The 40765-nt window shown below is 42.9% G+C and carries 31 protein-coding genes and 1 tRNA gene; 4 read left to right on the top strand and 28 right to left on the bottom strand.

The window, feature by feature from the left end:
• Positions 1-284: 284 nt before the first annotated feature.
• Positions 285-357 (top strand) — tRNA-Lys (locus tag PGU50_RS16255).
• 206 nt (positions 358-563) lie between these two features.
• Here the strand turns inward: PGU50_RS16255 and PGU50_RS16250 are convergent.
• The 10 genes from PGU50_RS16250 to PGU50_RS16205 form a co-directional block, all read right to left on the bottom strand.
• Positions 564-1178: an adaptor protein MecA gene (locus PGU50_RS16250; RefSeq protein WP_008371107.1), complete on the bottom strand. Its 615-nt coding sequence runs from the start codon at positions 1176-1178 to the stop codon at positions 564-566.
• 121 nt (positions 1179-1299) lie between these two features.
• Positions 1300-1917 carry a V-type ATP synthase subunit D gene (locus tag PGU50_RS16245; protein WP_270247467.1) on the bottom strand — a complete coding sequence of 206 codons (618 nt, stop codon included), beginning with the start codon at positions 1915-1917 and terminating at the stop codon, positions 1300-1302.
• A gap of 12 nt (positions 1918-1929) precedes the next feature.
• Entirely contained in the window at positions 1930-3303 is a 1374-nt protein-coding gene (locus PGU50_RS16240) for a V-type ATP synthase subunit B (protein WP_270247466.1), read from the bottom strand.
• Positions 3304-3317: 14 nt separating this feature from the next.
• A complete protein-coding gene (locus PGU50_RS16235; protein WP_270247464.1) occupies positions 3318-5129 on the bottom strand; it encodes a V-type ATP synthase subunit A in 1812 nt (603 codons plus the stop codon).
• Positions 5080-5670: a V-type ATP synthase subunit E gene (locus PGU50_RS16230; protein ID WP_270247463.1), complete on the bottom strand. Its 591-nt coding sequence runs from the start codon at positions 5668-5670 to the stop codon at positions 5080-5082. The genes PGU50_RS16235 and PGU50_RS16230 overlap by 50 nt, the downstream gene beginning before the upstream one ends.
• A 25-nt stretch (positions 5671-5695) precedes the next feature.
• Positions 5696-6004, bottom strand: coding sequence for a V-type ATP synthase subunit F (locus PGU50_RS16225; RefSeq protein ID WP_118199496.1), 309 nt, complete (start codon positions 6002-6004; stop codon positions 5696-5698).
• A gap of 2 nt (positions 6005-6006) precedes the next feature.
• Positions 6007-6441, bottom strand: a complete 435-nt coding sequence (locus PGU50_RS16220) for an ATP synthase subunit C (RefSeq protein WP_008371120.1) — start codon at positions 6439-6441, stop codon at positions 6007-6009.
• Positions 6442-6466: 25 nt separating this feature from the next.
• Positions 6467-8401, bottom strand: coding sequence for a V-type ATP synthase subunit I (locus PGU50_RS16215; RefSeq protein ID WP_270247462.1), 1935 nt, complete (start codon positions 8399-8401; stop codon positions 6467-6469).
• Positions 8398-9444, bottom strand: coding sequence for a V0D/AC39 family V-type ATPase subunit (locus PGU50_RS16210; RefSeq protein WP_008371124.1), 1047 nt, complete (start codon positions 9442-9444; stop codon positions 8398-8400). Before PGU50_RS16210 ends, PGU50_RS16215 begins: the two co-directional genes overlap by 4 nt.
• 3 nt (positions 9445-9447) lie before the next feature.
• Positions 9448-9759, bottom strand: a complete 312-nt coding sequence (locus PGU50_RS16205) for a hypothetical protein (RefSeq protein WP_008371126.1) — start codon at positions 9757-9759, stop codon at positions 9448-9450.
• Positions 9760-9974: 215 nt separating this feature from the next.
• Here PGU50_RS16205 and trmB point away from each other — a divergent pair, with 215 nt between their 5' ends.
• Both trmB and PGU50_RS16195 read left to right on the top strand, forming a co-directional pair.
• Positions 9975-10631: a tRNA (guanosine(46)-N7)-methyltransferase TrmB gene (trmB, locus tag PGU50_RS16200; RefSeq protein ID WP_008371128.1), complete on the top strand. Its 657-nt coding sequence runs from the start codon at positions 9975-9977 to the stop codon at positions 10629-10631.
• A 342-nt stretch (positions 10632-10973) separates the two neighbouring features.
• The gene (locus tag PGU50_RS16195; RefSeq protein ID WP_270247461.1) at positions 10974-11297 is read left to right on the top strand and encodes a thioredoxin family protein; all 324 of its coding nucleotides are present in this window, start codon (positions 10974-10976) and stop codon (positions 11295-11297) included.
• 60 nt (positions 11298-11357) lie between these two features.
• On the opposite strand, the gene glgB is transcribed toward PGU50_RS16195, so the two are convergent.
• Both glgB and PGU50_RS16185 read right to left on the bottom strand, forming a co-directional pair.
• Positions 11358-13403 (bottom strand): 1,4-alpha-glucan branching protein GlgB, encoded by a 2046-nt coding sequence (gene glgB, locus PGU50_RS16190; protein ID WP_270247459.1) that lies wholly within the window; start codon positions 13401-13403, stop codon positions 11358-11360.
• 180 nt (positions 13404-13583) lie between these two features.
• Positions 13584-16502 carry a tetratricopeptide repeat protein gene (locus PGU50_RS16185; protein WP_330672588.1) on the bottom strand — a complete coding sequence of 973 codons (2919 nt, stop codon included), beginning with the start codon at positions 16500-16502 and terminating at the stop codon, positions 13584-13586.
• A gap of 1316 nt (positions 16503-17818) precedes the next feature.
• Between PGU50_RS16185 and PGU50_RS16180 the strand changes: the two genes are divergently transcribed.
• The gene (locus tag PGU50_RS16180; RefSeq protein WP_270247458.1) at positions 17819-19228 is read left to right on the top strand and encodes an amidophosphoribosyltransferase; all 1410 of its coding nucleotides are present in this window, start codon (positions 17819-17821) and stop codon (positions 19226-19228) included.
• A 285-nt stretch (positions 19229-19513) separates the two neighbouring features.
• Here PGU50_RS16180 and PGU50_RS16175 read toward each other — a convergent pair whose 3' ends face one another.
• From PGU50_RS16175 to PGU50_RS16100, 16 genes are all read right to left on the bottom strand, one after another.
• Entirely contained in the window at positions 19514-21523 is a 2010-nt protein-coding gene (locus tag PGU50_RS16175) for a beta-propeller domain-containing protein (RefSeq protein ID WP_270247457.1), read from the bottom strand.
• Positions 21524-21551: 28 nt separating this feature from the next.
• Positions 21552-22019, bottom strand: coding sequence for an RNA polymerase sigma factor (locus tag PGU50_RS16170; protein ID WP_008371152.1), 468 nt, complete (start codon positions 22017-22019; stop codon positions 21552-21554).
• Positions 22020-22138: 119 nt separating this feature from the next.
• A complete protein-coding gene (locus tag PGU50_RS16165; protein WP_270247455.1) occupies positions 22139-24430 on the bottom strand; it encodes a hydratase in 2292 nt (763 codons plus the stop codon).
• An 11-nt stretch (positions 24431-24441) separates the two neighbouring features.
• Positions 24442-25545, bottom strand: a complete 1104-nt coding sequence (locus PGU50_RS16160; RefSeq protein ID WP_270247468.1) for a PucR family transcriptional regulator — start codon at positions 25543-25545, stop codon at positions 24442-24444.
• 141 nt (positions 25546-25686) lie between these two features.
• Positions 25687-26214, bottom strand: a complete 528-nt coding sequence (locus tag PGU50_RS16155) for a signal peptidase I (protein WP_211133706.1) — start codon at positions 26212-26214, stop codon at positions 25687-25689.
• 31 nt (positions 26215-26245) lie between these two features.
• Entirely contained in the window at positions 26246-27235 is a 990-nt protein-coding gene (locus PGU50_RS16150; protein ID WP_270247453.1) for a hypothetical protein, read from the bottom strand.
• A 4-nt stretch (positions 27236-27239) separates the two neighbouring features.
• Entirely contained in the window at positions 27240-27995 is a 756-nt protein-coding gene (locus PGU50_RS16145; protein ID WP_118218702.1) for a sortase B protein-sorting domain-containing protein, read from the bottom strand.
• A gap of 13 nt (positions 27996-28008) precedes the next feature.
• Positions 28009-28755, bottom strand: a complete 747-nt coding sequence (locus PGU50_RS16140; RefSeq protein ID WP_118218700.1) for a hypothetical protein — start codon at positions 28753-28755, stop codon at positions 28009-28011.
• Positions 28756-28767: 12 nt separating this feature from the next.
• Positions 28768-29286: a hypothetical protein gene (locus PGU50_RS16135; RefSeq protein WP_118218698.1), complete on the bottom strand. Its 519-nt coding sequence runs from the start codon at positions 29284-29286 to the stop codon at positions 28768-28770.
• Between the two features lie 15 nt (positions 29287-29301).
• Complete coding sequence (locus PGU50_RS16130; RefSeq protein ID WP_270247449.1) at positions 29302-30336, bottom strand: DUF5979 domain-containing protein; 1035 nt, start codon at positions 30334-30336, stop codon at positions 29302-29304.
• A 28-nt stretch (positions 30337-30364) separates the two neighbouring features.
• Complete coding sequence (locus PGU50_RS16125; protein ID WP_270247448.1) at positions 30365-31231, bottom strand: class C sortase; 867 nt, start codon at positions 31229-31231, stop codon at positions 30365-30367.
• A 33-nt stretch (positions 31232-31264) separates the two neighbouring features.
• Positions 31265-32134, bottom strand: coding sequence for a class C sortase (locus PGU50_RS16120; RefSeq protein ID WP_055297455.1), 870 nt, complete (start codon positions 32132-32134; stop codon positions 31265-31267).
• 88 nt (positions 32135-32222) lie between these two features.
• The gene (locus PGU50_RS16115; RefSeq protein ID WP_173699850.1) at positions 32223-33665 is read right to left on the bottom strand and encodes an isopeptide-forming domain-containing fimbrial protein; all 1443 of its coding nucleotides are present in this window, start codon (positions 33663-33665) and stop codon (positions 32223-32225) included.
• A gap of 109 nt (positions 33666-33774) precedes the next feature.
• Positions 33775-38964, bottom strand: a complete 5190-nt coding sequence (locus PGU50_RS16110; RefSeq protein WP_270247444.1) for a DUF7604 domain-containing protein — start codon at positions 38962-38964, stop codon at positions 33775-33777.
• A gap of 12 nt (positions 38965-38976) precedes the next feature.
• The gene (locus tag PGU50_RS16105; RefSeq protein WP_008371181.1) at positions 38977-39177 is read right to left on the bottom strand and encodes a hypothetical protein; all 201 of its coding nucleotides are present in this window, start codon (positions 39175-39177) and stop codon (positions 38977-38979) included.
• Between the two features lie 615 nt (positions 39178-39792).
• A complete protein-coding gene (locus tag PGU50_RS16100) occupies positions 39793-40713 on the bottom strand; it encodes a hypothetical protein (RefSeq protein ID WP_270247441.1) in 921 nt (306 codons plus the stop codon).
• Between the last annotated feature and the right edge of the window lie 52 nt (positions 40714-40765).

The raw sequence follows: 40765 nt of genomic DNA, 5'->3' as shown, positions 1-40765 counted from the left end.
CTATATGGAATTTACTCTTGCATTTGGTCCAAAACCGGAATTTAGTTTTTCATTTAAGTATTTATGTAGGATAAGAAAAAAACCACCCTAAAAGGTACACAAAAAAGATCATGTGTTCGAATTTCGGACGGTACACATGATCTTTTTTATATGTGCCTTGGCACATTCTTTGTCAGCAAAAAAATCTATTTAAAAAAATTTTAAAATTTATGAAAAAAAAGCTTGCATTTTTTATAGCTGTCTTATATAATAAATCTTGCGTTACGGAAAACCGAATAATGTATGCGCTTTTAGCTCAGTTGGTAGAGCAGTAGACTCTTAATCTATTTGTCCAGGGTTCGAATCCCTGAAGGCGCAGTATCAGCACTGTTTTTGATGAATTAGCATCGGGGACGGTGCTCTTTTTTTAGAATCTGTTTCTACAGATGGAGACATATGTAACAGATGAAGACATATGTAAAAGTAATCGTTTATTTCATTTGTGGAAAGTTACTGGATCTGTGGAAAAATAAAGGAAAATCTATTTCGTGTACTAAAAAGGGGACTATTTTAGTCCCCTTCTACTACATCTTGCATAAAATATTGATTGCATCCTTGTTCAGGAGGCATTTTTCATGTTCATTCAGATAAGCTTCAGAAATTGCATCTTTTTCGACCATGCCACCGAATTCACCGGCGGATACGATGCGCTGAGCCTTTTTATTGCCGTCTTCTGTATTCGGGAAGTCTACCATCAGGTAGTAGACACCGTCATCTTTATACAGACGGCTTTCTGATGCCTGGCCGTATCCAAGGATTTTGCAGAAGTCGATTGCATTATCCAGACTTGGAAAGAGAATCTGCCAGCGAACGGTCTCTTTCTCACTGCTGTCAGGCTCAATCAGCATACCGGAAGCTTCAGAACCATCTTTTTGGATGGATTCCAGAGAATTCTCAGCCTGGCAGGAGATCGACAGCATCAGGCTCCGGTCAGGAAGAAATGCACCGTAAAATCCCTGGATTCCATTGTCTGTGTTAAGCCCAAGGACTTCTTTCCCTTTCTTGAGAAGAAGATTCAAAAATTCTTCGGTACGCTCCCTGTCCTGTGTCAGATCTTCCAGTGAGTAGCCAAGTGCGGCAATCTCTGCTTCTGTGATAAGGCAGTTCATTCTGGTGTCGGATACTTTCCAAAAAGTCATATGCTCACCCCCTGATTTGTAAAATCTATTGCTTTTGTAATCTTATTTGTTCTATAAGTTATATAACAAAACGGGTGTAGTGTCAATATATTTTCTATATTTTATGATTTTTTCAGAAATATTATTTGTTTTTCATTCGTTTGATCACTTTCAGTCGGGTAAATTCTTCCCGTTCCTTCTCTTCCAGTGCATTTGTAATCGTATATACGAGATTGTCATACATCGGAATCGTAATATTTTTCAGGGCATTTGCCCTTTTCTGTGTCTTTTTGATACTTGAAGCCAGCCGGTACGCTGCATTTTCTACCTCAGAAAGCTTGAGTGTCAGCTCTTTAACACGGTAGAATGCATCACGGGCGATATCGATGGATTCTCTGGAAGTACTGAATGCATAGGTTGGTCTGGTATTTTCTTTTTCGTACTTCACTTTCGGGATTTCTGTTCCCATAATGCTTCGCGTCTGGATGCGGATAGAATCCTCGATCGGAACTGTATAGGCAAGTTCTTCTACTGTACTGATCCCGTGCTCGATATTCGCCCTCTGAAGGCACTGATAGGCATAGGTGAAGGTTTTATCGATTTCTTCCTGAATATCCTTTGCTTCGTCGATTAAGCCCATCAGCTCGCGGATCAGAATGTTCCGCTTCTTGTCCATCAGCTCATATCCCTGTCTGGCAAGTGTCAGTGAATTTTTCGCAAGTATCAGATTTCCCTTGGTGGGAAATGAACGTGGATCCATAGACTTCCCTCCTTAGCCTTTGTAGTATACGTCAAGAATCTTGGTATCGACACGGTCAAGTTCTTCTTTTGGAAGGATTCTAAGCAGTTCCCAGCCAAGATCCAGGGTTTCCTCGATGGTACGGTTTTCATTCGGTCCCTGGCCGATATAACGCTCCTCGAATGCCTTTCCGAATTCCAGGTATTTCTTGTCAATCGGAGAAAGCTCATCTTCTCCGATAACGGAAGCAAGATTCCGAGCCTCTCCTACTTTAGCATATGCAGAGAAAAGCTGGTTTGCCAGGTCCTGGTGGTCTTCCCGGGTATATCCTTTTCCGATACCGTCTTTCATCAGACGGGACAGGGACGGAAGAACGCTGATCGGCGGGTAGATTGCCTGTCCGTGAAGATTCCGGTCAAGTACGATCTGTCCTTCGGTGATATAACCGGTCAGGTCAGGGATCGGGTGGGTAATGTCATCATTTGGCATGGTCAGGATCGGGAGCTGTGTGACAGAACCATTTACTCCTTCTACGATTCCTGCACGTTCATATAAGGTGGCAAGTTCACTGTACAGATATCCCGGATATCCTTTACGGCTTGGGATTTCTCCTTTGGAAGAAGAAACCTCACGCATGGCTTCGGCAAAGGAAGTCATATCGGTAAGAATGACCAGAATGTGCATATTTTTTTCAAATGCAAGGTATTCAGCGGCGGTCAGCGCAACCTTCGGGGTGATCAGACGCTCGACGACAGGATCGTTGGCAAGGTTCAGGAACATTGCCACATGGTTTGCAACACCGCTCTCCTCAAAGGTTCTGCGGAAGAAATCAGCTACGTCATGCTTGACACCCATTGCGGCGAATACGATGGCGAAATCCTCATTCGTGCTGCCGCCAAGAGAAGCCTGCTTTACGATCTGTGCGGCAAGCTGGTCGTGCGGAAGACCGTTGCCGGAAAAGATCGGCAGCTTCTGTCCACGGATCAGTGTGGTCAGTCCGTCAATCGCAGAAATTCCGGTGCGGATATAGTTACGAGGGTATTCACGTCTGACTGGATTTAACGGAAGTCCGTTGACATCGCGCACCTCTTCAACCGTGATCGGTCCAAGGTCGTCGATCGGTTCGCCGATTCCGTTAAAGGTTCTTCCAAGCATTTCTTCGGACAGACCGATTTCCATCGGATGTCCGGTAAGTCTGGTGTGGGTATTGTTAAGAGACATATTTTCCGTGCCTTCAAATACCTGGATGATTGCTTTGTCCTCGTAGACCTCCACAATACGTCCCATTTTGTGTTCTTTGCTGTTTACGACAAAATCTACGATTTCATCAAAAAAAGCATCCTGAACGCCTTCCAGCGCGATCAGAGGGCCGTTAATGCTGCTGAGGCCTAAATATTCAATTGCCATTTTATTTTCCCTCCTTACGCGTTCTTTTCCATGATGCGGTCATGGAAAGCATCAATGTCTGCCAGATACTGGTCAAGAAGCTGAAGATTGTCATTTGGAACATCGTATTTGATCGCAATGACACGTTCAAAAATATTTTCCTCCTTGAGGACAGACATTGGCATATTCATGGCTACCAGTTCGCGGCAGCGTTTGTATAAATATAAAATGATTTCCATCATTTTGTACTGCTTCTGCAGAGAGACACAGGTATCATCCTTGTGGAATGCATTCTGCTGCAAAAATCCGAGACGGATGACTCTTGCGATTTCCAGAACCAGCTTCTGATCGTCCGGAAGTACATCACTTCCGATCAGCTTTACGATTTCCATCAGGCTGCTCTCCTGGTTCAGAAGTGCCATGATGCGGTTGCGGTAGTCAACGAATTTGGGTGATACATTGTCGTGGTACCAGGCGGCGAGATCGGTCAGATACTCGCTGTAGCTGGTCAGCCAGTGGATCGCCGGAAAATGTCTTGCGTAGGCAAGGCTCTTGTCCAGGCCCCAGAAGCAGCGGACGAAACGTTTGGTGTTCTGGGTGACCGGCTCGGAGAAATCGCCTCCCTGAGGCGATACGGCGCCGATAATGGTCACGGATCCGTCACTGCCATTTAAGTTATGCATCATGCCTGCGCGCTCGTAGAAAGCAGACAGACGGCTGGCAAGGTAAGCCGGGAAACCTTCTTCTGCCGGCATCTCTTCCAGACGGCCGGAAAGCTCACGTAAGGCTTCTGCCCAGCGGGAAGTAGAGTCTGCCATGATCGCTACGTCATAGCCCATGTCACGGTAATATTCAGCCAGAGTAAGTCCGGTATAAATACTTGCTTCACGGGCAGCTACCGGCATGTTGGAGGTATTGGCGATCAGAGTGGTTCTGTCCATCAGCGGATTGCCGCTCTTTGGGTCCACAAGCTCTGAAAACTCTTCCAGCACCTGTGTCATTTCATTTCCACGCTCGCCACAGCCGATGTAGATGATGATATCGGCGTCAGACCATTTGGCAATCTGGTGCTGGGTCATGGTTTTTCCGGTACCGAATCCGCCTGGGATTGCTGCAGTTCCACCCTTTGCGATCGGGAACATGGTATCCAGGATACGCTGTCCGGTGATCAGAGGGACACTTGCCGGGAAACGGTAGCTTGTCGGGCGCGCCTTGCGGATCGGCCAGTGCTGTATCATGTTGAGCTGTTTTTCTGTTCCGTCGGAAAGCCGCAGAGTGACAAGTGTATCTTCGATTCGGTATTCTCCGTCCGATGCACAGCAGATTACTTCACCTTCCACATCCGGCGGAACCATGCATTTGTGTACGATCGCACTGGTCTCCGGAACCTCCGCTATAATATCTCCGCCGTGAAGGTAATCTCCTTCGGCCACAGTGATGTGGGTATCCCATAATTTGTCGCGGTCAAGCGAATCAACGCTGACGCCGCGGGTGATAAATGCACCGCCGCCTACATTTGCGATCTGCTCAAGCGGGCGTTCGATTCCGTCAAAAATATTGTTCAGGATTCCAGGTGCCAGAGTTACAGATACCGGGCTTCCGGAAGCCTCCACGATTTCTCCCGGTTTCAGCCCGGAAGTTTCTTCATAGACCTGAACAGTCGTGATGTCTTTGTCCAGGGAAATGACTTCGCCAACCAGCTTTTCCTTTCCCACATAGACCATTTCCGACATCATGAATCCGGTGTCACCCTTCAGATAGATGACCGGACCGTTTATTCCATAAATAGTTGCTGTCTTATTCAATTCCTGCACCTCCTGCTGCAAAACTGAACTGATGATATTCATAATCGACTGCAGCCTGGAAGCTGTGATCGATCAGAATATTACGGCCTCGGATTACAGCACGCATACCGCCCATGAAATCATATTCACTGATGGTGATCGTCATGCCGGTACGTTTTTCCAGTTCTGTCCGTTTCTCCTTATCAGAAGGAGAAATATAAATGGTCATCTCCTCGCCGTCGGCAAAGCGTGCGGCTTCGCGGATTTTGCTGCAGAGATAGTCCAGATATTCGTCTGTTTTTGTAAAGTCAGAAAGAAGCTCCTTTACTTCATCAAACAGCCTGACTTTTAATTCATTTTGTGTTTTGCCAAGAGCACGTTTCAGTTCGGTTTCGGCTTTTGCCGCAGCTTGATTTACCTGCCTTCTGGCTCTTAAGGTCTCGGATTTGATGCGGACCTCAGACTGTGCGGTCGCTTCTTTTTTATGTTTTTCAAATAAAGATTCAAGCGCTTTTTTGTGATTGTCAATGATCGCATTTCCTTCAGAACGGGCTTCAGTCATGACCGTTTCCTGTAAATGCGCTATTTTCTCTTCAAGCGTCATTGTCTCACCTTCTATGCCTTTCTAGTTAAAGTTTCAGTCCAATCGCTTCATTGACGTATGAGGTAATGAAATCCTTTTTACGTCCTGTTCCGTGTCTGTCCGGAATTTCGATCAGAAGAGGCAGCTTTCTTTTTAACTTGATCTCATCAATGAGATCCGGAAATTCTCTTCCAAAGCGTTCCGTCAGAAGAACGATACCGATCGACTTGTCGTTCATGGCAGTTTCCAGCGCATCACGCAGCTCCTGCTTTTCATGAACTACGACACCGTCCACGCCGGCAAGCCGCATTCCGGTATAAGTATCCACGTTGTCACTGATCAGATACATTTTCATGATTACAGTCGGCTGATGATCATGAAGGAGATGATAAGACCGTACAGGCATACACCTTCTGCAAGACCTACGAAGATAAGGGATTTACCAAGGACGCTGGAATCCTCGCTGATAGCTCCAAGAGCCGCGCTTGCTGCACTTGCTACGGCAATACCGCCACCGATGCAGGAAAGACCGGTAACAAGAGCTGCTGCAATGTAACCAAGACCGGTTGCAAGGCCTGCGCCTGAGGCAGCGGCGTCTGCTGCATGTACCGGTACACTTCCAAAGAGCATGATCCCTGCTACAAGGAAGGTTCCAAAGTAAGAAAGAACATTGAAGGCAAGTGCACATTTATAACGTCCTTTATTTTTTTCTCCGAGCAGGTAATATCCGAATGGAATGAAAATGCTTAAAACCAGTGCGGCAATGAGAATGAGTTTAGTTGCTAAAGTCATGATAATTTCCTCCTAAAATGAAAAACTAATTTTTTGCAGTACCTGTATAAGGTTTAAATTCGCGGCCACTGCCTTTGTAGAAGCGGCTGAACATCTCGTAATAGACAAGTCTCAGAACCTGGATTCCAACGATCAGTCCTTCGAATCCACATACAAACAGGTTGCCGAGTACGATCACTACCCAGTTAATATGCCCGCTTTCGGCACCGGCAAGCATCAGTACAACCTCCATGATGGAAGCGTGGCTGACTGCGAATGCACCGATACGGATAAAGGAAAGCGTATTTGAAAAATAGCTGAGCAGGGTTTCAAATAATTCAAAGAATGCCTGGGTGACAAACATTGCTTTGCTTTGTTCCATTTTTTCGGTTTTCTTTTTGATCTTGTTCGTCAGCGGCTCTTTCAGTGCGATCAGAAGAAGCGGTACTCCGAACATCACTGCAAGAACGATTCCACCCGGCAGAGAGTGACCTGTCATGAAAAGAACGATGCAGGTAACTGCTGCCCCGTAGAATATCAGCCCTGCCACGCCGTTTGCATCAAACCAGGTTGCTTCGGTATCTTTGGCACGGATGCCGTTGATAATATGGAAGATCATAGAAATCAGGATGATTCCCATACCAAAAGCAATCGATACGATAAATACGGTATTCAGTTTTCCGATAAACGGTAAGGTAGTCATATGATTGATCGGTCGGATCCATTTGGCTTCTATAATGTCTTCAAATCCAAACACACTTCCAAACATAAATCCAAAGAAGGTGGAGAAGATTCCGGCAAGTGATACGATTCCGGCAAGGTTCATTTTCTTTGTGAAATACAGGATCGCACCGCCGATAAAGAGCAGCAGCCCCTGACCGACATCCCCGAACATGGCGCCGAAGATAAAGCTGTACATGATACCTACAAAAATGGTCGGATCCATCTCACCGCTCCTGGGAAGTCCGTACATCTTGATGAACATTTCAAATGGTTTGAAAAGCTTTGGATTCTCAAGCTTGGTAGGAGGTTCTCCAAAATACTGTTCCCGGTCCTCTTCTACTACGATATAAACCTTGTCATCTCCCTGTGCCTCTTTGATAAATGCATTTGCATCTTCTTCGGACATCCAGCCGCAGAGGATGTAGTATTCTTCCTGCTCGTCTGTCTCGGTTCGTGCCGCAAATTTCCGGATATCAAAGTTATCGGAAAAACGATCCAGCTGAATTCTTGCACCGAGTAGTCTGGAAGCGTTCTTGCGGAACATCTCCTGACGTTTATCCTTCACTGCCTGGATTTCATCGGTCAGATTCTGGACTTCTTTATCCAGGCTCCGGTAAGCTTCCAGCGGGGTTCCGCCAAAGTCTTCCAGCAGATCGACTTTTTCAAAGTGGAGAGACCGCATGATCGAATCGACCTTTCCTGCATCAGCATCCGATACAAAATAAACGCCATAGACATAAGAGGCATCTCTGGAGCCTTCCAAAAATAATGCATCAATGTCTTCAAGAAGCGCTTTTTCCAGCCGGTGATAATAATCCACATTGATTTTTCCAAATCTTGTGCGGATGTATTTGTACTGCATGATTTCATGCAGGTCAAAATCCAGAGAAGTAAAAGGTTCCAGGACTTTCATACGTGCCTGGATATTCTCTCTCTTTTTTTTCAGTTCTTCTTTTTGCTGCTGCAGATCCATGTAGTCATGATTGGTAGAACGAATCATCTCAAGGATCTCGTCTTCGCTCTGATCAAAGGATGGCTCTGCTGGCATGTCTTTCATATATCCCAGAAACTGTGTCACTTTTGCGAGTGGATCACGGTAAGGGTTCATTTCCAGAAATGGCATCAGATTATCTACTGTCTTGAGCTCCGTGAGTGCATTTTCAAGCTGCATCTCATATTTGGAAAGATACCGGTTTGTCATGCGGTCGATGTCGGCGCGTGGTCCGGTAATGCTCAGGAACTTCATCTTAACAATCATTTCGCTGTTCCTCCTATATAAGTTAATGTCTCACGTGCAGGAAGTCCGTAGCGAACACATTCGAGCACAGTTGTAAGCTTATCAAGCTCCTCCTCTTTCAGAAAAAGATAGGTATTCACGGTTGCGATGGAATAAGGGTTACTTCTTCTGTCTGCCAGGTAGAGACGGTACAGGCAGTCTTTGTAAATCGTCTCGATGGACGCTGGTGTCTGAGTATCGGTGTGACGCAGATAAGGTGTTCTGGTAACCAACTTTAAAAATTCATCGACAGACGGTGCTTCTACAAGATCCTTCAGCTGATCTACATGAATCCGGTAGTGTATCGGGATCAGCAGTGTGGAAATATCCGGTGGAAGCATGTTGTAATATTTTTTAGCACGGTAGATCCACTGCAGATTCAGCAGGTCGATCTTTGCTCCGGCATCTCTGGTGAAAATTTCCAGTTCCTTATGCTTCAGAATCTTTTTGCGTTTCTTCCACATAGTTGTAAAATAGTACAGATTCAGTGCCAGATCGTAATCAAAAAGGGTTGGGTTCTCCGCATTTTCCAGACGTTTCAACGGCGCATAGTATTCTGTGCCCTTTAAATTTTCCACCAGCTCACCGATATTCCCCGAAGTGATCAGTTTATCGATGGAGAGATCCGAATATTTGTCGAAGAATATTTTCTTATGATCCAGATCAAAAGGCTTCTGATAGTGGTTGAATACAATACGCAGACAATAGTTGATCAGATTCATCTCGTAGCGCTTCAGATAAAGCTCCAGGAATTTTTTCTGATCCATTCCGGAAAAACGGTACAGGCGTGTATAATCACTGTAAAGTGACTGCACAAGAAGCTTCTCAATCTCACCGCGGTGAAGACGGTTTTCGTCCATATCTGCAAGGACATTCCGATATCCGGGATGTTCTTTGAGATAAGCAGCAACTTCGGTTACTGTATGAAATGCGGCAATGTTCTGGAAATCTTCATCAGTGAGCAGTTTCGCCTGCATGGCGCGTACTTTTGTTACGATGCCACTGTATGCAAGTAAATTTCCCATATGCTATCCCTCTATGATACGTCTGACAATTTTCTCGGCATATGCCGTATGCTTCTCTTCAAAATCTTTTTTAAGTTCTTCGATCGCTGTCTGGTTCTTACGGTTCTGCCTTGCAAGAATCTCATCCATCTGACGGTTTAATCCTTTGTGGATATCGTTCAGCTCCTTTTGGGTGTGATCTTCAAGTTGTTTGTCGAACTGATTGCGTTCATTTTGAATGCGTTCTTCCAGTTCTGATTTCTCCAGTTCCGCGTGTTCCACAACAGCTTCGGCTGCGTGTTCGATTTCGGAGAGCTTTTTAACAATATGATCCATTGTCCGACTCCTTTCTTAAAAATTATTTATACATTTTTAATAATGCATACATATTCTACTACTTTAAATTAGAAAATTCTACTAAAAAATAAGAGAATATCATAAGAATATTTTATACAAAACTTATAAAATGTATTTTTGGGTTTTCAAATATTTCAGAATAGTATAAAATAAATAAGGTTATACATATTTTCACTAAAGGAAGAGAAAGATATATGAGGTTAAGAAATGTACCAGGAGCAGATGCTTATCTGACAGCTCATCCCCTTGTAATTAAAAATGAGACCAGATATCGCGGCACCTGGAAAGAGACTTTTCAGAATCCGGAGAATCCGATCCATATTGAGATCGGGATGGGAAAAGGACAGTTTCTTCTGACACTTGCAAAGGAGAATCCATCCATCAACTATATCGGTATCGAACGTTATTCAAGCGTACTGCTTCGGGCGCTGGAACGCTTTGACAATGACGAGGAATACAAGGATGTCAATAATATTCGTTTTATCTGTATGGATGCGACAAATCTGCCGGAGGTTTTTGCTGTCGGAGAGATTGACAAGATTTATCTGAATTTTTCAGATCCGTGGCCGAAAGCACGTCATGCAAAGCGCAGACTTACTTCCAAGCAGTTTTTTGAGCGGTATGACAAGATCCTTGCCTTTGACGGAGTCGTTGAATTTAAGACAGACAACAGAGAGCTGTTTGACTTTTCACTGGAGCAGGTGGAGTTGGCAGGCTGGGTACTTCTGGCGAAGACCTATGATCTTCACAATGATCCGACACTCAGCAGAGGGAATGTTATGACTGAGTACGAGGAGAAATTTTCCGGGCAGGGACATCCGATCCATAAACTGATCGCAATGCGCCAGTAAGACAATTGAATAAAATGCAACAGGCAGATCATAAAGGCGCTGAGTGCGTAAGATGATTCCTGGCAATATAAGAGACAGCAGATACGGAGCAATCCGCACATCGGCTGTCTTTTTGCATATATTGTAGAAAGAGGAAATCAGGAAGGAACAGATATGCGGAAAAAGCATCATTTTCAGAATTGTATGCGGGGGTTTTGCTATAAGAATCCAAGATTTAATAAAAAGCTGATCTGTTTCAGAAATTCTTTTCAGGAAGTCTATAAAATCTTAAACCCGAAATGTGGATGCCACTAAATCCAGTCCTTTTTACATAGCCTGAGATGGCAGAAATGAGGAAAGTGTATGGGTATCGCATTGATCACGAAGGATTATGAAAATACAGTCGGAAAGCAGAGGATGCCGGTAATTGTGGAGTTTTACGCATCATGGTGTCCAAAGTGCGGAATGATGTATCCTGTTGTGGAAAGGATTGCCAGCCGGTATCAGGGAAAATGGATTTTTTATAAGATTGATATTGATATATCGAAAGAGATTGCAGAGTATATAGGCATTGAGATCGTACCGACGTTTGTGGTGTACAGAGATGGAAAAATCTATGGATATACAACCGGAGTTCTTCCAGAAGAAACTCTGGAAGAACGAATCCGGGAAATGTTAAGAAAATAATTGGTGGAATCAATTATTCGTATGATGAATATTTTGCGCAGATTGCATTGACTTGCTATGTTAAAATTCGAATACAGCAACACCGTATGGCGGAAGATCGTAACCAAATGAATATGGTCTTCCATCACATTCCTGTTTCTTTGCTTTATATACTGCCGGGCGGGCTTTTCCGCTTCCGCCATACTGCAATTCATCACTGTTCAGTACCAGGCGGTACTGTTTGCCGCGTGGTACGCCGACACGGTACTCCGGTCGTTCGATTGGTGTGAAGTTACATACGAATAAAAGGTTCTTTTTTGCGCCCTTTGAATGACGGATGAAGCTGTAAATACTTCGTGAGCTGTCATCTGCATTGACCCACTCAAAGCCTTCCATGCAGGTATCCTGTTCATACATGGCTTTGTTGTGTGTGTAAAGATGCAGCAGGTCACGGTAGAAATTCTGGAGTGCCTGATGCTCCGGCTCTGCAAGGAGATACCAGTCAAGTTCTCTGGCCTCGCTCCATTCACGGAGCTGTCCGAAATCCTGTCCCATGAAAAGAAGCTTCTTGCCAGGATGTCCCATCATGAAAGCATATCCGACTTTCAGGTTGGCAAATTTCTCAAATCCAAGACCAGGCATCTTATTGAGCATAGAGCATTTTAGATGTACCACTTCATCATGTGATAATACAAGAATATAATTCTCGCTGTATGCATAGGTTAAGGCAAATGTCATACCGTAGTGGTCGCCTTTGCGGAAATATGGATCCAGCTTCATGTATTCAGTAAAGTCATGCATCCATCCCATGTTCCACTTCAGGCTGAATCCAAGACCATCATCTTCCGGTTTGCCCGTTACTTTTGGCCATGCAGTGGATTCTTCTGCGATCATCAGTGCGCCAGGGTTACGTCCGGTAGTAACGGAATTCAGATGCTTGAAAAATTCGATTGCTTCCAGATTCTCATTGCTGCCGTATTTGTTGGCGATCCACTGACCGTCTTCTTTACCGTAATCAAGATACAGCATGGAAGCAACAGCATCTACGCGGAGACCATCGATGTGATAATGTTCGATCCAGAACAGTGCGTTGGCGATCAGGAAGTTCTTAACTTCTGCTTTACCATAATCGAAGATCTTGGTTCCCCAGTCCGGATGTTCCCCTTTCTTAGGATCTGCATATTCAAAGGTAGCTGTGCCGTCAAAATCAGCGAGTCCGTGTGCATCGCGTGGAAAATGTGCCGGTACCCAGTCAAGGATTACGCCAATCTTATTCTTATGGAAATAATTGATCATATATGCGAAATCTTCCGGCGTACCATAACGGGAGGTCGGAGCATAATATCCGGTCACCTGATATCCCCAGGAGCCGTCAAATGGGTATTCTGAAATTCCCATCAATTCGATATGAGTATACCCCATCTTTTTTATGTAGTCTGTAGCTGCATGCGCAAATTCACGGTAGCTGTAGAACCCCTCATCTTCACGTCCCGGATGGCGCATCCAGGAACCGATATGTGCTTCATAAATGGAAATCGGTGAGGAATGGAAATCCCATTCTGCCCGGTGCTTCATCCAGACACTGTCACTCCATTTTAAATGGGAGATATCAGCAATCCTTGAGGCAGTTCCCGGTCTCAACTCTGCACTGTTCGCAAATGGATCAGCTTTGTAAAGCTTATCTCCGGTCTGTGTCTCGATACAGTACTTGTAAAGCTGTCCGAGCTGTGCTTCCGGAACAAATGCGGTATAGATTCCAAGCGGTTCCTGACGCTTCATAACGTTTGCATCTTCACTCCAGCCGTTGAATTCACCGATTACGGAAACTGATCTGGCATGTGGAGCCCATACTGCGAAATATACGCCGGATTTTTTGCCATCTTTTACAAAATGTGCACCCATTTTTTTATAGATTTCATAATGGGTTCCCTGTCCGAATAAATATTGATCTAATTCGCCGATTCTATAATCAGCGGGTTTATCTGTTGTTACAGTTTTTACAGACTTTTTAGCTGTAGACTTTTTAGCAGCAGTTTTAGCAGCTGCCGGTTTTTTTACAGTAGATTTTTTTACGGCCGTCTTGTGGGTCGTGTTGGTCTGTTGTGCTGTTGTTTTTTTTACTGCCATCCCATTCACCTTCTATCAAAGATATTTAGGAATATTATACTAGAAATAGCGATAAAAAGAAAGAGTTTTGGACAACTTATACACTTCTTATGTAAGATGTCTAAAACTCTTTGTTTATAGTTATCGGTTTGGTCTGCATATACAAAAGAACGCGCCGGAAGCGCGTTCTTTGTAGAAATCTTATGATTTAAAATCATCTTCTTTCAGGATGATGTGGTCTGAATTATCAGTGCTTCTTCCAAATACCCGTTTCACAAGATGTTTTACATTTGCTTTCTGGGAATGTGAAATTGCTTCATCCATGATCTCTTTTACTTCTGCAACAGTAACCGCATGATCTTCTCTCTGCATCATATCGATCCGGCTGTATAATGCAAGGATTCCCATTTCATCGATACGGTATCCGTTTTCCTTAGCATAGGTCTGACCGAATGTAACCAATTCATCATTGATGAATACCGGAAGCTCCAGTCTGGAAGTAAATTTACGTTTGAATTCGCGATGAGATGCAAACATTCTTTCCAGCGGTTTCTTCTGGTCTTCCAGAAGGAAGAGAAGTTCGCCGGTCTGTTCATCCATCATGTCATTCAGTTCACGGATGGTTCTGTCATTCATCTTGGAAGCTTTTTCGATGATCAGTGCGCCACCGTTCAGCTTATCGATGATACTTCCGATGTCCTTTTTGTTCAGAGAATCACCGGTTACGATTGCAACTTTACCCTGTTTGAGTCTGCGCTGTTTCTGGATTGCTTTTACAATATCAACTGCGAGGACTGTTTTTCCGCTTCCCTTGCGACCAAGGATCAGGATGTTGCCTGTGCGGGAAGTTCCATAACGGTTACGGCAACGTTTGTCGTTATCAAGGATTTCAACAAGCTGTTCACTGACACCACGGATCGGTACAAAGTAAGAGAACAGCTGCTTCTGCTCTTCAGTAAGTCCAAGCTTCAGTCCGATCTCACTTGTTGCACTCAGATCGTAACGACCCTGTACAACGAATCCGGTATCGAATTTACCCATGCGTTCGGTGATTTCATCTTCTGACGGTTCTTCGATTTCAAGAACTTCGTCAATATCAGGAGTTGGCGCTGATTTTGAAGTTTCTTTCTTTGGCTCAGGAGCCGGTTTCTCGTCAAATTCAAGATCAAGATAATCATCACTGCTATCTAATTCTTCTTCATCTTCAAAGGAATCAAGGTCTGCAAAATCACCATCATCTTCGTCAGAATCATGATCATCGATATCGAGAGCAGATTCTTTTTCAAAATCAAAATCCTCTTTATGATCTTCATCTAATTCATCATCAATCTGGTAGTCATCTTCGTCTTCATCCTCGTATTCTTCCTCATCGTCATACTCGGAATCATCCTCATCTTCGTATTCTTCGTCGTCATCATACTCGGAATCATCTTCATCCTCGTATTCCTCGTCGTCATACTCGGAATCATCTTCATCCTCGTATTCCTCGTCGTCGTCATACTCGGAATCATCTTCATCCTCGTATTCTTCTTCGTCGTCATACTCGGAATCGTCTTCATCTTCGTATTCTTCGTCGTCATCATACTCGGAATCATCCTCATCTTCGTATTCCTCGTCGTCATCATACTCGGAATCATCCTCATCTTCGTATTCCTCGTCGTCATACTCGGAATCATCTTCATCCTCGTATTCCTCGTCGTCGTCATACTCGGAATCATCTTCATCCTCGTATTCCTCGTCGTCATCATACTCGGAATCATCCTCATCCTCGTATTCAGCTTCTTCATCGTAAACCGCATCCGATTCATCATCTTCTTCGGAGTCAACGATTTCTTCAAAATCATTTTCTTCCGGATCTTCCTCGTCAGTGTCTGAAGCTTCTTTGGATGAATCTTCCGGGCTTTCAGTCGCTTCATCTTCTTCATCATCAACGAAATCTTCAGCATCTTCATCGGTGATTTCAGGCTCTTCACCATTTTCAAGCTGTTCCATCAGTTTGCGGATATCATCAGAAAGGATTGGTTTTGTAGCTCCAAGAACTTCCTCTTCTTCTTCTTTCTTCTTCTCGCGCAGGGCTTTTTCTTTCTCAGCTTCCTCCTGGCTCTTTTCAAGAATCTTTGCATTTTCACGCTGGGTTGCTTCCCAGTTGGCAAGAATTTCTTCAATCTTCATCTTACCGGTCATCTGTGAATCGTCTGAAGCAGATTCAGGAGCAACTGCACCACTTGCAACGGCAACACCGGCTTTCAGGGCATCTGAAAGGGAAGCACCGGAAATGGTTGTGGAAATATCGGAAGTGCTTCGGATCCGGGTTTTTGGCTGTGACTCGGCTTCTGATTCGGAAGCATGTGTCCGGGCCATTGGCTCTGGCAGATCCGGGAGATCAATACTGTCTGTGACATGTACATCTTTGCGGATCTTGTCTGCGATTCGTGGATCCGGTGCCGGACGTTCTTTAGATTTTCGGAAGGAAGGTTTTCTCTTGGAAGAATCCTTACGGCCGATACCATCATTTCGATGATCGTATTTTTCCTGCTGAAGTGGAGTCAGCGGTTTGTATTTCATTTTAAGTTCCATTGCCTGGTATACATAAGTACCTTCGCTGAACCAGAGAATCAGATCATCACATTCATCAAGACATTCGGAAGTCATACCGGCTTCAGCGTATAATCTGGCAAGTTCATATGCCCATTTTTCAACGTATTCAGAATGCTTGAAATCTTCAAGAGCTTCAATCTGTTCTTTGACTGGCGCTTTCTGTGCTTTTAAGATCTTATACCGGAGAATGTACTGGTTTGGATCTTTCGGAGCAAGCTTGACAAATTCTTCGTAGCAATCAGCTGCTTCATCGAAATGTCCCAGCTTCAGAGAAATAATTCCCAGGCGGTATACAACCTTTCTGCTGGAAGGTGCTTTATCATACGCAATAAATAAGGTATCACGTGCTTTACCAAGTTCCCCCGCATTTTCATAGATTTCGCTTACGGTAGAGAGCATGGCGGTATTTTTTACTTTACGCCAGTCGATCGTATCTGCAATCGACATCGCTTTCTGGTAAGACTTCTGTTCGGCATACGCAAGCATCTGCTCTGTCTTTGCGCGATATTCATATTTATCCAACGTTTCTCACCTCATATGATTATTATTAATTATTTTACTTTTCCTCAGTAAGTCTGACTTTTGTACCAGAAACGGAAAACAAAAGTCTTATAATTTTACTTACTAAGTGTATCATAGAGCGTTGTCAATGTCAAAAATTACGGCTGATATTTTTCAGAAATGTTAAAAAAATATTACAAAAAATTCACAAATTGGGAGCTGGTAACAGAAAAAAAGGAGACAGCCATCTTTTGAATGGCTGTCCCGGAATATTCAATTGTAATTTTTATTTTTATATCGGAGGAATTAAGTAATTCTTATTCCTGTAAGTTCTTTGAGCATTTCATATGATATTCAGATTTTATAAAATTTATAAAAATGAAATCATATGAATCGATTCTGATCAATTCTGATCGTTCGTTATTTTATATAATCAGGTAATCCAATTTTGGTATTTATCAGCTTTCTCGTCACTGTTAAATTTACTTATCAATGAATGTTTCTTTACACATTTTCTGATCTTGAATTACTGTGGTATTTACTTCAATATGTCAACAAATGCTGAATCTTTTTATATCTTATAATCGCTTCCGGTTTATCTACTACTCCGACCTTTTTTATCATTAACTTTTCTCTTACCGGATTATAATCTATGGTTAAGGCTCATCTCACAGGAATTTACATTTGCCATACCATTAACATATTGAGTTTTAGATGATGAAATATCCAACGGTCAAAGCCTCCTTCCTTTCGTTCTCGTTCCAAAATTTTATCCGGATATTCTTTTTCTCTTATACTTTTTTCTGTTCAGAAGTCAGATATCAATTTTCTCTTATTATTATAAATTATCAATTTTAAAAATTGTTCTCTACACACTCCGCTTACAAAACGCTCATAACCAAAATGTATAGTTGCTTTTTTAAAACTTTCTAACCTTCAAATAACAATTATTCTTGTTACCCTTTTCTGATCTGATTCTTCATCTTATACTCTTGTCGAGTATAGATGAAACTATGTAACAGATTAAAAAAATATCTTTTTGAAATTCCCTTTCTCGTCAGGAACTTCTTTTCTTTTGGATTGACTTAATAATAACACCCAAATACTTATTTGTCAATATAATTTTAAAATAATTTTTATAAAATTAGAAAGAATTGAAATTGCAACATGTATATCAGAAAATTCAAACAATTATAAATACGATTAGAAATAGTTATAGCCATTTGCAATATATTCGGGGTTTTGCTATTGTTTCCGCCCATAAATGCATGATACACTAAAAAATAGATGAAAAATACAGGCTATGGCATTGGGATAAAGAAAGGAGACCTACAGATATGGGAGGATTTTTTGGCGTTGCATCAAAAGAAGCATGTAATCTGGATCTTTTTTATGGAACAGATTATCATTCGCATCTTGGAACCCGCCGCGGAGGTATGGCTACTTACGGAAGTGATGGCTGGAAGAGAGCGATTCATAATATTGAAAATTCGCCGTTCCGTACAAAATTTGAAAAAGATGTTGATACAATGAAGGGAAATATTGGAATTGGATGTATTTCAGATTATGATCCACAGCCAATTCTGATCCAGTCGCATCTGGGGTGCTTTGGAATTACGACAGTAGGTAAGATCAATAATGCGGATCAGCTGATCCGGAATCTTTATGAAAATGGACATACACATTTTCAGTCTATGACCAATGGACAGATCAATTCTACAGAGCTGGTTGCGGCATTGATCTGTAAAAAGGATTCGTTTGTTGAGGGAATCCGTTATGTGCAGTCAGTAGTTGAAGGCTCGATGACGCTTCTGCTTCTGACAGAGAATGGAATTTATGCAGCCAGAGACCTTCTCGGACGTACACCGGTTGTGATCGGAAAGAAAGAGAATGCATACTGCGTTTCCTTTGAAAGCTTTGCATATATCAACCTTGGATACACAGATTACAAAGAGCTGGGACCTGGGGAAATCGTCTACGTGACACCGGAATCTGTGGAGACTGTAAGTCCTGCATGTGAAAAGATGAGAATCTGTTCGTTCCTGTGGGTATACTATGGATATCCTACTTCTTCTTATGAAGGGGTTGGTGTAGAAGAAATGCGTTACAACTGTGGAAAGCTTTTAGCACAGAGAGATGACCATTCGATCGACGTGGATATTGTTGCAGGAGTTCCGGATTCGGGTATCGCTCATGCGATAGGCTATGCAAATGAATCAGGTATTCCGTATGCAAGACCATTTATCAAATATACTCCGACCTGGCCAAGATCCTTCATGCCGACAACGCAGAGTCAGCGTAATCTGATTGCCAGAATGAAACTGATCCCGGTACATAGTCTGATCGAAGACAGGAGCCTGCTGCTGATCGATGATTCTATCGTGCGTGGTACACAGCTCCGTGAGACGACAGAGTTCCTGTATCAGAGTGGCGCAAAAGAAGTGCATGTCCGCCCGGCATGTCCACCGCTTTTGTACGGATGCAAATATTTGAATTTCTCCCGTTCCAAATCAGACCTGGATCTGATCACAAGAAGAATCATCCGTGAGTGGGAAGGCGACAATGATGTCAATGTACTGGATGAATATGCGGATCCGAACAGTGACCGGTATGCAGCAATGCTGGAGGAAATCCGCAAGAGACAGAATTTCACTTCCCTTCGTTATCACAGACTGGATGATCTGATCAAATCAATCGGGATTGATGCATGCCAGGTATGTACCTACTGCTTTAACGGTGTGGAATAACAGGTAAATGAAAATATAAAACAGGTGTCCACGTAAGTATATCTTAGTGATATATCCCCGTGGGCACCTGTTTTTGTGTATACGATGAGCCAAGTGCAGATTTGTGCTTGCACAAGGATCTGCATTTGGCGAATGTACATCATCGAGCTGTTAAGCGAGATGATGTACAAAGTATAAGAATCGAGTAGGAGTCAGCCTACTCGATTATATACGATTTTTGTGTATACAATGAGGTGGGATGGTGTACAAAGTATGCGGAGCGGCAGCTCCGGCTGCAAATCTGCGCTACAGCAGCAGATCATCTATCTTCACATAGTCTCCCATCCGGTATGCTTCAATTGCATTTCCATTGATCACATAGAACTTGTCGTTTGCATACACACCGCGGGTTCCAAGATAAGAATTACCGTTGACTTCCTCTTGCATCTGTACCTGGAAGCCCTGATCTTTATCGTAAGAAAGGATCACATACTGGTTGGCAGATCCGGAAAGCGGAAAGCCGATCAGATTCTTTTCCGGATCAACCAGTGCTGCACGGTAGTCAGAAAAGACATCCGAGTAATAGTACTGATCCAGTGTGTACTTGCTGACTTCCTTCACATCCGAAGGATCACTGATATCAAACATGGAGACTTTTACCCCGTTTGTGACTCCATTTTCATCGGTATCCATACCGATGCCAAGAAGCAGATTATCACTGTAAAAATGCAGGTATTCCGAAAAGCCGGGAATTTTCAGCTTGCCAAGGATCTTCGGATTCTCCGGATCGGAAAAGTCTACGGAAAATAAAGGATCTGTCTGTTCATAAGTTACAAAGTAACCGGTATCGCCCAAAAATCTTGCGGAATAGACCTGTTCATCTTTGGCAAGATCTTCGATCTTACCGATTGTTTTCAAATCTGCATCCAGCACATAGACTGCATTGGACTGTGAAGAGCTTCCGGCATTGTGCGTAACCGTTGTCACCAGTCGCAGCGTATTGTCATACTCATCAATGCTGAAGGAATCGTTCAGATATCCTTTTACTTTGCCCTGGGCAGAGCCGGAAAGTTTTCCTTTATTGTAAGACAGCTTGCGGAGGATCGTCTGATTCTTTGCCGCAAGATTATCTGCGAGGATACTGCTGTTCGCATACTCGTAAATATAAATGTTGTTCTCACTCACATAGATTTCACCATTCTCAGACATGACTGCTTTTTGGTCTGCTGCCTTATCCGGACTGGAAGCGGAAATGGAACTGACAACAAGGTACTGGTCTGCTGCATGGTTCGTTGGGAGATAGATATCCGACTGCTTCAGAAGATTGTCACCGACAAGCGGAACATAGGAAGGATAATCTTTTTTGGTGATCGTATCGTAAATATAATAGTCACTGAATACATACAGGTATCCGTCTTTAAAACGTGAAGTGCGGTAGTAACCACTCTGATCCACGGTTCCGATGGATTTCGGATTGTTGATATCTGTCAGATCATAAGTCTGGATACGGGTACAGCTGCCGCGGTACAACGTCTTGCTGTCAGAATCAACCTGCGTGTTCTGCATGTTGCCAAGGACAAAAAGCTTCTGGTCACTCAAGTAAAATTCGGATGCCTGAAAATTCTCATTCAGCGAAATGCCGGAAACAGCCTTCATCTGATCAGACCGGATATCTACAATGGAAATTTCCTGTGAGTTTGCTTTCAGTGTATAAAGATAATTTCCATCCGTTTTTACAATGTCTGCTTCACCGACACCCTCTGTGCGGACGTTGGTATCGGAAAATGAAGTATCCACAGCGCGTGTAGAGGCTGTTGCAGAATCCGAAGAGGAGATGGAACTATCGGTGCGTGCACCACTGTCGGCTGTTTCATTTGAATACATGACAATTCCGCTGTCGGTTGAACCGGTAGCGGATGAAGAATCCAACTCATCCTGATAAGATTGCAGGTATGTGTAGACTTCATCATAATCGGTTGCCGTTTCTAAAGTATCGGAAGAGGCAAGCTTACCGGAGGATGTACCGATTGAAGAACTGCCTTTTGTGGAAGAAGTGGCTGAGTCTGAAGAAAGATTCTGCTGGCGGATGTGGGCGCCAATGCCGACAACCAGTACCAGTGCGGCAGCGATAAGTCCTCCGCGCATCCGGTGGCCGCGGGAAAATCCATGCTTTTTCGGGATATGTCCGGAAGCTTGAGTGCTGTTATGCTCTTCCAGCATTTTCATAATCTGATCCGGTGCAAGGCTTTCCGGAACAGGAGTTTTTTCCGTAGATTGTTTTATTTTATCCAGTATTTCTTTTTCGTGATCTGTCATATGAAACACCTCCTATTACTCTTTTATCCTACTCTTTCAGAAGCCAGCTCATCTTTTCGAGGGCACGCTTTCTGCGAGAGCGGACTGTATTCGGGTTCAGCCTTAGCATTTTTCCGATCTCTTTACTGTTGTAACCGCCATAGACGGATAAGCCGATGATCAGCTGATCGTCTTCATCGAGAATAAGAAAAGCACGTTCCACATCTGTGCGGAGTCCGTCACAGTATGTGGCAGAAGCATGATCTTCTTTCAGCTCGGTCTCGGTCCGTTCACGGCTCTTTAACTTCCGGCGGCACACATTTGCCAGAATCTGAAAGATCCAGGAACGGAATGCTTCTTCTTTGCGTAATTTATGTATGTTCTCATAGGCGGAAAGAACGGCTTCACTGACGGCGTCTTCTGCATCCTGCGGATGATGCATCATGCAGAGCGCAAAACGATACAGATCCTGATAAACCGTCTTATATAATTCTTTAAATGCAATTGCATCGATCATAAAGTCCCTCCTCTCATAACAGGTTCTTTGTATATAAGAGTATAAAAAAGTCGGAAGTGTTGCAAAAAGGGACAGAAAAATTTCCGTCCCTTTGAAATCATATCATTTTCTGAGAAAAATTAACCTCTGTAATAGTTGATCAGACATCCTTTGAGGATGATCTCACGTTCTGCATCCGTCAGATCACCGAGCTTCAGATCGATCTCCGTCAGATCATCGCCTACGACATAAGCCTTGATCGTGGAAGCTTTATCTTCTACTGCTTTGCGGATATCCGGCACGAAGAGATAGTCACCGTTCCTGAAAGAAAGCTTTGTGTGTTCCTCTTCGGTAATAAACGGAAGCATGCCCCAGTTGATCAGGTTCGAGCGGTAACGTTTGGTTGCGTACTCATTCGCGATATTCGCCCAGCCGCCGAGGACCTTCTGGCAGGAAGCAGCCTGCTCACGGGCAGAACCATCACCAGGTTTGACCGCGAAAATGGTACTTCCGACACCGATATTTCCTTTGCCGACTTCCGGATAAGACTTCTGGATTGCTGCCATCACCGGTTTTAATTCGTCCAGTACATCCAGTGGACAAGTACCTGCTTCAATCGCTTTCTGGGCTTTCTGGACCTCTTTTGCGCGTCCTACATAGGCAGGATCCTTTCTGGAAAGTGCAAATTCAGCAAGTCCAAGCGGGTTGGAACGATAAGAAGAAGTCTCGCCGGACGGGATCAGTTCGTCTGTCGTTGTAACCGGATCGTGGATCTCAGATACGACCTTCAGGATCAGATTCTCAGGAAGAGCGCTCATTGCCGGCCAGTCTTTGATGTTCGGCCCCAATTTGATCTCAACCGAAGGATCAGCAACGCCGTGGCTGTCAAATACACGGTTGGCGTAAATTCTGGAATCAAAGTGGTAGGTCGGGTTCTTGTATTCAATATCAAAATCTGTTGCCGGAGTAAGGAAACCTTTGTTCGCAGCAGTTGCGGCAATGGAACGTGCATCCATAAGGGCAACAGATGCGATCTGTCCACTCTGCAGCTTGCTTCCTTCACGGTTCGGGAAGTTACGGGTAGAGTGACGGATGGAAAATGCATTGTTTGCCGGGGTATCCCCTGCACCGAAGCACGGTCCGCAGAAGGCTGTCTTCACGATCGTACCGGCTTCCATCAGGTCAGCAACCGCACCATTTTTCACAAGCTCCATGTAGATCGGTGTACTTGCCGGGTAAACACTGAAGGTAAATTCATCTGATCCGATGTATTTGCCACGGATGATGTCTGCGGCAGCACAGATATTTTCAAAACCGCCACCGGCACAGCCTGCGATGATACCCTGATCGACATAAAGCTTACCATTTACGATCTTGTCCTGAAGAGAGTAATCCACAGCACCGTCCAGGCTTACCAGCGCGCGCTGCTCTACATCGTGGAGAACATCTGCAAGGTTGGCATTGACATCCTCGATGGTGTAGACATTGGACGGATGGAACGGCATGGCGATCATAGGCTTGATCTCACTCAAGTTCACGTATACAAGACCGTCATAGTAAGCGACTGCGCCAGGATTTAGTTCCCTGAAGTCATCACTTCTTCCGTGGATATCGTAGAACTCTTTGATCTTGTCATCGGTTCTCCAGATAGAAGAAAGGCAGGTTGTCTCTGTCGTCATAACATCGATTCCGATACGGAAGTCTGCACTTAATTTGCCAACGCCAGGTCCGACAAATTCCATGACCTTGTTATTGACATAGCCATTGCCGAAGGTTGCGCCGATGATCGCAAGGGCAACGTCCTGCGGTCCGACACCTTTCACCGGTTCGCCGTCCAGATAGATTCCGACAACGCCCGGCATCTTGATATCATAAGTCTTATTCAGAAGCTGTTTTACAAGTTCCGGTCCGCCCTCTCCCATTGCCATGGTACCGAGTGCACCATAACGGGTGTGGCTGTCAGAACCAAGGATCATCTTGCCGCCGCCTGCGAGCATTTCACGGGCAAACTGGTGGATAACGGCCTGATGAGGCGGAACATAGACACCGCCGTACTTCTTCGCACAGGTCAGTCCAAACATGTGGTCATCTTCATTGATCGTACCGCCGACTGCACACAGAGAGTTATGGCAGTTGGTCAGAACATAAGGGATCGGGAATTTCTCCAGTCCGGATGCTCTTGCAGTCTGGATGATTCCGACAAAGGTAATGTCGTGCGAAGTCAGCTTGTCAAATTTGATCTGAAGCTGCTGCATATTACCGGAAGTATTATGCGCACTTAAGATCCCATAAGCCATTGTCTCTTTTGCAGCAGCTTCTTTTGTTGTCTCAATCCCTGTCTTGCTTTTTACGGCAGCAAGTGCATCGGGTGCATCTGCAATTACCTCAGTACCGTGTAAAAGATAGGCACCGCCTTCGTATAATTTCACCATATCATGTCCTCCTATTTTCTGTTTTCTATGAATTTCATGTGGTCTGCGACCATCAGAGCAATCTTAAATGTCAGGGCGTCCTCAAACACTCTGACATCCAGCCCGGTCTGTTTCTGGATCTTCTCCAGCCGGTAGACGAGCGTATTCCGGTGGACGAAAAGCTGTCTCGCTGTCTCCGAAATATTCAGGCTGTTTTCAAAAAATTTATCAACTGTGGATAAGGTTTCTTCGTCAAACTGATCAACGGTATTTCCGGCAAATACTTCTTCCAGGAACATCTCGCATAAGGAAACGGGAAGCTGGTGGATCAGCCGTCCGATACCGAGTTCGCGGTAGGATAAAATATTGCGTTCCGGATAGAAGATACGTCCCACATCCAGAGCCATGCCTGCTTCTTTGTAAGACTGTGAGACCTCTTTGAGTTCGGGAATGATGGTTCCGAAGGAAAGCCGGACATTGACCATAGCTTCGGTGTTGATCGCATTCACCAGCATATCGGCAGTCGAACGGATCGTATCATAATCATCCGTACTGTCAAGGGACTTGATCAGAATAATATGTCCCTCATCTACGGCAGTAACAAAATCGCCGGTTCCCGAGGAATAAATCCCACGGATCATATCCAGGACGATCGTGTCATCCGGATTCTTCGGTTCGATCAGATAGACGACTCTGCGCTGCTCCACTGTAATACCAAGCTTTTTCGCCTGATTGTAGATATCTACGAGAAGCAGGTTATCCAGGAGCAGGTTCTGGATAAAACGGTTACGGTCAAGACGTTCGCTTCCGGATCTTAAAAGGCTCTCCAGCTGGCAGACACTTAAGCGTCCGCTGGTATGCACATCAATCTCATTATTGTGCTCGATCACGAAAATATAAGTCAGTTCATCATCATCATAAACCGGGAACAGACCATAGCATTCATCCAAGTGCTCCTCCGATACGCCGGTAACCTCCAGCTCTTTTAAAAATGAGCAGACAGCTTTTTTCACTTCAGGCTTTTCCTTACCTACAGCTGCAAGCATCACTCCGTCTGTGTTCCAGATGGAACAGTTACACTCGATGATATCCCCTATTTCATTGATTGTTCTCTGTAAAATCTGGTTGGATAACAATCCATTCACCTCTCCATTCTTTTCAATATATGACAAATGGGAGAATTGTGAAATTCCCCCATCTTCTTCTGACAATACAATCTGATATTATTTTAGCAAATGTTTTACACTTTAGCAAGTTAAAATGAAAAACGTTCTCTCTTATTCGTCTTCGTCATCGCGTCTGTCAAGCATGGCAGCAACGATTTCAAGAATCACAGCAAGACCGATCATAGATGCAGCGGCAATCTTTCCGGCAGTGCCGGTTGCAGCCTGTGCGATACCGCCGACAACCGGAACAGAAAGCTTTACTTTTCCGATGTAGTTGTTGTAAGGGATCGGATTCATATCTTTTTCCTCATTGGCATCCCCTTTGGTGATAAACTGTCCCATCGCCGGGCTGTTGGATACTACGCGGTGGGTGATGATCGAGCCGTCTGCATTGTTGCTGTAAAAAGCAATGACATCATCTTTGACGATCGTGTCTGGTTCTTCATGCCGGACATAGACCAGGCTTCCCGTCGGGATCGCCGGTTCCATGCTCCCACTGATCACGGTGTATATCTGAAAACCAAAAGCTTTCGGAAGCGTCAGCGGAATACAGGCAAGAATCAGTACTGTCAGTAAAACAGTGCCCAGTGCACTGCAAAATGCAGCCACTGGGCTTTTCTTTTTCTTCGTTCTCTTCAAAAAAGACTTCTCCTTTAGTGCCGCGCTTTTTTTATTTTGCACGTTTTTTCAAGAATACGATCAGTCCTGCGAGAGCTGCTACTGCAACAACGATAATAGCGATTCCTGCTGCGATCGGAGTTTTGCTCGTCTTGTCTTTCGCATCGATATTTCCTTTTGGAGTGTCTTCATCATCCAGATCTACCAGAGACTTTGGTGTCTGTTCATCCTCAGATGTTGCAGTATCTTTATCTTTAGCTGTCGTATCCTGAGAATCGTTATCTGTCGTTGTACCATCGGTTGTACCGGTTGTGGTTCCGTCTGTTGTGCCACCGGTAGTTCCGGTTGTAGTTCCACCGGTAGTTCCGGCAGTTCCACCGGTTGTGCCGCCTGTCGTGCCACCTGCTGTACCGACATTACTGGTACCTGTGCCAGGAGTTGCTGTACCAGGAACAGTCGTTGTGATGGTGGTTGTTGTTGTAACAACACGGTCTGTAGCACCCGGTTTGTAGGTAAACGTAAATACATTCTCAGATACATTATTACTCAAAGTCTTGGTAAGTGCAAGAGCATCTGGAATATAATTCTCGATATACTGATAAGCGACGATTGGTTTGTCACCGACATTTCCGTAGAAGGTCTGGCTTTCTACAAGCGCCTTACCGGAAGCATCCTGATAGTTTACGGTGTAGGCAACCATGTCCTTTTTGATTCCATAGGCTATTACATAGTCGGCATCGCCGGTTACATTGTCGAATACAGGAGAAGCAAGAGCTTCTTCATTGTCACGTCCGCTGAGACGGATTCCTTTGACATAGTATTTGTCATCGGTTACCTGAACGTCTTTCAGATTAAAAGTAACAGTAGAACCGGCGACAGAATCCTGCTCCACCTTAGTATGTCCGTTTATCGTTCCTTTATTACCTGCCGATAAAGTTACCTTATAGGTATACCCGTCAGCAGCCATAACGCTCATCGTGGATGCACCGATCGTCATTGATACAGTCAGAAGAGAAACCAGTAATTTTTTCCATCTTTTCATCTGCTTACTCTCCTTTCCGTCTGCGTTTCTTTGTGTTCTTGTTATATGTGTAGATTCCGTATGCCAGAAGGATCAGTCCACTGATGAGTGCAAGCACACAGAAGAGAAGAACTCTTGCGGTATCACCGGTCTTAACGGTGTTGGTAGTCTTGACGATTTTCGTCTTGGTAATGGTATTGCTTACTTTTACCTTTTCCACTGCAAAGTTCATACGAAGCTTTGCGAGCGTGTTCTGATAACCATTGCCCTGTGTCTCACCTTCGATACCGATGGTAAGGTGTACGGTTCCGGTACCATTGGAAGCAAGACGACCGAGGTAGAAATATTTCTCGGTAGAGTTTCCAAGTTCCTTCAGACCTTCACCGGTCTTAGAAGAACCTTCGCCTCCGACGGTATCACTGTTATAGAGTACCTTTTCGGTATTGTCACTTCCAACATAAGTCAGCTTGTATTCGTAAGCACCGCCTTCAGCGGATTTCTGTGCTTCCTCCAGTGTCTGGATGATCTCATTGGTCATGTACCAATCGGTCTCGCCTTTATCGGAGTTTTTCAGCTGAACCTTCAATTCGATGCTGTCACCCGGCTGGATCGTTGCCAGCTCATCGGAAACAGTCTTGTTTTCAAAATTGCTTTCCATCTTGCCGCCGGTGAAATTAACCTGCCATCCGTCGGCTCCCTGATAATCCTTTGCAAATGCAGTTGTGTGTACCCCTGCTGCCATTATCACTGTCATGGCGAGGCACAAAATTTTCTTTTTCATACTCTGTACCTCCCTACTGTAAGCTTAAACTGGTTTCGTCATCTGATACATTCACATCTACACCCCAGGCACTCTTGATGGCATCTTTTGCGTTATGTGTCTGTACTGCATCTACCTCTGCATCGATGTGGAATGTATAGTCGCCATACTTATATGTGTAAGTAATGGTGTTGTCCTTTACTGTTTTCTCTACATCTGTTGCAATCTTTGGATCAATGCGGAGTGTGTCAGATAATGCCGGTGTGGTATCTCCGGCTTTTACTGCCTTTGTGTAATAAAGAACGGTTCTTTCGTCTGTGGTCTGCTGATCTGCAACTACCCAGCCGTTAGCGGTAAGGAAATTCAGTTCAATCAGATCCGGTGAAAGAGTGGTGTTCTTCTTGCCCTCTTTGTCCTGCCAGCTCTTGGTAAGGATCACACGGACGAAGGTGTCGATGTTACCGCTGTTCTGAACACTGAGCTCTTCTTTGTATTTCTTTCCAGGTGCGAATTTTTCATCTTTTCCGAGAAGGCCTGTCAGGAGTTCCCCGTCTTTTACTTCTTTCTGGTTCTTAGATGTAAAATCCTGGCTGCTGACGACATCGCCATTCTCTAAAAGAGATACACCGATATTCTGCATCTCGATCTGTGCGGAATAATTCTCACTGTAGTATGTGAGTGCGGCACGTGTACTGCCGACAGTACTGCCAATCAACAGGAGCGCTGATGCTGTCAGAAGCAGGGCCGATTTTTTTGGAAATGATTTCTTTTTCTTTTTCATCTTCGTTCCCTCCTATTCTGTGGTTTTACTGTCTTCTGTTGTCTCAGTTGTGATTACATGATTCCAGTCTGGATATGGCTTTCCATTTTCATCGTAAAGAACTGGTGTGCATTCCTGGATAACCACGATATTGAATTCTTCCGGTTTATCCTTCCCTTCCGGGAATTTGTAAGAGATATTGAGTTCCGGTGTGGTTTCGCCTGCCGGAAGAACGCCTTCATAGTACCAGTAACCATCATCTTTGGCTTTCCATCCGCCATTTGGAGTAGTATAGGTAAGTTTCATCGGGGCAAATGCTGTTACTCTTACGAAGCAATCATAATCACCGGTATTTGTAATGGTGACGTGCTTGCCATCTTTATCGACTGTTTCGTTAGGGATGGTTTCGGTAAATCCCATATTCATCGTCACACCGCCACCGGCTGTTGTATAAGTTGTGAAGTATGCCATTGCACTTCCAACTGCCAGGGTTCCGGTAAGAGCAAGTGCTGCTGTTGCCATGATAAGTGGTTTCTTATGTAACTTTCTCATTCCGACTCCCCCTTTCTAGTTCTTTGCTGCCGGTTCGGTGTACTGATACTGACCATTTTCGTCCAGCTTGAAATTATTTTTTACGCCGTATCCGCCATTGGTACGTCCATCATGTTCGTTGGTAAATGAAACCACTGCTGTCTCGCCTGCCTGACCTGCTTCTTTTTCATCATTGGCAACGATGGTAGCTGTCACATTATTTTTAGAAGTGAGCTTGTAGCTTGCACCGCTGTAAACCTCCGTTACCTTGACATGAGATCCGGCAGGAATTTTTTCAATCGTTACAGAATCGCTACCTGCAGCATTGAAGGTAAGCTCTTCGATTCTGGTTTCGGTCTTCTTATCCAGTGTTGTGATATCGATCTGGAATACGAACGTTGCATTGTTACCGAAGGTAGCATTGTGATCTACCAGTTCCTTATTGATCACCAGATTACCGTATCTTACGTGCTGTTCCGGTTTCAGACCAACTGCACTGTTGTATTCTTTGGTCAAATCGTAGATCCAGTCATCACTTGCACCGTTACCACTGTAGTAATTATTGGTCGGAAGTGATACAAGGTAAGGAGTAAAGGTATAAGTATAATTGGTTGTAATCACTTTTGGTGTATCTACAAGGTAAAGTCCGGTATCCAATTTATCTTGGTAGCCTCTTCCGTTCTGCAGTGTAACGGTTTCGGTTGGATCAACAACCGTATTTCCCTTTGAATCTGTCAACTTACCTTGTGCTTCTTTGGCACGTTCTGCCCAGGTAGCAGCTGCAGTATCCAGGTTATCAGCACTTACGGATGAAAAATCCAGTTTTGAAAATGCACCGGTTGCGGTATAGTTGCCGGATACATCAACTGATGCAACTTTGTACAGATTGACCTGAACAGTAACGTCGTCATTTAGAAGTTCACTGTTTCCACCAATGTCAAATTGGATGGAACACTCTGCATCGGTATCGATCGCGCTTGCGGCTTTCGCACCCGGAAGAGTGAGCAGTGGAAATGTAAGAGCGACAGCTAAGAGAAAAGTACTTCCCTGTTTTAATCGTTTATTCATCATCGCCTCATGTCCTCCTTAAAAATCTTGGTTATTCTTTGTGAGCTTTTCTCTTGGAAAGGAATCGCAAGAGAATGATCACAAGAATCGTGATTGAAAGTCCTAAAATTAAATAGAGCATATAATAATTCTGAATGGCTTTTACCATAGAATCTGTAACTGATTCGGTAGCATCCTCTTCGCCGTTATATGGAACTCTGGTTCCTCTTACGAGAAGACGATGGGAGTTGACTCCATATGGTGTACAGGTAAATAAAGTTACCTGATCTTTTCCTTCTTCAATCTGGAGTGCTTTCTCCAGTGTTTCATGATCGTCTTTGTCTACCATCGGAAGAATCTGATCTACTTTGTAGGCAAGGACTTCATCCAGTACATGGATGTAAAATTTATCGCCAACTTTGAGCTGATCGATATCGGTAAAAAGCTTTGCGCTTGGAAGTCCACGGTGAGCTGCGAGAACACTGTGGGTATTCTCCCCTCCAATCGGAAGCTTTGTGCCGTTCAGATGTCCGACGCCGGTCTGCAGATCCTTGTCACCGGTGCCATGGTAAATGGCAAGCTTGATGTTGATCTTCGGAATGGAAAGGTATCCCATTACTCCGTCATCTGCAACGTTCAGGATTTTCCAGTATTCGGTGTCTTTGATGTCATTTTCATCTTCACCGAATACATCTCCGTAGAGGTTGTTCTGCTGAATGGTATCATTGAAAGCTTTTGCCTTTTCCCACTCAGAGGTGAAGTCCTCCGGTTCCATGTCCTGTATTGTATTGTCATAGCTGCTGATCAGCTGATTCTGTCTGTAGGTGTTCCACTGGTTGGATACCGTCGGGTAGATCAGAATCCCAAATCCTATCAAGAATAACAGACCGAAAAGGAAGGTTGAGATTTTTCTTTTCATAGGCATATTTCCTTTCTCGTTCTTATTCTCTTTTTAAGAGGTCTCATTTTTCTTCTTTTGAAGCTTCTTCTCCTTTAAGTATAACACAAGGATGAAGATTGTGGTAATTACAAGACCAATAATTACCCATAAAAGATAATTTGTATGAAGACTGATTCCGCTGAGCGGTGTCTTCTCATCGGCAACTTCCTGTTCCACATAAGGTACTCTGTGACCACGGACCAGAAGCCGCTCGGTATTGACTCCGTATGGAGTACAGGTAAGAAGTGTTACAAGATCTTTTCCTTCTTCTACTGCAAGAGAGGAAGTTTCCTCCGGTTTGACCACGGAAATCTTGTCGACTTCATAACATAGTGTTTCGTTTAATACATGGATCAGAAAATGATCGCCTTCTTCCAGCTGATCCAGATCGGTAAAAAGAGACGCACTCGGAAGTCCACGGTGTGCGGAGATAACGGCGTGTGTACTTTTACCGCCGATTGGAAGAGAGCTTCCTTCCAGATGTCCGGCTGCCTGTTTGAGAACATCTTCATCGGTAGTGTGGTAGATCGGAAGCTTGATGTCAATCTTCGGGATTTCCACGATTCCCATCATCTCGTCACCGGCAATATTCAGAGCATCCATGTAGGACTGGTCTTCTTTGTCACTGGCTGCGGCTACTGCAAATGAGTCAGGAAGGATACTTGGAAGTAAGGCTTCGTTGTAAGCTTCTGCTTTCTGCAGTTCTGCGTCATAATCAATCTCATGTGCTGCATCCTTTTCGGATACAGTCTGTTCATAACTGCTGATCAATTGCTTTTGCCTGTAGTTATTCCACTGGTTTGCAACGAATGGATACAGCAGTAAGGACAACCCGGCTAAAAATATGATGCCAATAATAAGTTTGTTTGTTTTGCGTTTCATCCGAACTCTCCTTGCTGTTGTATTATTTTTTAGGAATCCGGGGCGACCTGCCCCGGATTCAATATCTGATTATAAATAATTATTGCAATTATTTGTTGTCTGATTTCTTGCGGCTTGCGAAGAACAGACCAGCTGCTGCGATCATGATAACGCATCCAGCGATTGTGAAGATTGTTGTACCGATACCACCGGTTGATGGAAGAGCGGAAAGTTTTGTATCATTTAACTGACCTTCATTATATAATTTAGCTGTAGCAACATCTCCATTTACAGTAAGTGTAAGAGTTTTACCATCTGTATTGATAGAATATCCTTCTGGTGCTTTAGTTTCTTCGAAATGATAAGAACCAACATCTAAACCTTCTACATCAATCATACCGTTTTCATCTGTTACAAGTGTTGCTGTAGCATCTTCTGCATCCGGAGCATATTTATATTTTCCATTCTCCTGCTTTGTGAATGTTAATGGTACTTCTTCGCCATCTTTATACAATACGAATTCAGCGTTTGCTAAAGCATTATTTACATTGCCATCACCATATTTCAGTAAAACAAGTTCTCCAGTAAATAACTTAACTGGGACATTATCAGCACCGTAGTCTACACCAGCTGCATGACTACCAGCTTTGTTTTCTACTGTTGTTTTGGTTACTTTTGCAGTATAGGTAACTGTGATTTTCTTTCCAGCGTTCGGATTGTCTGTATCAGCAACTAAAGTGTTTAAATTAACGGTAAATCCTTTACCATCTTCATTTACTACGATTTCTCCAACTTGCCCATCTTTGCCTTCCATAGTTACACTATTAACTGCATTTGGACCTGCTAAATAATATTCAGCACCTTTAATTTTATCAGTAATTGTAAATGTTCTGTTTTCAGTATTAGCTGCATCAAGAAATGGTACATATGCTTCAATTGTATAAGTTACGATATCTCCGATTGCTACTACATGATCGTCATCAGCTACTGTTTTGTCTACAGTTGTTGGAGATTTTTTAGCTGTTACTTCTGCATTTGTTAATGCTGGATATGGTTCTCCAAATCCTACATATGCTGTTGCTGTTTTATAAGTAAATCCTGTTTCTTCTGCTTTGATTGCATAAATACCAGCTGCGCTTACTTCGATTTTTGTTTTATCTGTTGATTCTGTGAAACCATTAAGTGCTGCAACTTTACTTAATGCTAAGTCAATTTTTGCTGCTGTAGCAGTTTCTGCAGTTACACCTGTTGGTAATTTAACATTATTATCATTATACTTAATTAATCCCCAGATAACCTGCTGCTGTGCATCATCTGAATCTGTAAGTCCGAATGCTTTTGTAAAGCATGCTCCTGCACCATTAGTAAATGCCCAACCAGAAGTTTTGGTTTCATCTTTCTGGATAATCTGCATATACTCAACTTTATTAGCTGTGTCAAAGTTTTTAAGTGTAATTGTTGCTTTTGCATCCGCTGCAAACGATGTCATACTCATTCCGAGTACCATAGCCAGTGTTAATAACACTGCAAAGATTTTTCTCATCTTCTTCATATTTTGTCTCCTTTTCTTTTAAGGGTTTTGCCCATTTTTTATTGTCCCCTCATATGGGATAATAACGTTTTTGTGTGGCAAGAAGCCACTGAAAAATTAATTCTTACAATTATTTTTCCAGCACCTCCTTGCATTTGTTTTTATATAAGATCCATACGGCTGCAAACATAAGTAAGATACCGCCAATCATATACAAGTAAATTCCGGTGCCTCCAGCTGATGGGAGGGAATAGAGAATTTCGTTTTTTACAGTTAAGGTATATTTTCCAGCTGTGTTCGAAAGTGTCCACATTGTAGGTTCACTTGAAAGTGCTTTTCCCTCCTTATCTGTTAAAGTAATCTTACCCTTTTCCTGTTTGAAATAAATCTTGTCTGCTAACAACATACAAGCTTCCGGTGCCTTTACTTCTTCCAGATAATACTGTCCAGACTGAAGATTTTTAAGTTCAGCTTTTGATCCTTCGGTATTTATTACCTGGATGGTTTCTCTTGTCTGATTTTTTCCAGACTCATCTGTATATTCAAATTTCTGAAGTTCATATGCTCCCTCATCATTCTTCTTATACAGCTTGAATTCTGCGCCATCAAATTTTGTTCCGGTTACTGAAGTCTTAATCAAATCTAAATCTGCAGTTTGTTCCGAATAAGTATTCGTGATCTGAATCTCAGCGTTCTGTGGTTCGGTAAATGTGTACGTTCCAGCTGCAAACATAGACCACTGTTTTGATGCATCAAACGTAAGTTCATCCTGCCCGTCATACTTGATCTCACCATTTCTGAATACCAACGTGTCTTTTATTCCATTTCCACTATAGAAATAGCATTTTTGTAATTCTGTTTCTGGACTAAATCCGATTCCTTTGATTCCATCGATTTTATCATTTATCAATTTCACTATCTCTTTACGTTCACTGATGCTTACCGGTGTGTTTGTCCACACGAAATATCCTTCGTTCGCAGTGAGCTTTGCAACAATTAAATTAACTTTGCCTATAGAAAACGTTTTTGGTGAGCACGTAGTAGTATTTTCAGATTGTTTATATTCTTCTATTGTTGCTTGCTTTGTACTTACTGAAAAATCATTCCAATTTGTAACTTGTTGTCCATTGACAGTGACAGTTACATCGTATCCATCTTTACCGTAATTGCTTTCACTGACTTTGTATGTGCCATCCAAACAATCTTCCAGTTTCCAGGTATATGTCCATACTTTTTTGTTATCATTGCTCTGAAGTATATCGTTTAATTTACCTGCATTCATTGTAAGCGTTTTAGACGTGTTTGTATCAGTATGAATCAATGTAATTGTATATGGATTCTCTGGATTAGCCAACTCTTGAATCTGTGTTTTTGTAAGTCCTTCAAACGTTTTGGTCACTTCAATAAACGGCTTATCCTCTTGATCTTTCTTCTTATTCAGAATCGTAGTGGTCTTTCCATCATCTGATTCAGTAACCTGACCGTAAAATGCGTTTGTAGCCTCTGTCTGGACTTCTTCTACTGTGTAATGGATAGCTGTTTCTTTGATACCATCTGTAGTTTCGTAAAAGTATTTATCCGGAAGATTTTCCCAGGTATAGGTCCATTTGTTTGCTTCTGACAAATTAACTTGCATGGACGTCGGAAGATTTTTTACATCTGCACTTGTAAGATACTTCGGATTATCAGCGTTTATTTGAGAATCCGCCGCTTCTGTTACATAAGCCTTCAACTCGACGCCAACGGCTACTTTATCTGAGTCATTTTCCCACTGTTTAACCACTGTATGAGAATCTGTACTGGCATTTACCTGTATAACGGGTTTTGCATAAGGTTTCTCATATGTTTTATTGTTGTACTTGTATGTTACATTTGCTGATTCGTTTGAATAGAATCCTTTTTGTTTTGAAGATGTTCCATCATTCCTAGTATCTTTTCCAGGTTTTTTATCCGTTTCAAGATATTCGTCTGTATTTTCATCACCAGTATCTGTATAGCTTTCATTCTGATACTTCAGATAGGCTTTTGTAGTTGGCTGGATTTTTGCTGTTACATAATACGTGTAACCTGATTCCAGCTTATAGCCAGGTTCAAATCGCATAATAATCTGAGTCTTGCCGTTTGAGTCTTTCGCTGTACTGACAGTTATAATCTCTGATACGGCTACTTCATCTCCTGAAGCATCTTTCAGTTTGGTGATAACCTTTCCAGTTTCATCTTTGACAACCACCTGTAAATCTTGATTAACTAATTCAACTTCATCGGTTAACGTATCGGTTACAGTTACATCTGTACAAAGAAGTTCTGTTGCATCTCTGATGATTGTATCAAAAGCATTTTTCAAATTACTTGAATCTGTACCGTTGTAACTACCGGTTACTGTTCCGCTCGGAGCATTGCTGATCAGACTTGATAAATGATTGTAACTATCTTCAGGACCAACTCCGACTGTGTAGAAGTAGTTCATACTCATTTTGCTAAGTTGAGTTTGGGCATTGGCCATTGCTGTATCACTATAGCTATTTCCGTCACCACCACCAATTCCAGTTATATTACCTTGGCTATTCTTTTTGTAGTAGAAGGTTGGATCACCATCTGACAGAAATACAACTATTTTTGTTGCATCAGTTCGTCCGCTATCAAGCAATTCCTTTGCTTTTATTAATCCTGCTTCATAATTTGTTCCACCGGCCTTTTTGTTATAACCCGAATAATTTCCAACTCTGGTGGGATATGTAATCGAGCCCTTTGTCCAATCTGTTTTGATACCCGCTTGTGTATCAAACGCCACCACTGCAAATTGAGCATCTACATTTTTCTTGTTTTTCAATTTCGCAACAGCATCTTCTACAGCTTTTTGCTGATTGTAGAAACGACTACTACTATTCGTTGTGTAGTTATTTTGGTCTCGCGAAGAATCCATTCCACGTTTCATACTGTTCGACGTATCCATCACGAACAGTACATCCAGCTTATTCGCATAGGACTCGCTTCCAACTGCACCTGAAACATTTAACGTAAGATTGTATGTACCATCTTCATTCTTAGCAATATACTTTTCATGAGACAGTTCTTTCTTTGTTTCAACAATGCCCGGTGTCGGAGGCTGTACTGGTGTGCTTGCTGAGTTGATAATCTGGTATTCACCACCGGTAAGCTTTCCAAGTTCTGTTGTACCATCTGCCTGGTATATCTTTGTGCTTAAACCATTATTACCATCAGCAGTTACTTTTACTTTCCATGAGGTTGTTGGTGTAACATAATCTTTTGGTGCCTGTGTTTCTGTTAATGTATAGGTTCCGGCTACGAGCTGCTGGAACTGAACCAATCCATCACTTTCGGAAGCTGCATACATTGTGGTCTTTGTGCTGTCATTCGTTAATGTAAACTGTGCACCGGAAAGACCGGTTCCATCTGCATCTGTTTTATAGAATGAAATGTTTGTCATCTTTGTTTTATCGACTTGCTGTATCTTCGCTGATGGAAGAGTAAACTCCATCTGACAATTAGATGCGCCTGCACCACGTTCCATATAAAGGATTGTCAATGTATGAGTCTGTTGTTTTTGTGCTTCTGTCAGATTTTCTTTATCACCAATATACTGCCACAAATCAACATTTCCTGTTGCTGCGCTATGAATACCACCAAGATCAATTACTATTTTCTTACCATCAAGAACTACCCATAAATCATCGTCGCCTGTGAATTTGTAATTAAGTGGTCCTACATAATCACCAATCTTGAATGTGACATCATATCGCATTCCGAAATAATTGTTATTGCCTCTTTCACTATCTTCATAAGAAGGTTTCACACTGTTTAACGGATAGAAATTGTTTCCTGCGCCTGTAACCCAACCGTTATCCTTATTTCTTACGCCATTAAGTGTATAAGTATCACCTTTTCGGGCAAATTCCAAAGTGTAATCTTTATACACTTTTCTCAGAAATCTCTTTTCACTTCCACCGAAGATACTTCCTCCGAATTGAACGCTATAATCGCTATCCACAAAAAATCCCGGTTCTGCGTAATTGAATATTACATTACCGTTATCATCAATTTCTTTTAGCAATCCTGGGATTGTACTATCTCCTCCAGTATAACAGTTTGCATCTTTTGTATTACCGTTACTATCTGGCAAACTAATCTTATACTGTTGATACTCCGGATAATTTTGACCAACGTTTGAATCATTCGTGCCTGCAATAAGTTTTTTGTTTTCACTAACTTTTGGTGATTTGTCATTTGTCAACTGATTAAATGAATAATATGTATCACTAAAGCCCCAAGATCCATCCTGTTTACCGGCTTTAACGGTATAGTCATAAAATGTAGTACTTCCAGCAAGTGTTTTTTCTTGAGGAGTGTAATATACCCTAATTATGCAATCGCTTACGACTTGGATTTCATCAAGATTTGATATACTTTCAAATTTTCCATCTGTAGTACTCTTCTCTGCCCAATTTATGTTCCAGTTATCAGCTATGTCATAATTGCTTATGCTTTCCCCAGGTGATAATTCCTTTTTGCTTGCATATATCATAGCCTTTGGAGTCTGGGTATCATCATAGTATTCAATAGTAACGTTAACCTTTGATTTACCTTTTTGAACAATGACATATTTAGAAAAATGCGGAGCATCGAATACGACTTTTCCTTCTCCATCAACAGCACCGTTCATGTCTTCCGCTACATTATTGTCATCCACATGCAGTACTGCTGTATTCTCGTTGGATACAATCTCCGGAGTGTCTACGCTGACCTGAACCGGAGTGGTAGGCTGTACTTCAGAACCGTTTACCAAGAATTTGATATCATAGGAGAAGATATTCTTGATGGAAAACTGTTCTTCGATCGCTTTTTCTTCTACTGCTTTTTCGATCTCTTTCACTTCATCTTCTGAAGTAATCTCTGTTACGGAGAGTTGTGCGTCTGCAGGAAGAGCATCGGCTGATCCATTTACTTTAACAGTAGCATTTCCTACTTGTACTGACCATTCTTTTTTCGAAGGTATTTCGATGTCAGGTGTATCAGACACATCTTCGGTAATCGTATTTTCAGTAGACACATCTTCAGTAGTTGTATCTTCTGTAGTTGTATCTTCTGTAGCCTCATCTGCCGCCGGTTCTGTTACGACTTCGGCCTGGCTCTGGCTGTCTGTGTTCTGTGGCTCATCTGCCGCCGGTTCTGTTACGACTTCGGCCTGACTCTGGCTGTCTGTGTTCTGTGGCTCATCAGCAAAAGCTGATATCGCACTGCTAAGCACTAATACCATGCAAAGCATGAATGCTATTAAACGTTTCTTTGTATTACTTTTCATGGCGTCCTCCTTCTATTCCTCAATTCTGACTTCATAATTGTTATCAAGTGCTCCGTCTATCAGCTTCAATAATTCAAGGGCACTGCGGAAATGCTGCTCTCGCTGCTCTTCCACCCAGGTAACGCTGCCCTGCCAGGTACCGTTCTGCTGATCCATGATTTTTATTAAAAAAGTTCTTGTATTTTTTTGCTTTTTATTCATGTCAGTTTTCATCTGCCCTTCCTAATTATTTAGACTTTTTTATCTTATATAGGTATTGTATCTGACAAAGCATTACGTGAATCATTACCAATAACGGAAAATATTAACTTTTTTAAGTTATAACAAGAAATAGTAATGTTTTTGTAATAATATAATGATTTGATACCAGGGGCAAAAGGTCAGAAAGCCGATGCAAGCTTGCTTGCAAGAGGATTTTTGACCTCTTGATCCGCCAAAAACATGAGTAAGTAGCCATTTTTCAAAGAAAAGTGAGCGGATTACGAATGCTTTTGAGGACTGCGAGAGTGCAAAGCACGTAGTAATCTGGTATCAAAGGGGGCAAAATACCTTTGAACCCCAACATCATGATTTGTAGGAGTGCGTAATATTTGTGTCTGACTCTACTATATGTATTGGGATATTAGAATAGAAGTAAAAGTGGGGAATAATGTGATGGAAGTGCAAAAAGTATAGCTTGCGGGGAGCGCATAGAAAAGGAGTGATCTGGTTATAGCGGTGAGGGAGAGGGATTTTCCGGACAAAAAGATCCCGTGACTGATATTGGGGAGATGCACTGTATCTTAGACGGTGATCAGTCACGGGATGGGGGGAAGGATTATTTAGTTTTTATTCAATGCCTAATTCTTTTAATAGTTTCTTTTGGTATTCGATGTCTTCGGTAGCGCGTTCGAGGTCGTTGTAGCGTTTGGCTTTCAGGAGACATTTGTTTAGTAGTTTAAATTCATTTAATTCTGCTCTGATTTCAGCGCGTCCTTCCTCTCTGCCTTCCTCTCTGGCATCTTCCTTCAAGGTTTTCTCATATAAGTCTTTGTCATATGTCGTCAGAATCATATTTGTCACCTCCGCTCGATGTTTTTTCAGAAAATCTGCCAACACGTCCTGATTAATACAGGTATCAATTGCCTTTTCTAATGCATCTTCCACAGAAGGTTCCGATTGTATATATTCCCTGACACATTGGACAAATATGGAATATTCTTCAAGCCTTCTGCAGTGCTTCATCAGTTCCTGATTGTGACCATAGTTGATGTTCAACATGGTTGCGGTGCATTCCGGGCAAGGTGCGTCGTTATCTGTATTTTCAAAGCAGTCTGAAAGCTTTAACTCCATGGAATCTGGCTGGTTTTTTGTACCATTGTAAAAGACAATATATTTCGGCTTTGGAAGTCGGACTCTTTTTTCATGGTAGATCATCAGATTATTATCTGCAACATACCCTTCATATAACCGGGAGAAATAAAAGACTCCGCGAAGTGGCATGTTTGGGTTAAAAGTGCTTTGATGCTCATATAGATTCATGGTTCCGCCAACCAGGAAGGATACATCATTTTTCATGGACAGATAAAGGACATCTTCCAATGTGTTTACCTCCAGGTCATCGGGATTATGATAGTCCGTGTGGTTGATCGCATTATAAAGCTGCAGCAGATCTTCTTTGTTATTAAAGATCATTCTCCATAACCGGTCCTTATACTGCCGGTTGTGGATTTGTTTGCTATGGCGAGATTTCTTCTTTTGTTTTCTCATTGCTTACCTCCATTATAATAGAAAACAGTTCATAAGTAAATTCGCCATATCT

The organism is Coprococcus sp. AM11-30B (assembly GCF_027674365.1).
Taxonomy (GTDB): Bacteria; Bacillota; Clostridia; order Lachnospirales; family Lachnospiraceae; genus Allocoprococcus; species Allocoprococcus comes.
Note: the sequence above shows the minus strand (reverse complement) of the source record. Positions and strands in the feature narration are given on the sequence as shown.

Excerpts from the sequence above, each read along its gene's own strand:
- PGU50_RS16180 (WP_270247458.1), top strand. The coding sequence starts at position 17,819 with ATGGGAGGATTTTTTGGCGTTGCATCAAAAGAAGCATGTAATCTGGAT.
- PGU50_RS16170 (WP_008371152.1), bottom strand. The coding sequence starts at position 22,019 with ATGATCGATGCAATTGCATTTAAAGAATTATATAAGACGGTTTATCAG.
- PGU50_RS16110 (WP_270247444.1), bottom strand. The coding sequence starts at position 38,964 with ATGAAAAGTAATACAAAGAAACGTTTAATAGCATTCATGCTTTGCATG.
- PGU50_RS16250 (WP_008371107.1), bottom strand. The coding sequence starts at position 1,178 with ATGACTTTTTGGAAAGTATCCGACACCAGAATGAACTGCCTTATCACA.
- PGU50_RS16130 (WP_270247449.1), bottom strand. The coding sequence starts at position 30,336 with ATGATGAATAAACGATTAAAACAGGGAAGTACTTTTCTCTTAGCTGTC.
- trmB (WP_008371128.1), top strand. The coding sequence starts at position 9,975 with ATGAGGTTAAGAAATGTACCAGGAGCAGATGCTTATCTGACAGCTCAT.
- PGU50_RS16220 (WP_008371120.1), bottom strand. The coding sequence starts at position 6,441 with ATGACTTTAGCAACTAAACTCATTCTCATTGCCGCACTGGTTTTAAGC.
- PGU50_RS16210 (WP_008371124.1), bottom strand. The coding sequence starts at position 9,444 with ATGGGAAATTTACTTGCATACAGTGGCATCGTAACAAAAGTACGCGCC.
- PGU50_RS16125 (WP_270247448.1), bottom strand. The coding sequence starts at position 31,231 with ATGAAAAGAAAAATCTCAACCTTCCTTTTCGGTCTGTTATTCTTGATA.
- PGU50_RS16225 (WP_118199496.1), bottom strand. The coding sequence starts at position 6,004 with ATGAAAATGTATCTGATCAGTGACAACGTGGATACTTATACCGGAATG.
- PGU50_RS16195 (WP_270247461.1), top strand. The coding sequence starts at position 10,974 with ATGGGTATCGCATTGATCACGAAGGATTATGAAAATACAGTCGGAAAG.
- PGU50_RS16235 (WP_270247464.1), bottom strand. The coding sequence starts at position 5,129 with ATGAATATCATCAGTTCAGTTTTGCAGCAGGAGGTGCAGGAATTGAAT.
- PGU50_RS16105 (WP_008371181.1), bottom strand. The coding sequence starts at position 39,177 with ATGAAAACTGACATGAATAAAAAGCAAAAAAATACAAGAACTTTTTTA.
- PGU50_RS16245 (WP_270247467.1), bottom strand. The coding sequence starts at position 1,917 with ATGGATCCACGTTCATTTCCCACCAAGGGAAATCTGATACTTGCGAAA.
- glgB (WP_270247459.1), bottom strand. The coding sequence starts at position 13,403 with ATGGCAGTAAAAAAAACAACAGCACAACAGACCAACACGACCCACAAG.
- PGU50_RS16175 (WP_270247457.1), bottom strand. The coding sequence starts at position 21,523 with ATGACAGATCACGAAAAAGAAATACTGGATAAAATAAAACAATCTACG.
- PGU50_RS16115 (WP_173699850.1), bottom strand. The coding sequence starts at position 33,665 with ATGAAGAAGATGAGAAAAATCTTTGCAGTGTTATTAACACTGGCTATG.
- PGU50_RS16205 (WP_008371126.1), bottom strand. The coding sequence starts at position 9,759 with ATGGATCATATTGTTAAAAAGCTCTCCGAAATCGAACACGCAGCCGAA.
- PGU50_RS16140 (WP_118218700.1), bottom strand. The coding sequence starts at position 28,755 with ATGAAAAAGAAAAAGAAATCATTTCCAAAAAAATCGGCCCTGCTTCTG.
- PGU50_RS16135 (WP_118218698.1), bottom strand. The coding sequence starts at position 29,286 with ATGAGAAAGTTACATAAGAAACCACTTATCATGGCAACAGCAGCACTT.
- PGU50_RS16215 (WP_270247462.1), bottom strand. The coding sequence starts at position 8,401 with ATGATTGTTAAGATGAAGTTCCTGAGCATTACCGGACCACGCGCCGAC.
- PGU50_RS16100 (WP_270247441.1), bottom strand. The coding sequence starts at position 40,713 with ATGAGAAAACAAAAGAAGAAATCTCGCCATAGCAAACAAATCCACAAC.
- PGU50_RS16145 (WP_118218702.1), bottom strand. The coding sequence starts at position 27,995 with ATGAAAAAGAAAATTTTGTGCCTCGCCATGACAGTGATAATGGCAGCA.
- PGU50_RS16150 (WP_270247453.1), bottom strand. The coding sequence starts at position 27,235 with ATGAAAAGATGGAAAAAATTACTGGTTTCTCTTCTGACTGTATCAATG.
- PGU50_RS16165 (WP_270247455.1), bottom strand. The coding sequence starts at position 24,430 with ATGGTGAAATTATACGAAGGCGGTGCCTATCTTTTACACGGTACTGAG.
- PGU50_RS16230 (WP_270247463.1), bottom strand. The coding sequence starts at position 5,670 with ATGACGCTTGAAGAGAAAATAGCGCATTTACAGGAAACGGTCATGACT.
- PGU50_RS16120 (WP_055297455.1), bottom strand. The coding sequence starts at position 32,134 with ATGAAACGCAAAACAAACAAACTTATTATTGGCATCATATTTTTAGCC.
- PGU50_RS16240 (WP_270247466.1), bottom strand. The coding sequence starts at position 3,303 with ATGGCAATTGAATATTTAGGCCTCAGCAGCATTAACGGCCCTCTGATC.